Origin of the sequence: Nitrosopumilus cobalaminigenes (assembly GCF_013407145.1) — an archaeon.
Taxonomy (GTDB): Archaea; Thermoproteota; Nitrososphaeria; order Nitrososphaerales; family Nitrosopumilaceae; genus Nitrosopumilus; species Nitrosopumilus cobalaminigenes.
Genome location: NZ_CP026993.1, coordinates 1,242,167 through 1,296,521 on the forward strand (window position 1 = coordinate 1,242,167; position 54,355 = coordinate 1,296,521).

Below are 54,355 nucleotides of genomic sequence, written 5' to 3' on the forward strand. Positions count from 1 at the left end.
TAATTTCTCAACCATGTCAGTGACAAATCCTTTTTCACCATAACTTCCATCATCAGTTGAAACAATAACTTTGTGAGGATTATTTTTCAATAATTCATTTGATAAATCTTCAAAGAATACTTCATCTTTAGATTTTGCACCCATTAATACAGTAACATCATCAGTAGGTTTTACAAAAGTAAGCAACCTCATCATCGGAACAAGACCTGTACCGCCACCAACAAGCAAAAGTTTTCCTTCTTTAACATCAAATGAATTTCCATAAGGACCTCTAATTCCTATTTGTCCTCCAACTGGTACATTGAATAATCCAGTAGAGGAAGGACCATGTTTTCTAACGGTAAATGCAGCTTTGCCAGATTCTTTTGAAATCATTACACTCATTGGTAATTCATTTACACCAGGTATCCAAACCATAGCAAACTGTCCAGGTAAAACAGTAGGCATAACATCATCAGAGAAAACTAAAGTTCTGACAGTTGGTGTTTCATCAATTACTTTTTCAATTGTGACAATTGTAGGATGATTAAGATTTCTTTGCAAGACCTACCATCTCCTTTATTGTAGAATAATTATTTCTCTTCATGTAATCTAAAATTCCTTTGTTAATATCATCAAACACACCAACCCAATTATCTCCAATAGCACTTCCAAGTTGTACCCCAGAAGCCCCTGCCAAGAAAAATTCAACGGCATCTTCCCAAGAAGAAATTCCCCCACATCCAATTATCGGTATGTCATATTTTGAAGAAATCTCATAAACACATCTTAACGCAATTGGTTTTATCGGAGTTCCAGATAGTCCTCCAAATTTGTTACTTAAGATGGGTCGTTTAGTTTCGACATCAATTGCCATTGCACGTACAGTGTTAATTGCTGTAATAGCATCAATACCAGAATCTACTGCAGTGCCAACAGTATTGAGATAATTACTTGTACCTAAACCCACTTTGGCAATAACTGGTACATCTGTTGCTTTTTTTACAGTAGAGACAATTTCTTTTACTAATCCAGGATCATCTCCAACCTCCAAGCCGACTCGGGCCACATGAGGACATGACATATTTAGCTCATATGCTTTAACTTTGCAATTTTTGAATTCTTTTATCATCATTTCAAAATCTTCAGGAATAGAACCTACCAAACTTACAATTATTGGGACATCCTGATTTGGTTCAATCATTTTAGCAAAATATGATGCACCTGGATTTGAGAGACCAACTGCGTTAATCCATCCACCGCCTTTTACACTAAAGATTGTAGGATTTGGATATCCTTCCCATGCAGCAGTACTGAGGGACTTAGTTACAACTGCACCTGCACCTGATGCATAAAGGCGATTAAACACATCTAATGATATGCCTAAAATTCCGGATGCCAGCATTACAGGTTTATCTAAATGAATTTGACCTATGGAAGTTGCAATACTAGGTTCCACTTTGATTAATGAGTTTAGTTTCGAATATAACAGTTGATTCTTGATTCTGGTACCTTTTTTAAAGGTGATTTAGGATCAACTAGTCATGTATTCTGTAGTTTTAACAGAATTGGGAATCTCAGTTTTCAATGATGGAAAACTTGACAAAGCATTTCCTTTCTCAAATGCTGTTAAAGAGTATCTTTTAGTAAAAAACAAAGAATCAAAATTAAACGAGCTTGTGAATTATCTAGCAGGTACTCAAAGAGGATTTGCTGTTAGTGATGAATCATTACTTGCAATTCTAAAAAAATTCTCTATTGATTGTCATCTTATGGAATCTTCAGAATTAGATACAATTCAAGCTACAAAACCTCAAATTATTGTTGATTCAGGTTTTGCGTCAAACTTACAAGATACACTTGGAAAATTAAGAGAGTTCGCTCTAGGATTATCATCTTCAAAAGTTACAGAAGTTTCACAAAGTCCAGATTTGCATATTATTCAAGCAATTAATTCACTTGATGAAATTGACAAAATTGCTAATGGATTAAGTTCCAGACTTAGAGAATGGTATGGATTACATTTTCCAGAATTAGACAACATTATTGATAGTATTAACGGATATGCACAAATTGTAATGGCAGGAAAAAGAGAATCACTAACTAAACAAATTTTTGAAGAAGCAGGTTTTCCTGAATCAAAAGTTGAAATGCTATCATTGATTTCATCAAAAAGTAGAGGGGGAGATATTTCAGATATCAATTTAGCAATTGTTCAGTCAATTGCAAAACAAGTTTTAGACTTTCATGAATTACGTAAACAACTCGAAGAACATGTTGAAGCAGAAATGCAAGAAATTGCACCAAATCTATCAGCAATTCTTGGAACTGCAGTAGGTGCAAGGATTTTAGGAAGAGCTGGAAGTCTCAAAAAAATGGCATCACTTCCTGCTAGTACAATACAAGTTCTAGGAGCTGAAAAAGCATTATTTAGATCATTGAAGACAGGCTCTCAACCACCAAAACACGGATTGTTATTCCAACATGCAATGGTTCATGCAGCCCCAAGATGGCAAAGAGGGAAAATTGCACGTGCAGTAGCTGCAAAGGCAGTCATCGCTGCAAGAGTCGATGTTTATGGAGAAGGACTAAACCAAACTTTACTTGAAAAACTCAACATCAGAGTTGATGAAATAGGTAAGAAATATGAGAATCCTACTGAAAAAGACATGAGACCACCTCCATCATTTAGAAGAGAAGGTGGATTTGGAGACAAACCAAGAAGAGGTGGAGATAGAAGAAGAGGTGACCGCAGAGAAGGTGGAGATAGAAGAAGAGGTGACCGCAGAGAAGGTGGAGATAGAAGAAGAGGTGACCGCAGAGAAGGTGGAGATAGAAGAGAAGGTGGCTATAGAGATAATCCAAGAAGAGAAGGTGGAGATAGAAGAGAAGGTGGCTATAGAGATAATCCAAGAAGAGAAGGTGGAGATAGAAGAGAAGGTGGCTATAGAGATAATCCAAGAAGAGAAGGTGGAGATAGAAGAGAAGGTGGCTATAGAGATAATCCAAGAAGAGAAGATCAAAATTCAAATAAAAAGAGAAAGAAGTTTGGAAGAAGATAATCAGTCATTTTTTTGGATTAAATCAGAAGGCCAAAACAAACTAGCCACAGAAAATATGGTTCCAGGAAATCAAGTTTACAAAGAAAAATTAATTATTAAAAAAAATATTGAATACAGGTTATGGGATCCATTTAGAAGCAAATTAGCTGCTGCAGTTATGAATGATCTTGATTATTTTCCTTTTGAGAATAAAAGTACAGTTCTGTATTTAGGAGCATCTACAGGAACCACAGTAAGTCACATTTCAGATATTGTAGGACCAAGTGGAATAGTTTACGGAGTAGAACATGCAAGTAGAGTCGCAAGGGATTTTTTAGATAGAGTTGCAACATATAGAAAAAATATTGTTCCAATTCTACAAGATGCAAGAAAACCAAAAGAGTATTTTTCAGTGTTTGGAAAAGTAGATGTTGTGTATGTAGATATTGCACAACCAGATCAAACACAAATTGCAATTGATAACTGTGAGATGTTTCTAAAAAAAGGAGGATACTTCTTTTTAGTAATCAAAACTAGAAGTATTGATGTTACCAAAGCTCCAAAAAGAATTGTTGAAGAAGAAATAGAAAAATTAAAACCAAGATTTGATGTTTTGCAGACAATTGATCTACATCCTTATGATAAAGATCATGCAATGGTAGTTTCAAAATATAATCATTAGTTATTTTCAATTATTCTTTGGACAGGTTTCCAACTTTTACGCACAAAATTAGGCATTTCATGATTTTTTTTATAGTATTTCGTAACAAATTTCACAGTTACAGAGTCAGACGGATACCCACTACCCAAATTGTGATCTTTTTTCAATTTTGTAATGGCTCGATCTCTAGTAACCTTAGCAAGAATAGATGCTGCAGAGACTACAACAAATCTACTATCTGCACGATGGTAGGATTTAATCTTGTGGTTATCAGACAGTTTAGAAATTTCTTTTCCAAATCTAGTTGGATTGACATCACATGAATCAACATATGAAACATCAGGATTTAATTTTGAAACAACTTTTGCCATATATTTTGCCTCCAAACCATTTAGACAATGTTTTTTTACACTAGCATCAATTGACCTTGGTGAAATTTTTGCAATATAGTAATCATCTACAATTTCAATGATTTTTTTGTATAGATGTTCACGTAATTTAGGAGTGAGTTTTTTGGAGTCTTTAACACCCAATGCATTCAGTTTTTTTAAATTTTTTTTGTCTAATGAAATTCCAGCTATTATCATTGGTCCCAACATAGGACCACGCCCTGCATCATCGATACCACAAATTTGCACGAATTGTCTCGTAAAACACAAGTATTAAACCGTTATACGTTTAGAAAAATTGAAACCCAATTGGAATTTCCAGATGATATTTTTCAAGAAATAATTGAAGGGAAAACAAAACTTCTAGTCCCTAAAAAATCAATTACAGATAAAGTTCCTCCAATGAAACCAGCATTTTTTAATCCAAAAGCAAAACTAAACAGAGATTTTTCCATAATTGCATACTCTGCATTTCTCAACAAGTTTGAAGGCCCAAAAATTTTCTTAGAAAGTATGTCAGGAGTGGGTTCAAGAGGATTGCGTGTTGCAAATGAATTAGAAGTTGAAAAGATTGTAATCAATGATCTTAATCCATCTGCTCTAAAAATGGCAGAATATTCTGCTAACCTAAATCAGACAAAAAATGTAGAATTTTCTGAAAAAGAAGTATGTAGATTTTTTAGTAATTATTCAAAAAAAGGAGAACGAGGCTCAATTGTAGATATAGATCCTTTTGGTTCGCCTGCAGCATTTTTTGATTGTGGTATTAGAGCAACTATGCATGGTGGCATACTCTCAGTTGCAGCCACAGATCTTCAAGTGTTAAATGGCCTCTTTCAATCAGCATGTAAAAGAAAGTATGGAGGAGTACCAGTTAGAACTGAATACGGAAATGAAATTGCAATTAGGTTGATTTTAGGATCACTTAGAGCAGTGGCAGGAAGATTAGGAGTTACTGTCATTCCCATGTTTGTAGAAAGTGAAATGCATTACTATAGAACATATGTCAAAGTTCTCAATAGACCAGATCAGCAAGAGAATTTAGGATATATTTTACACTGTAAAAATTGTGGTCATAGAAAAATTTCTCTCGAACAAGAACAAGAATGTGAATTATGTAAATTAAAAATCAGCATAGCAGGACCATTATGGATTGGAAATATTTTCAATAAAGAATTTGTTCAAAATATGTTAGATGAAAATCCTAAATTAGAGACAGATAAAAATTGTGAAAAAATACTTCTAAAATGCTTAGAAGAATCTGAAATGCCTGGCACTTATTTTACAATAGATGAAATTGCATCCATTATGAAATCATCTCCACCAAAATTAGAAAAAGCAGTTTCAAGTTTAAAAGAGAATGGATTTCTATCTAGTGTTACAGCATTTAATCCCACAGGATTTAGAACTAATGCAAACGTAAATGAAATAATTGGAATTTTTAAAACTATCCAGTAAAACCTAAACAAACAAGATATAGTTCACTACTTTGTTTTCTACTGGCATCAGGTTTTGTAAGATTGATTCGAGCAAATTTTTTCTTGATATAATCTCTAAATTCCATGGAAAATTCACCATCAAAAACTTTGAAGACAGCATTTCCTTTGTGTGCCAAAACTTTATCCATGATTTTTGAGCAATCATAATTTAGCGAAATTTGTTTAGCATGATCAACTGACCAATTTCCACTTACTTTCGGAGAAAGATCACATATTACAGCATTAACTTTACGCCCAAAATATGATAATACTTCATCAACAACATGTTCGTCTTCAATATTTTCTCGGACAATGTGGGCTCCAGGAATTTCTTCGACATATGACAAATCAATTCCCATAACTTTGCCTTGATTTCCAACTAATTTCATAGCCATTTGAGTCCAACCTCCAGGAGCACATCCAAGATCCAGCACATTAAAACCAGGACCGATGAGACGATATGATTTGTTTAATTCTTGTAGTTTGAAAGCAGCTCTACTTCGATATCCTTGTTCGTGAGCTAGTCTACGATAATGATCCTTACGTGCATCTGCTAATTTCATTTAGCCTTCACAGGTTTTTTTAATTCAGCAATTACCCAGTCCTCAATGAATTGACAGTTTCTTGGACTAATCTCACCTTCAAGAGAACATTTCTGTTCTACAGGACAAACTAAACAGGGTGCATTTTCAATTGATTGTGTACTGATTGGAGTTTTCTTTAAAATTAACTTGTAAGTCCAACGATTGTTTTCAAGAAGTTTTTCTCTTGTAATGGTACCCATTCTTTCAAGTTTTAATGCCAATCTAGAACCAATTTGATTTGTAAGCTTTAGCTTTTTCCATAATTCTCCTTGGAACATTCCATCAGATTCTTTTTCTGCTAAAATATCACAGACTTTGTTTGTCAATCTTTCCATGTCAACTTTTTCAATTTGGAAGTTTTCAATTTCTTCATCGGTGAGTTGCTCTTCTAATTCTTCCTCAAGAGTTAATTCCTCTATTCTTTTTGCCTCTTCTAATTCTTTTTTAGTTAATTTTTTTACTTTAACAGGTTTCTCCACTACTTTCTTTGCTGTTTTCTTTGCAGGTTTAGCTTCTGCTTTCTTTGCTGTTTTCTTTGCAGGTTTCTTTGCAGGTTTCTTTGCAGGTTTAGCTTCTGCTTTCTTTGCTGTTTTCTTTGCAGGTTTAGCTTCTCCTTTCTTTGCTGTTTTCTTTGCAGGTTTATCTTCTCCTTTCTTTGCTGTTTTCTTTGCAGGTTTAGCTTCTGCTTTCTTTGCAGATGAAGAATCTAATACCTTCTTTTTCTTTTTTAATTCATCCAGATCAGCTTTAATTTTTTCAGCTTCTTCAATTAGAGTATCTTTTTTCTTTGCCATTAAATCACCATATTTTTTAAATTCAATTTCTTATTTATCAATCAATATTTCATTCCTATTTAACAGTAAATGTTCCTTTAGTAGAGATATTCTTTAGTTGTTTTGAGACCATTTCTGCAACTATATCATATGAGCCGGGAGTATCTATAATTTCAGAGAATTGATCATCAATAGGAATAATTGAATTACCAGATTCAAAGCATTGTTCTAAAAATCCTCCCTGTGTAACTGGAATATCCTTTCCGGCAGGGAATATAGTCACATAAAGATCCCCACAACCAAATGAAGAATCATTAACCTGCACTTGAATTTTAACAGGTGTAGAAGTAGTATATTCTCCTGCTAATCCAATAATTTCAATGGGAGAATTAGAAGTATTATGAGATGTGCTAGTTTCAAAATTGGCAGAGGGCATCATATTCAACTCTCTACCAGGTTTTTGAAGAATGTCAGCCAATACTGCACCACCGAAGATTAATGATAAAACTACAGGTAAAACAAATACAAATAAAACTCGTTTACTAGCCATTTTGTTTTAAGATCTAGATTTCCCTTATATCTATTTAGCAAAATTTCTCAAGTCAAGATCAATTTGACGAATGAGTTAAATCGTAGCCAACTAAATATCGCTAGATGCGACTTAGAAAATTTAGAGCTAGAGCATATCGTTGCATACATGATTCTGGCGAAATTACCGTTGGGGATTTAGCAGCTTTTGTGGGAAGAAATGAAAGTGGAAAAACCACGATTCTTCAAGCATTAACCCTATTGAATAGAGACGAACAAGTCTCAGAATTAGATCTTTGTGACGAAATGAATGAGGAATTAAAAGAAGAGATAAGATTAGCAGAAGGAGAATTTGAGCTCAGTCAACATGAAATCAGCATAATCAAAGAAAGGTTTCCAGGATTACCTGAAATTAAAAAAATTAGATTATTTAGAACTAATCAAAATCCAAATGTACAGTATGAATTTGAAGATATCGAACTTAGTGAAGAGGAGAGTAAAGGACTAAATTCCTGGGAGAATTTTTCAAGACAGATTTTTGGATTTTTAGATACCATTCCAAATCATTTACGAATACAAATTGATACTAAATTCTTTGAAGAAGATGTTCCAAAAAATCAAGAAACATTTGATAGTGGAATGGCTGAATTTAGTAACCAATTTCACGTCATTGCCATACAAGAACCCAAAGTTATTGAAGAGTGGGAAAAAATCTATGAAAGTCCTGAAAACCAATTCTCAAATCTTCTAAGTGGTGAAAGTGAAAAATCCGCATTGATGAATTTCATTGCCGCAGAATTACATCCAAGATTCGTTTATTTTTCAGACTACAAGAAAATTTATGGCAATATCAATCTAAATGAATATCTCAGAGAAGAAAAAGGAGAACGACAAGACTCTATAGAATTTGTTGAAGAATTTGATAAAGCAGAGACAGTAAGAAATCTATTCTACCTAGCAGAGCTAGATATCAAAGAATTAGATGAAGTTAAAGAAAGTCCTTCAAAATGTATCAAACTTCTAAATGCTGCAAGTAACAGATTGACAAAGAGATTAAATCCTGCATGGAAAGGAGATCCCATTCATGTTGACTTGAGATATAATCCTGGAAATATTATGAGTGTTGTAATTTCAGACGTTCATAAAGATGGAACAATTACAAACACAGGATTACTAAATAGAAGAGCAGAAGGTTTCAAGTGGACATTTTCTTTTATTGTAAACTTTGCAGCTGAAACACAAAGGGCAGAATTAAAAGAAGCAATATTACTATTAGATGAGCCTGCAAGAAATCTTCATCCAACTCAACAAATGGGAATTTCAGATTTGTTGAAAAATTTAGCTGGATCAAATCAAGTTTTGTATGCAACACACTCCCCATTTATGATATTTGATTATACTCCAGGTAACTTGCTTGTAGTTGAATTAGACAAGAGAAAACATCTTAGTAGAATATTTTATGATTATTGGAATGCAGATGATAAAACATTAACGCCAATTTTGTATGGATTATGTAGAGGACAAGTAGAATCCATTGTAGATAGAGAAATTGGAACAAATTCTAGACCAATTATCATAGTTGAGACAATGTCTGATGCCATGTATCTTAATGCATTTGACAAATTTTTACAAGATCCTAATATTTCCATGAACCCTCTAAACGTAATTGCGGCATACAACAAAAACTCTGTATTACCTTTGGCCATATTTTATAGAAATCACGGATATAGAACGTTTGTTCTGCTAGATAATTCTGAAGAATCAAAGCAAATCTCTGCCCAACTTGTTTCAAATGAGTTTTCATCTATTCAGACTATTTTCTTTGAAAGAGAAGGAAAGAAACTTGAATCAATTGAAGACTATATAGCCTTGGAGGACTATTTACATCCAGTTAACCAAACTTATGAAATCAAACTCAGACAAGAAGGATTCTCAAATCTAACTCCACAAGATGTGGCATCAAAAGAAGGTAATGGAATTTTAGCAAAATTGAAGAAAATTTGGCAAGAACATAGAGATGACGATTGGGAAGAATTTGACAATGAAGAAATTACCAGATACATTTGTGAGAAAATTACACTAGAAGAGGCAAGCTTCCTTTCAGATAAGACAAAAGATCAATTTAGAACATTATACAGACTAATTGCTGAACGAATCAGACAATATCAAAACGTAGTAACAAAACCAGACTTGGACAAGTTCCAAAAGGCCAAGCCTTAAGATTTAAGAAGTTTGCTCATGAAGAACACTAAACTAAGAAATAGAAAAACGGGGAAAATTCTTTAAGGTTTAAGTGAGAGAAATTGGGTTTGACATACATGAATAAATCCTCTACCAGAGGAATTTTCCTTTCAATTGCATTTTTATTTTCTATCACATTACTAGCATTTCCATCAAATGTATACGGTGAAGAAGTATCAGTTTCAAGTATTGCATTAGAAGAAACCTCAGTATTAGAATTAAAAAATGATTCAAATGAAGAAGTTAATACATTAAGAATTTGGTTAGGAAGTGATTTTAATTTTAAATCATTTAAAACTGAAAAAGGATGGACAGGAGAGAAAAATTCTCAAGGAGTAATTATCTTTACATCATCTGAATCAATCAAACCAGGTGAATCAGTAAAATTCGGTGTGAAAACGGATAAACCAAATCCAGGAATTAATTGGAAAGCATTAGATAAAAAAGATACTCAAGTTGATACTGGAATAACAATAGCAAAAGGATTACCAACAGTTGTTAAAAATTCAGAACCAAGTCAAACATCAGAGAATACTGGTGAAAGTATGACAGAAGATTCAATTTTTAGAATTGTTCCAGAAAAACCAAATGTAGGTTCATCAATTAGAGTGACAGGAGATAATTTTGGTTCTTCCCAAGAATTTGATTTTTACATTGATACAAAAAAACTAGGTAGTTTCACAACCGATAACAATGGTCATTTTATGACTACTATGAAAATTCCTGATGATCAAAAAGCAGATAGAGTAGATTTTAAAGTTAAAGACAAAGAAGGTGAAGAAAAGAAACTTAGTCTCAGAATAGGAGAGGTAGATAATAGAATTCCAGAATCACAAAATATTCCACTTACAATTAAAGGCATTCCAGATATTGTGTATAGAGGAGACTTTTTAGAAATCTTTGGAACTGGTGAACCAGGAAGTGCAATCACTGCAGATATCAACACACCTGAAGGAAATGTCATTAACACTAGAACTGCAGAAGTAGATAGTAAAGGAGATTGGAAGTTAGATGAACCAGTCATCGTAGCATTAGACTCACCATTTGGAAAATATAGTGCAACAATTTCTGATGGCAGAGACAGTAAATTGATTTATTGGACAATTGAATCAGATAAAAAAATCATCATTGCCCCAACTAGTTTAAAATTTGAACCAGGTGAAATAATGAAATTTAATGGAACTGCTTTACCAAATATTCCAATAGAATTAGTATTAGAAGATCCTCTTGGGAAAGAAGTAGTTTCAGACATTCTTCAAATAGATGAATCAGGAAATGTGTACTATGAATATCAGACTACTCAAATTACACCTGAAGGTACCTATACTTTAGTTGCATCTCAAGAAAAAGACAAAGAGTTTATTTTTGCAGGAGTAGGACAATTACCTACAATTCCAGTCAACTTAGAATTTGACAAACTAAATTACAAAGCAGGAGATACTGCAATCATTTCGTTATCAGGCAAAGCATCTGAAATTATTAGTTTGTTAATTATTAATCCATCAGACAAACCAACAGGAGACGCAGTATCAATTACTTTACAACCTGATGGAAGAGGAACCCATTCATTAAATCTTGATGGATTTGCTTCTGGCGTATATACAGCAGTTATCAGTAAAGGCAGTACTCAAAGTACTGAAATTTTCACTGTAGGTCTAGTGACAGGTTCAGGAGATATTGATATCAATACTACAAAAATTGAATACCATCCAGGAGATTCAATACTAATTTTAGGTGATACAGGAGATAACGTACTTCTAACCATCACATTAACAGATCCAGATGGAAATGAGATTAAAACAAAAGAAACATTTTCAGATAAAAATGGAAAAATCTCAGAGGGATCATTTAGAATTCCATCTGATGGAAAATCAGGTGTTTGGAATATCAATGCAAAAAGCGGATCAAACTTTGACAATGTTGAAATCGATGTAGTTACAACAGTTTCTGAAGGAATGGTTGTATCTGTAGAACAGGGGGCAAACATACCAGGGTTAGGAGATACAATAATCATCAAAGTCTTTGGTGCAGAACAAAATGTCACGATTGAAATTGTATCTGACGAGGGAGAAATCATTGGAAGTCTCGAAGGAATCATAACAAGTGCAGGCATTATAGACCAACTATGGGCAATTCCTGCTGAAACAGAACCCGGAACATATACTATCATAGTAACAAATCCATCTGATTCAGCAGAAACTACTTATGAATTACAATAAGTTCAAACAATTTTATTTCACCTAAATTTTTGAAGATTATGAATTTAAAAGACAAAATAGTAGATTATCCTAATTTTCCTAAAAAAGGGATTTTATTTAGAGACTTTAGTCCAATTTTGAAAGACCCTTCTGCATTATCATATGTGGCAGATGAATTTTCAAAGATTTTCCATACAAAAGATATAGATGTATTTGCAGGAATTGAGTCAAGAGGATTCATTCTAGCCTCAATTTTGGCTTCAAGATACAACAAAGGAATGATTATGATTAGAAAAGCAGGAAAACTACCTGGAAAAACTTCAAAATTAGCATACACTATAGAATATGGAAAAGACACCATTGAGATACAAAAAGACATCATCAAAGAAGGAGAAAGAGTTCTAATTTGCGATGATTTACTTGCTACAGGAGGAACAGCAAAGGCTTCTGCAAAACTAATTGAAAAGGTTGGAGGGAATATTGTTGGTTTTGCATTCATTATTGAATTAGTAGATCTTAATGGAATTAAGGGAATCAGTAAATACAACTGTAAATCATTGGTGAAATACTAATGGAAAAAGATGTTGAAATAGGAATTTTTGGAGGTACTGGAATTTACGATTCAGGTTTACTTGAAAATGCCCAAGAAATTGACATAGATACACCATATGGAAAACCTTCAGATACAATTACAGTAGGAGTTTTCAAAGGACGAAAAATAGCTTTTCTACCAAGACACGGTAAAAAACATACAATTCCACCTCACAAAATAAATTTCAAAGCAAATATTTGGGCATTCAAAGAATTAGGAGTTACAAGAATTATTGCACCTTCAGCTGTTGGAAGTCTAAAAGAAGAATTAGAACCTGGACACTTTGCTTTACCAACACAATTCATAGATTTTACAAAATCAAGAGATGGGACATTTTCAGATAATGGTAGAGTTATTCATATTTCAGTAGCTGATCCATTTTGTCCAGAATTACAATCATCAATTCTTCAAGTAACTGATAACCAAGATCTCAATATGCATAAAGATTGCACCTATGTTTGTATAGAAGGTCCACGATTTTCAACAAAAGCTGAATCAAAATTCTATAGAACAACAGGAGCAGACATTATTGGAATGACATTAGTTCCAGAATGTCAATTAGCAAGAGAAGCACAGATGTGTTACGCTTCAATTTCAACTGTTACAGACTATGATGTTTGGGCAGACAAACCAGTGACTGCTAAAGAAGTTATTGAAACACTTTCAAAAAATGTAGAAAAAACAAAAAAAGTTTTAACAGAATTAATTGATAAAATTCCTACAACAAGAAGTTGTTCTTGTGCAAAGGCATTAGAAGAAGCAGAATTTTAGTCATCTACAAAGGATTCTTTTTTGAGTCCTTCTGGAAGAGTCAAATCACCTTGCAATAGATTTCTCTGAAGTAAATCTATTACTTCATCGACATTATATCCTAATTTTTCTAATTCTTTTTCAGTAGTTTGAGAAAGTTTTGCACCAATGTTTTGGCCACCTATTCTACCAAAGGCAATAGCGGTAAAACGAAATTCATTTTCATCAATTATAAAATTACCAGTAATTTTTGCAGCCATTTGGCTTCCATGAATATTATTAATGTGAACTTTAAGATCCATTATAGAGATTAAATTTCTACAGCTTTGTTAACATTGTCATCAACTAGGAAACTCCAATGTTGATCATCTTCAATTTTAAAGTCGTTAACCTTTAGAGGAATAACTTTTTCATCCATACACTCGTGTTTGATTTCCCCATTTTCTTTTAATTTTACTAATTTCCATTTGTATTTTCCTTGTTGCAATTTACATACTGAAACTCCCCATTTTGCATCAGGATCAATTTTTGGCATTCCAACTAAATCTGCAAGCTCTTCAATTCCAAGTTGTTTTTCTTCACAGAATTTTTTCTTACAAACACCACATCTCCAAACATCAACAGATCCTATGGTTCTTTCATCAATGTTGATGTTTATTACACCAAAATAGACGGGCTGATGTTTACAGGTCTCAGTATCTATGCTCAATGTTGTTCACCCAGTTTTAGTATTATTTAGTTCTTGCATCATCATAGGGTTTTTCCAAGATCACACCAATATTATCAACAATTTTGTTTCGTTTAAATTCAATATTTTCTCTTTCACACATTTTTCTATACATGTTAACTGCAGTAAACCTAGGATGCATAGCCTCAAATTCAGTTGGACTAATATCAATAAAGGCCCCAAGAGACATCAGATCTTTGGATGCCTTTTTAGCATCATCAATTGAAAGATGTAATTTTTCAGCAATTTTTTCAGATGACATTTTTCCATTACATGTTACTAACAAATAGATTCTTGCTTGAATTTGATCTAAATGTATTTCAGATACAAGATCATTTTCAATTTCTAAATAAGACATTATTTTTTAATTAAATCATTACTGCATAAAACATGTTCCATAATGTTATTTTTTAACAAGGATTTTTTTAGAAATTTTCAAAGAAAACCCCATGGCAATAAAGTGTACAATCCCTCCAACAACTGCTGCATAAATCAAATTATTCAAAATAGTCCATGAAATAACAAATGCCACGATAGAAGGGATTGTGATGATGGCTGCAATGATAGTACCTTTGAGTATAATTTGGCTCAGTGGAAGTTTGTTTTGTTTGCTATCAGACAATAGCTCAAATTTCAAAAATGGTAATAAAAACCAAAGATACTTTATATTTGGTAGACCTTAATTTTTACTGTTTGGCAAGTTACAAAGGAGCATATTCAAATGATCAATCATTAAATTTTGTAATTCCCATTATTGTAATTTTATTTTTAGGGATTATCTACATAATGACACAAAGAGCAGATTCGGGATTCGTAAGCTTTATTCTAATTGGTGCAGCTGCACTCACAATGTTTTATTGGGTTAGAGTTCTAAAAAAGATGGCAAAAGATCAAAAACCTGCTTATACTCAAGCTAGAGAGCAAGAGACAAAGAATTGGGTTTATGATTTAATCAAAGGAGAAGAAGAATTTGTTTTTGTTGCAGAAGTGCCAGGACCTGAAGATAAAATTGCAGTAAGATTGGTAGACGGTATTTTGTACATTCGTGGAACAGGTGGGTTTTCAAAAGAAGTACCAATAGAAGGCGTCAATGAAATGCAAATTTTTGATTTCAAATATAGAAATGGCGTATTAACACTACGAATAAAATAACTAGAGACTTTTTGCTAATTCTAATTTTTGTGGTAAATACTTGTCAGTAATGTTAGTTAAACCATATTTTGAGAAAGCCTCAAGTTCTGCTTTTCTTTTCAATCTAAGGAACACATCAAGTTCTTTTTTCCAAATTCCATCTTGATATCTAGGATCTTTTTGAAGATCATAACATCTCTTAATATCAGATTCAGTCATTGGAATTGTTGGCAACTTGTATTTTTCAATATCAGTAGCCCAGACTCCAACCCATTTTGCATCAGGTACTGTAAGTTCTCTAAGATGAGCAGCATTAGCTGAACCAGATTTTATTACCATTGCAATATGTTCTCCATAGACATCTCCATCTGTAAGAACAATTACAGGTAATCCCATTTCATCATGGAGTCTTTTCAACAGTGTACGAGTTGAACGTGGTGCTTGTCCACCAGTATTGATAATAATAGATTTGAATTTTTTGTCAATTTGTTCTTCAACAAATCTTGTAAACAAACCACCTTTCTCTATGGCAATAACAATTTCTGCACTAGTGTCTACTAATTCAGCAGTAGTCAAACTTGGACCAATTGAATAACCATCAGGATGATTTGACAAATTCATGGTTTTTCCCTCATATCCAGGAATAGTATATTCTATGTTTAGATCACCAAAGATAGAACTTCTCTCTTCAGGAAAAATATGGAAATCTTCTCTAGGTTTAGAAGTTACAGCCTCTAAATCGACAATAATATTATCGGATTCAGATTGATCTTCAAATTCTATAGCGAAAGCTTGTGATGAATAGTAAACATCTCTTAATGTGGATGATTTTTTTTCATGAGTTAATCTATTTGCGAAAAATGCTAACCACATTAATTGTGTAAAAGATCTTAACTGTGCAGAATTTCTTGAACTTCTAACAGCAGCATTGGTTCCTAAAATATACTGTCTAAGTTTTTTATCATAAACAATGTTACTTACTGATCTACTAGGTATTGAGAATTTTGGAAATTGACCATTATCTAAGTCATCATAAATCGTTGCACCATGACTTTTGAGCATCTCAAGAATATTCTTTTGTTTTTCATCTGCTTTTCTACTTCGTTCTTTAATTTTGGTTTGTTCTTTTTTACTTGTTTTCAATTTCTTTTTCCTCCTCTACTGTTTTTTTAGACTCGACTGCATTTTCATCCAATATTTTCTGATAATTAGGTTCCTTTTTCTTACCAGCAAGTTCTGTACAAAATTCTGCAATTAATGGAATATATTTTGCATAAAGATTTGCTCTCTTTTTTGCCATATCAGCTTGTCCTCTTTTTGACATGTAAGCAGCCAATTTTCTTGACAAAAACTGGAGTCCCAATCGTAATTCTCTTTCAATTTCTTGTCTGTCAGCAACATTTTCTTTTCCAGCAGTTTTGTATGGAATTCTAGTTGAACAAATATGAGAAACTATGATGAATGGCGGATCACCTTTTACCTTGTATCTACCCCAATCAGTATCATTAACCACTTTTAGAACAACATCACTTCCTTCATCATATAGTAAAGGAATCCTGTTAGCATATCTGTAAACATGAGGTCCGCCAGATTTGATATCTCCCCCATAAGCGATTCCCATCTCAATAATGAATGGAAATCCAGAATAAGCTGATGGTGGTCGCTGAACTACAGCAGTGAAATCAGGGTTAAAGAATTTCTTGATTCCTTTTTCCAAGGGTTCTTCACCTAATGGAGCCAAGCAACTAGAATCAGGAGCCATAAAGTCTTCAAATTTTTGAAGTGAATCACTAAGTTGAACTAATTCTTGATTTGTTAAAGTGCCCATTCGTTTTTCAGGTTTGAATTTTGCAAATTCTGCAAATTTTACTGCAGTTGTAGGACCTACTCGTTGGAATCTTTTAGTCAAAAATGTAGTTAATGGTTCACCTTGAACAGTATTGGTTAGTTGTTTGTAATACTGACTTTCAGGATCCATATCAACTGATTTTGATTGTGAATCTCCAAAATCCCAATAAAATAATTTTTTGTTTGGAATGTCTAAATCTTCAATTTTTATTTTATTTAGTTTTTCAAAATCCATTTTGAGAAAAGACATCAATGCAATTACAACTCTAACTTGACGTGAAAGTGTTTTCCATTTTTTCTTTGCTTTATCCATTATAGCTGTAAAGCTAAGACTTTTCTTTGATAATCCTAAATCCTTTCTTACTTTTTCAATCATTGCATCATCAATTGTAGGAATCTCAAACTGTGATTCAACAATCATTCTTCTAATTCGTTCTACATCAATACCATGTGGATGAGGTCGAATAATTGTTGGGGGTGGAGGAATATCTTTTACAAATCTTGCATGTGCAAATTTTTGTCCCTTTGGATCATCAAAAGTTATTGAAGCATATGGAGTGATCAAAGAAGTTTCATAAACATAATCACGAATTTTGTTTCCTGCTTTTGAGTAATCACCTTCTAAACAAATACTAACAGATAGTCCTTTTTTTGAAACTTCTTTAGTGGTATGTTTAACAATTACTGGTTTGTTTTTTTGAATATCTAATAATATTTCAAATTGATTTTGAGTGGCACCGTCAGAACAACTTTTTACAATTACAGGTTTGTTGGTGGTAATTTGTCCATAAAGAATAGCCATTGTTGCCCCAAGGCCAAACATTCCTCTTGCTTGTTTTAATCCAAATTTTGAACCATAAAGAACAGTTCCAAAAGCGAGAGGAATATGTTCAGCATCAATTCCAGGTCCATTGTCTTTGACTGTCAAAATATACGGCTTTGGATCTGGCTTATCAGGCTCAACTGCCTTAATTGTCAGATGAACGTCAGGCAGTATTCCTTTTTGATCACATGCATCTAATGCATTTTCAACAAATTCTCTTACAGCGGTATATAGAGATCTAGTAGGATTGCTAAATCCGGCCAAATCTCGATTACTGTAAAAGAACTCACTTGGAGAAATTTGATTGAATTTTTCTTTAATAGAAGACATCTTGATCTTCCCATAATTTCATTTTTTCTTGTTTTTCTTTTCTATTTGCAGCTTCTAATTTATTGTAAACTGGACCATGATTACTTCCACTGGAAATTGAAGAGATTGCATCAACTGCTAAACGTAATTTGCTTGAATCACCAATAATTGAAACAGTCTTTCCATAAACTGAGATATGAGTACCGCTAAGATTTTCCATATTTCGTCTTGCTCTACCACCTTCTCCAATAATCCTCCCTTTTATCCTTTCAACATTAGCATTAGATTTTCCTGCAAATTCTCTAAGATCTATAACATGTAATGCATTCTCACCTTTTAGTAAAGTCATTGCATTTTCAGGTGAAAACCCTCTACCAATTGCAGTAACTATTTCCATAGCTTTGAATGGTTGAATTTTTTCAACATCTCCTTGAGTTTTTATAAAAACTTCACCAGTATCTCCATCAATATCCAAAGTTACATGACAAGATTCTTCAATTTTTGATTTAACACTTCCAGATTTACCGATTAAAACTGCAATTCGATCATTTGGAATACGAATTAATTTTTCAAAGCTCATTTTACAATATCCTCAAATATTTTATCTGAATCTTCAACAAGAATTCCTCGTTTTTTAAAGAATCTTCCAATGTTATTAATATCTCGTTTAAGAAATTCTTGAGCGTTTGGATGTCTAAGATCAACGCCAGAACCCAAATCAAAAACAACTAATCCTTTTTCTGTTTTGAAAATATTGTATTCTGAAAAATCACCATGTACCAATTTTGCTTTTTTGTAAAGATCTCCTAGAATGGATATGGCTTGAGCATAATCATTTTCATCAACTTCTGAAGTTAGTAATGATTTTGCAGGGGCTCCGCCATCACCAATAAATTCCATAGCCAAAACATTGTTTGTTACATAAAGTGGTCTCGGGACTGGAATTCCAGCCTCATAGCATTGAGTTAAATTCCTATATTCTTTTTTTGCCCATAAATAAACAAGATTTTTTGTACCTTTTTTCAGATGAGAAAATCTTGGATCACCAAGTATGTATGGTTCACGTTTTTTGAAATTTGCAGTACTGACTAAATAGATTTTCAAAGCAACATTAGCATCATGTTCATCAACACCCCAAAATAGAACAGATTCTTTTCCAGCACTTACAGAGCCATTAACATAAGCAATTACATGATCTGTAATCATTTTGTATAATGTCATTACAGTTGGTTTGTCCAAAACTTCATTGACAACTTTGCCTTTTTTGAAACCATCTTCCAATTTTGTTCGTTTTCGTTTAGAAATTAATTTATTATCTATTTTAGATTCTAATTTTTTACTAAGAATATCAGTCAATGGATAGAAATGCTCCTACTAGATAAAAGGGATTACTATTACAAACAAACAAAATTTGTGAGTTAAAATCAATTCAAACAACTTTACATATGAAATACTATTAAAAATGGAACATCAGAAACTGTCTTAATAGCATTTTCAGCTCCTATACCAAGACTTAGAGATAAAGCAATAGTTTCTTTTCCTGCCATGTTGATAATAGAAGAGCTTTTCAGTAAAGATTCAGCTTCATCTTTTTCAACAAATCTTTCACCATAGTAACCTTCACTAATATGCATAGTTAATTCACCTTCAGTAATTTTTTTCCCCAACAGCTCAGCATCACAAATATTTAGCATTGATTGGTTTTGGTAGTTAGTAGATCGTATTGCGAATTGCATTACGCATATTTACCTTTCAAAGTAGATTTTGCACCACATGCTTCACAAATCAAAAAAGATATTCTGTTTTCTTTGAGGATTTTTGTATCAGGACTTTTACATGTTGGACATTCAAGATAGTCTTTCACATAAATTTGGAATAATCTTGTAAAATCATCAGGGGCTCTTCTTCCTACAAACATTGCTTTATCTCCTAGTCTCTCTGCAGGAACTGCAAATTCTTTTGAAAGGTATTGCAAAACTTTGTCAGGATCTCTACGTAAAACCTTTGGAAATTCTGAGAAATTTCGTAAAAATGTCTTCTGTCCTTCCCACATTACATCAACTACAGGAAGTTCAAATCTAGTTTGGGATTCTTTATCAGTATCACCTAGTTTATCTTGAATACGTTTTAGCAAGTTTTCGTAATCGGATTTAGTCACTGAAAAATAGTGCATGGTAGACCCTATATGGGTTTTGAAAAAGAGAAATCGTGTGGACCTTGTTTGAGGTTATTCCATCTTTCCTATTCGGAAGACGTTTGTACCACATGTTGGACATGTACCTTTTACAGCAGGACGTCCGTTTTTCAGTGTAGTTTCTTTGGGATCTTTGATATCCCTTTTTGCTCTGCATTTTACGCAATATGCTTGAACCATTATGAAATTTGTCAAACTTTGTGGTATTTAGGCAGAGGCTGTGAAAATTATTTCACTATAGACTAGATGTGCGTAAATTTTTTTAGGCATCAAAAAAGTGATTTTGCCAATATTTCTAAAAAATAAGAGTATTTTTTAAAAAATCTTGTACAAGAGTTTAAAAAAGCAATTTTTTCCCAACATTTGTTTAGAAATTCAGGATTTTATCAAGTATTATCAATTATAAACTCCTTAATAGTAAAATTACAAAATGGCATCAAAAAAAGGAATAGCTGTAACTGCAATTATTTTGGCTGCAATTACAGGTGCAAGTTTTTTGTTGTGGATTGTTCCACAGGATGTCGAGACAACTTTTGTTGTAACAGATTATGAAAATTATTTGGATGGAGTAAAAAACATCCATGAAGTCTTAGAAGAATCAATAGATTTGGAATATCAAAATCTACAAACAGGCAAAATTTCTCCACAAGATTACATTGCAGTAACTGAGGTGACATCATCTCAAGTAACTACACAGATAAGCGAATTTGTAACTTCAAAACCATCAGAAGAATGGCAAGTAAGTTACATCAATTACATGGAAGCCATGAAGTCCTTTAATTCATACATTATAGAGACAAAAGTCTTAGCCAATATGATTGAAAATGAAAGCACTGAAGAGAAAATGAATGAAGTCATTGAGAGGATTCAATCATTAAAGAGCGAATCTGGAGAATTCGTAAAAATCTCTGATCAGTCAAGACCAGGCTAGCCTCAAAACCGAATTTTACTATTGATATTTGTTGGAAATCGTTAAAAACCAATTTTGTATAAAAAATTAGAATGTCTCAACATACAGGTAAAGTTGAAAAAGATGTCAACGCATCTACAGCCAACAAATTACTAGTAATTTGCATTGATAGAGATAACGATGTGGGCGAAAAAGCAGGAATCATAACCCCAGTAATAGGAAGAGATGCATGTATTGAGGCAGCCCAAAGATTAGCTTTGGAAGATCCAGAAGATGCGGATTCAAATTCAATTTTTGCAGCAATCAAAACGTATGAGGATTTAATCAGTAAAGGATACCAAGTAGAAGTTGTTACTGTTGCAGGAGTTAAAAATAGAGGCGTTCAAGCAGATGAAAAAATTCTATCTGAAACAAGAACAGTTTTAGAAAAATTTTCTGCAAATGGTGCAGTTATTGTTTCAGATGGTGAAGATGACGAGAGTGTTATTCCAGTTATCCAAAATGTACTTCCAGTTGTATCAGTTCAACGTGTGGTAATGAAAGTTAGTAGAAGTGTAGAATATTCGTATGCAGTATTTGGTAAATATCTAAAAATGCTTGCATATGATTCAAAATATTCAAAATTCTTTTTAGGAGTTCCAGGTATTCTTTTGTTAATTGGTGGTGTTGCAACAGTATTTGGTTATACTGCAGAAATATTTGCAGTACTTGTAAGTATTCTAGGTGGAGCATTTTTGATTAGAGCATTTGATATTGATAGAGTATGGTCAAGCTGGTCAAAACCAACGCCGATGGGTTTTATCAGAATGTTTACTATGGTTGCAGGAGTATTACTAATTTTGTCATCAGTACCAGCTGGAGTAAGTGCTGTTGATTCAGAATTAATAAAATCTGATTCACCATTCATTTCAATAATTACAGACAAAGTAATTGTAGGACAGTTTGTATCTGGCGCAATACCAATTTTATGGATTGGTATGGGTTCCATATTTGCTGGAACATTACTAAGTAATTGGATTGGAGGAATTCCAAGACAAATTAGTGATATTTTAAGAATAATTGTTTTAGGTGCCCTATACCCAACAGTTTTGCAATTTACCAAAATAATGATTAACGATGAACCTTCATTTACCTTAATTCCTCCTCTACTAGGAGGATTAGCAGCCACATTGATTTCAGCCACAATTCTATTCAAAAAATACAGAAAACATAAAGATCAAGAAATGATATCAGACTAAACCCATTTCAGCATACATCAATTGGACTAATTTTTGAAAAACACTGATATCTTCAATCATGCATGAATCATCAAGTGGTGATAAGAGATTAGTAAGATCAAAGATTTAGTATTTCAGCTATCAGGTCTCTACAAAATTTATGGAAAAAGACTAGAAAGTGAAATTCAAAATGGAGACATTCCAAATCATGTTGCTTTAATTTTGGATGGGAATAGAAGATGGGCTAAAAGACATCTATCTATGCCAAAAAAAGGACATTGGAAAGGTGCTGATGCCGTAGAAAATCTTCTTGATTGGTGTGAAGAATTTGATATCAAAATTGTAACTTTGTATGCATTATCAGCAGAAAATCTAGATAGAAATGATGAAGAATTAGAATATCTCTATGAATTAATTCGAATGCGATTAGAAAAATTATACAATGATCCTAGAATTCATCGAAGCAAGATGAGAGTGAAGGGAATTGGAAGAATTGAATTACTTCCAGATTCCATTAAAGAAATTTTAAAACGATTAGATGATGCAACCAAAGATTATGATAATCATTTTCTAAATATTGCACTGGCATATGGGGGACAAAATGAATTGGTAGATGCAGTGAAAAAAATTGGAGACAAAATCAAAGATGGTTCACTTGATGTAAAAGACATTGACAAAAAAGAGATTGAGTCAAATCTTTACACATCTCATTTACCACAATCATCTCCAGATATGGTGTTACGAACTTCAGGAGAAAAGAGATTGAGTGGATTTTTAATGTGGCAAAGTGCCTATAGTGAATTAGTCTTTATGGATATTTTTTGGCCTGAATTTAGAAAAATAGATTTAATGAGGGCAATTAGAACATATCAGGAAAGGAAGAGAAGATTAGGTAAATGATAGAAGAAACATCTGCAGGAATTGTATTGTTTAGAAAAGAAGATTCTAAAAAATTATTTTTGCTTTTACATTATCCATCAGGACATTGGGATTTTGTAAAAGGAAAAATGGAAAAGGGTGAATCAATTCATGAAACCGCAGTAAGAGAGACAGAAGAAGAGACAGGAATCACGGATGTAACATTTTTAGAAAATTTTGAAGAATGGATAGAATATAATTTTCAATATCAAGGGGAATTGGTTCATAAAAAAGTGGTATTTTTCTTGGCTGAAACAAAAACAAAAGAGATTAAAATTTCACATGAACATCTAGATTATACATGGATGGATTACAATACCGCAATGGAAAAAACTACATTTGATAATGCAAAAACAGTACTAACTAAAGCACAAATGTTACTTTCCAAAACTTTGTAGTTGTAATTCTTTTGCAATATCAACTTGATTTTTAGCATTGAGGATGGTTCTACCTACAATCAGATAATTTGTTCCAGATGAAATTACTTCACTTGCACTACCACCTTGAGTTCCAACACCAGGAGAAAAAATACTCAAATTTTTTCCAGCTTTTTTAGAACAGTATTGAATAATTTTTGGGAATGTAGCCCCAACTACAATTCCATCTACCTTTGCAGTAAGTGCCCAATTCAAAAATAATTGGTACAGTTGTTGTTTTTTTCCCATTTTAATTTCCATATCATATGACAATTTAGCCTCAGGGGCACTCATATGACATAAAGTGATAACACCTTTTCCATTTTTGTGGGCAGATTTTACTAGATTTTTCAGACTATCTAGACCCATTATTGGATTTGCAATAACTGCATCAAATCCCAAATTCCACAAATGTTCTGCAGTTACTCTGTTTGTGTTTCCTATATCATTGAGTTTAATGTCTGCAATTGTTTGTAATCCATATCTATGAGCAGTTTTATTGATTTTTAGAATTTCTTTTCCACTTAATGGAAGAAGTAAATGGAAATTTAATTTGATTCCACAAAGATATGGATGTAATTGTTTTATGTTTTGAATTGTTTTTGATTCTAAGTTTTTTACAGAGAGATCATAGTCATTGGCAAGAATGACTTTACCATTTGTTTTTGAGATCTGTGAAAGTCTAGTTTTGAAGGTGGCCATAATCTACTAACGGATGAGTGTCTTTTAATTTTATTATTTTGATATATGAATATCCATGTTCAGATGGATTTTCGACGAATGTAGGTTGAGAACTATTACCTGTAGAGAACTTCAAAAATGGCATTCTTGGATCAGAATCCAATACAACATGACAAAAATATGAAGTTCCTTCATCATTGAAATTCATGAATACTCCAATTAACCATTTATCATTATGTGGGAATAAGAATAAGGGAAAAGGAATTTCTTCAATGCCCCAAGTTAGTTTTGCCAGACTAGACATATCTTCCAATTGGATTGGTTGGTATCTATCAAGAGTTCCATTACCAGGTTGCAATGTTTTAGGTAGAGATTTTATTCTAACAATCGGGGAATAAAGTTTACTTGCATCAGAAGTAGTATCTACAATTTCAGATTCTTCTTTTCCACCTTTTAATCCATAACAAAGATAATGACCATTATTTTCTAAATGAGTATAGTAGACAATTGGTTTTTCTTTTAGTACATCCATCTGTACTGATAAAATTTTCTTACCATCATAATCATGTAAGAATGAAACACGTGGGGCACGCTCTAAGGCACAAACGAGCCTAGTAAATTCTAACGTAGAGTGAACTTGTATGTAACGTGGTAATTTATCAGTAGTTTGTAACTTGTCCACAGGGATTAGCTGTTGGTTATCAAATTAAACTTATCCAAAATAAAGGAGCCTAGTTTCTTCTATCAATGACATCATTGACAGCTGGACCAGTTCCAATAATTGTTACAGGCGTGTTTAATTCTTTTTCAATATTTGCAACGAATGCTTTTGCATCATCTGACAAATCATTGTAAGAAGTTTTTCCTGCACAATCTTCAAAGAGCACATCTAATTTTGTTATAGAGATTTGTGTTGCACCATTTAGCATGATTGCACGCCTAGCTAAATCAAAATCAAAATCGGCAGCTCTTCTTTGACGACCAGTAACTGTTCCAAATTCAGACCAACCTTTTTTTTCTGCCTCTTCAAGTGAGAGTTCTTTATCCAGAGGACCTGTACCCACGCGTGTTACATATGATTTGAAAACAACAATTACTTCATCCACCTTTGTTGGTCCTAGACCAATATCTGCACATATTCCTGAGGCTGTAACATCTTTTGAGGTTACAAATGGATATGTTCCATGCCATAAAGAAAGAAAAGTTCCTTGAGTACCTTCTACCAAGACATTTTCATTTGCATCAAGTGCAGAATTTACCTCTAAAGGAACATCTACAATAAGTGAAGACAAAGAATCAAAATCTTTTGCGAGTTTTAAAACTCTCATAGCACGGTCTGCATTTGCAGGACCAGTTCCAGAACCAGTACTACCAATTTTTTCTTTTAGTTCACCTTTTGAATCTCTATTAAGATGAGTTTCCTCAATTATTCCACAGTGTTTATCAATAAATGAACGTCCTGTTACATCAAAATCTTGAATTTCTTTGTTAAGAACTTCTGGATTAATTACAACACCAGGTCCAATCATTACTTTGGCATTTTTGTTTAGAAATCCACTAGGTAACATTCGAACTTTGTAGACTTTATCGCCATCTCTAATTGTGTGACCAGCGTTAGGGCCAGCACCACCACGTACAATTATTTTTGGATTATCTTTAATTGCCAAATATGAGATGATCTTTCCTTTACCCTCATCACCAAAAAAGCCCCCAACAACAACAGTTGATGTCATATCGTACAAATTCTAATTCGTTTATTTAAGCTAAAGTGTTTTGACATGATTTTATATTCAACACTGATTTGTTTAGATCGATGGTAGGCGAAAATTTTGCAGGAAATATTATCATTAATTTAGCAAATTTGCCAGATTTTCTAAGAAATCCTATTTTGAAAAAAAGAATGATAGAATTCTTTTCTTTAGCAGAAACTGAAAGAATGGAAGTAATTAACAACGCATTAGAAGCAGGTCCTACTATTCCATTTCCAAACTTTTCAAAACTTTTCAAAACATGGCTTAAAATTTTAACAACGTTATCTGAAGAACAAAGAGAGGGATTATTTTCAGCCTATATTACAGAAGTAGCAAGATCACCACAAAAATTAATCACATTCAATGTTGATGGAATATTGGAAATATTCTTAACATTAGAAGAAAATGAAAGACAAATTCTTGCAAGTACGATTAAAAAAATTATTAGTAATCTAGATGAAAATTCGAAAAAGCGAATTATGTTAGTGATTCCAGAAAATGCTAAAAAGCATTTGAATATTTAGGCACCTGTAGGCTCATCAGGTTTTCTATTATCTTCATTTGTGTAATCAATTACTTCCCCTTCAGGAGATAAGACACCTACGAAGATTTTTTCATGTTTTTTCAATAATTTTCTATGATCTAGCATAGACATGTCAAGTTTCATTTCATTCATTACCATGATTTGATACTCTTTCCATTCTGCCCAACATTTGTTACAAGTTGGGTATTTTGCAGCAACTATTCCAAGTTCTTCACTATCAGGAATAGAATTCTTACATTTGGTACAAGTACGACTCATAGGAAATGTGCATAAAGAACTCCTTTTATCTTTTTTTGAATGTAAAACAATAATAATTATCAAAGACCTATGTGGGCATGAAGATAAAATGCCCAAAATGTAAAGAAGACGCAGATTTAGCAATGGATTATTCTGTTGTAAAATGTAGTTCTTGTGATTTGGACATGAGTTATGGTGAATACGTAAAATTTGTGGCTCATAATGAATCAAAATATTCAGATATTTTGGGAGATTATGCAAGTAGTACAGAAGGACATACTTCAGGTTCTTTGGATGAATGGGATTAACAAAATAGTGTAATCATTCATCAGATTAAAATAATTAGTTAAACGCATTTCTATTCATCATTGGAATTTTTATTAGAAAATATTCTTAATTTAGTTGGATTTTTAGTAGGACTTGCAATTGGAATTATGTCATATATTGGATTCAGGAATACCGGAAGTCCAACATTATTTAGATTAACAATTGCATTTTCTTCAATCAGTTTAGGTTTTTTTATCATATGGACTGGATATATGGTAGAAGATTTTGTAACAAAGTCAGGAAGTATAGAAAGATGGATTCAAACTTTAGGAATTGCAGTTCAAACAGTAGGATATTTTTTTATTGCATTTTCACATAGTATCAAATCATTTTTTCCAAAGTCCAGTTACTTTAGATCAATTGGGATTTTTCCTTTATTCTTAGTATCATCAGTTCAATTAGAACATATTTTCAGATCTGTTTCGTTCATTTTGCTAGCATATGGTGCAATTGAAACCATGCTATCATATTTTGAAAATCGGAATAAAGGAGCAATATCAGTAGCTATAGGATTAGCACTTTTAGCATTAGGTGAATTCTTAGGATGGTACTCTTTTGTGTTCCCAGAATCAATCCTATATTCAGCATCAATGATAATCAAAATTGGCGGATTGATAGCATTATTCATTCCAGTAAGCAAAGTACCTTTGACAAAAATAAAATTCGATGACGATTTTGAATAATTTTTCATCTCAGGCTCAAAAATTTAAGAAATCAAAAATTTGTCAAATTCTTTTATCTTTTTAGTATATTGGAAAATATCAGCCCCCTCTCATAGAAATTAGAACAAACAGAGATAGAGAAATGGCTGAATATAGAACTCATATGAAAATTATTGGAGATATTCTAGCAACTACAAGAGACGATTTACAAGATGAGGATGGAGCATCAGTTACTTATCTAATCAGAAAAGCAAATATTTCTCATTCTAGAATTTCAGCAATTTTGAAAACACTAGTTTCACAAGGTCTCTTGGAAAAAGTAGACAATCAGGGTTCAAATAAATACAAAATTAGTGAACCAGGAAGAGAATTTTTACAAGCATATTATACATTTACAAACTTTGCAGATAATTTTGGTCTAAGTATTTAGTCACTGGTTTCTTCAATTTCATCAAGATCATCATCAAAATCATCTTCAAAATCTGTATCTTCATAATCAGCAGCAGACATACTTTACAAATCAATGCATGAACTGTTAAAAACTTATTCAAATGTAAATGATAATTAAAGAAAAAGATTATTGAAAAATATTGAAAGTAGATTGCGATAGCGAAGGAATTGAAAAGGCCATACAAATTATTAATCATGGAGGAATTGTAGTCTATCCAACAGATACAGTTTATGGAATAGGATGTAATCCATTTGATAAAGAATCAGTAAAAAAAATCTATAAAATTAAATCTAGAGATATTTCAAAATTAGTTCCAGTTTTAACATATTCTCTAAAAACAGCTGAAAAAATTGTTGAGTTTGATAAAATTTCAAGAAAATTAGTCGAAAAGTTTTGGCCAGGACCATTAACATTAATTTTAAAACTAACTAATGAAAAAATTAAAGAATCATTACATTTAGAAAACAAAATTGCAGTTAGAGTACCAAATCACAAATGTACATTAGAATTACTGAAAAAATGTGAATTTCTTGTCGGTACTAGTGCAAATGTTTCAGGAGATCAACCACATACAAATCCAAAAGAATGTATGAAAAAATTACAAGATTATGATATTTTTGTTGATGGGGGGATAATTCAAAGTCAAGGAGAATCAACAATAATTGAAATAGAAAATAATGAGATCAAAATTATCCGGGAAGGTTCTTTAACCAAAGAAGAAATTTTAGAAATATGAATCTGATAATAACTTGTCCAAGGCATCTCGAACCTGATACTGAAGATGAATTAAAGGATATTTTAGAAGAATTTGGAGATACAGATCTCAAAGTTACGATTACCAGTATGTCAGGCATTCTAACTGCTGAAACTAAACTAGATCCTGTTGAAGTTGTAAGAAAAATGAAAGAAATGCTTCTAGATGAACCATGGAGTATAAGATATTGTAAAAGAGTAATTCCCATACAGAAAGTAATTGAATCAAACATAGACGAAATTGAAAAAACTGTTGATGAATTATCTAATCAAATTTCAGAAGAAGAGACATATCGAATTTCAATTGAGAAAAGAAACTCAGATTTGTCAAGTAAAGAGATAATTACAAAAATTGCAGATAAAATCAAAAATAAAGTATCATTAGAATTTCCAGACAAGATTCTATTAATCGAAATTTTAGGAAGCAAAACAGGTGTTTCTATCCTAAAAAAATCAGATATTCTAAGTACAGAAAAAACAAAACGAAGTATGTCAGAGTAATACTGCTGCTTTTTCTATCAAAATATCAGCCAAAGGATTTTTTGAATTTATTGAATCATAGTGTTTTTTTGTAATTTTAAAATGTTTTTTTAGATATTGTTCATTATTTTTTATGAATAAATTAATTGAAAGGGGTTTTAACTCAAGATATAATGAATCCAGATTTTTCTTATTTCCAATTCCAATCAACATAAAATTAGTTTTTGGTTTTACTCCCACATTTTTTATTGCATCAGAAATTTGGGTAGATATAGCAAATCTCATAAGAATATCTGTTTCAAGTTTATTTGAAAGCAATACATTATTTTTTTTAGATTCAAATGACAATGAAATAATTTTTTTTAGATGATAATTATTTAGAACAAAGTTACTAGATATGGCCTGAATTAGAATTTTAGGGTATTTTTTTCTAAGATCATCAAGAAATTTAACATCAATTGTTTTGTCACCTTTAATTTCGATTACCTGAATTTGTTTTTTAGATAACTCAAAAGTAGATTTTTTTGATGCTCCACCATGAATTATTGGAATTATGCTTACTAGATCATTATCTTTTATTGTTGTAGATTTACCATTCATTGCAGAAGAATCAGCCCCATTAATTGCGATTAAAACATTTTCAGTATCAAGTTCAGGGGTGTCTTTAGGTTTTAGATCTATTAGTAATGTGATTAATTCTTGAATCGATATATTTGATTTATCGATTTTTAATTGTTCATCTGGAAAAGATTTTTTTGCTCCACCAACAAATTTGACAGTAAACATATCTATATCTTATTTAAAATCTAGAAATAATATTTAATTTATTATTCAGTTTTTTCTTCTGTAATTTCAGAAGATTCTTCCTCAGAAGTTGCTTCTATGACAGTTTCTGGTACTTCTTCGGTAGTAGTTGTATCTTCAGTAAGTTCAATTTCAGATTGTTCTTCAGTTTGTTGTTCTGCTTTAGAAGCTTCAATACGGGCTTGCTTTGCTTTTTCTTCACGAATCTCTTTTTTGATAAATTTTGTAATATAACCTGCAATTTCATTTTTCAATCCTTTTGAGCGGACAATAGAAACTTGATCTAAGGCTTTTTTATTATCAACGAAATCTTCTCCAAATTTTGACTTGTGTTCATCTAGAACTTCATATGAGAGTCGTTTTATTCTATCCACTGAACGTGTAAAGGAAGGGGGTATTTTATACCTATATTCCTAGAAATGTATTAGAATTCTTTTCCAACATAGCAGTCATCTCATCAAAGGATTTTCCTAGAATTTTTGAAGCACAAAAAACAACGCTAGGAATAAAGCTAATTTGTCCTGATTTCATTTCAAAACATCTAGAAAATCTTACTGGACCATCAGTTTCAACAAGGATTTGAGATTCATTGGTTTTTGACAACAAAGTTTGTTTGTCATTTGCATATATCATAACAGGTCCAAAGGAAACAAAAAATCCCATATCCATGGCTCGAGCAAGTTGTTTTTTACTACCATCAAACCAGTGGAGCAAGGCATGTTTCGTATCATAAGAAGTCATAATTTCAAAAACATCATCCAAATTTTTTCTAGAATGAATTGAAACGGGTTTGTTAAATTTTTCTGCATAAGATAGTAATGTTTCAAATACATGATTTTGTTTTTTGACATCATCATCTCCATTAACATATGTTGGATCTAAACCAATTTCCCCTATACCAGAAAGTTTTGAATGATTATCCTCAATTAATTTAGATATTTTTTCAATTTCTTCATTGGCACATTCTGGATGAATTCCAATAAATGGTAAAACAAGATCACTTTTAGTTGCAAGTTCTAAAGTTTGTAATGAATTGTTATAATCCATTGAAACACAACATGCTTTAATTTTTAAAAACTCCATTTGTTTTAAGATAAATTCCATGTCTGGCACATATGCAGGATCTGACAAATGTATGTGAGAATCAAAATACCAAGACATTTCTTTATCAATTCTTGAAATAGTCTGTATAAATCGATTCCTTAGTGATATTTTTTCACTCATTATCTTTTTTCGGAAAAAACTGAATTAAGATTCATGAAATCATCGGAATTGGGTTTATCTGCAATGTATAGAATTCTAAAGAAAGCAGGAGCTGAAAGAGTCAGTGATGAATCAGCCGATGAATTAAGAAGGATAATTGAAGAAATTGCAGATAGTATTGCTAAAAGTGCAGTCGACATGGCATCTCATGCGAGTAGGAAAACCGTGAAAGGGGAGGATGTAAAGTTGGCTTCAAAACCCTTTAACAAATTCTAATCTAAAGAGTTTAATTATTCATTTTGTGTTTTTTAAAACGGTACTCTGGCAGAACGGTTATGCGTGAGCCTGCAAAGCTTATACAAGGGGGTTCGACTCCCTCGGGTACCTTATTCTACTATAACTTTACCTTTCATCCACGGATGAAGAGTACAAAAATAATCAAAAGTTCCTGTTTCATTAAAATCAAGTGTGTATGATTCAAACGGATCTAAATGTCCACTATCAAACAATTCAGTTGGAGATTCATAAAAACCAGAAGTTACACTGTGAAATGCAGAATCTTCATTCACCCATGTAACTTGTTGTCCTGATTGAATTGTGATTACAGATGGAATGTAGCATCTATCAGTCTCTTCACATCCTGGACGTGCAACTTTTGTGGGCATAATCACATCACCTTTTACAACTGGTTCAGAATCTTCAGAAGTGTTTTCTATTGATGAATTTGAAAATGCAACTCCAATTATCACAATTACAAGTACTGACAATACAGCAATAATGGTTATTTTTTTTATCAAATCATATCATTCCTTTACAGAGTTATTACATAATTACCAAATTCTCTAAATATATAACATATCAGAACATGCAATTGTCTCAAAATGGAAAGGGGTTACTAGAATACATACCAGGCTCACACACATTGTTGGTTCAGAAGAATTCTAGTCCACCTCTAGAAGGATTTGCAGAAAATATTCAAGAAAGTATTCATGAATATGCACAGAACTCAAAAAGCGAAGTCGAAAAAGGAAATAATTTTCTTCAGTGGATTTTAACAAGGGTTTTTGAGGCCACTGAAGATGACGCTGCAGATGCAATTGTAGATGGAGCAAATGATCTTGGAATTGACGCCTATCTTCCAGTAGACTTTTCAGATAATACAATTAGATTATTCCAATCAAAATATGGAACATCACATTCTCTTGAGGCCATTGCAAAATTCAAAGAAGATGCCAAAAGATTACTAGCAAAAGATGTAGTAAAAATGAGACCAGAGCTTGCACAGCTTGTTACAAAAATTAAAGAGAAAAATCTTAAGATAAAATGTTGTTATGTCACAGATCAGGAAGTAGATTATCATGATGACATTGTAGAAATCATAGATCAAAAAGTAATTATTCAAAAATTATGGGATAGAATAAAAAAACCTGCAGCAGGAAAAAAATCATCTATTAAACTAGAAAGAATGCTTAGACATGAAAATACAATTTTAGGAATTTTGAAACTACGTGATCTAACTGACTTTGTAAGCAAGAATAGAGACTATGTTTTTGAATCAAACATTAGACAATGGATGCAATTTAAGACCACAGTTAACAAAGGATTAAGAGAAACACTACAAACTAATCCAGGAAAATTTTTCTTTTACAATAATGGAATAACAATTGTAGTTAGCGATTTTTCAGAATTGGGTGAAAATATGATTGAATTGCATGCTCCACAAATTGTTAATGGTGCACAGACATCAAACTCTATTCTTGATCACTCAAAGAGAACAAAGAACATGGATGGTTCTATGACAGTTACAATCATCAAAGCAGATGATGAACAAGAACAAAATAATATTACAAAATATAGAAATTCTCAAAATTCAGTTAGAGGCAAAGATCTTGTTTCATTAATGGATTTTCACAAATCTATTAAATCGCAATTGAAAAGTTGTGGTTATTTTTATGAAATTCAAGCAGGTTCTTTTGATACAAAAACTAAATCAAAACAATGTGAATATGATGGAGATACAATATACAACAACTATCTTCCAGATAATCACAAAAAAGTCATTGTTGCTAAAGATGCAATTCAATCACTAGTTGCAGGGATTGAACAAAGGCCAACTGAAGCTTATAGTTCTCCAGCTCAATTTCTTCCAAGAGGAAGCAAGTACGATGATGTATTCAATGATAATCTAAAGGATGATTATAGAATTCTGTTATACCCATATCTTGTTAAAGAATATGCCAAAAAATCATTGAAATTCGGTAAACAAGGCGGCCATAAAACAAAAAGATATGCAACACTATTTTTTGTTGCAGTATATTTTAGAATCCTTCATAAGAAAATTATTGAATCAAAAGGGGATTTTAAAGGAGATGTAAGGAAATTGGAACCTATTTTTCGTAGTTTCAAACTAAATTCTAGGATTTTAAAGATTACAGATGTAGTTGTTACTAAATTCCTTGAAGATACTGTAGTAGATGATGAGATTGAATTAGCAAATACCAAACATAATTTCTTTTCACAGCATGTTTGGAATGATTCAATGCTTAGAGTAATTGATAAAAAAATTAGACAAGAAGAAGATGAAATTTTAGCATTGAAAAAACTTGCAACAAGTTTATTTTAATTTCAAAGGCAGTAGTCTAACCAAGTAAAAATCTTGCAGGAGGTTTACATTGGTCAGACTTCCTACCTAAATTCAGTAATAAACCAGTAATATTTAACATAATTTTTCTGAGCAGGGTTTTTCTAGTATGTTTTTTATACTGATTAAAAAGAGCACAAGTACTTTGGGTAAAAAAGAAAAATGTACTATCTGTAGTGAAGAAGTAGGATTCCGTTTTAAGGCAATGGAAGAATGGGGAATTGAAGGTACATTATGTGGTAAATGCTATTCAAAAAAAGTTGATGAACATTATCCTGGAGATCACATTAGAGTGAACAAACATTTAGATTAATTTCATTTTGTTTTAGATAATTTATTTGCGTTTATACAATTCCAAACAAGTGGATCAGTTTTCATGTCTTTTTCTTCTAGAAATTTAATATCAGTGAGAATTTTTTTCTTTTTTAACAAATTAACTTGGAAACTAGAAAATTTTTTACAATCACATGAGTTGAAGAGGCAAACATCTCCATCCCCTTCATCATGATCTTGTGCTTCATGAGTACAATCACAAACTGCATCTTTCTTTACATCATCAAGTGATTTTTTTGCATATACACCTAATCTTAGATACGCCTCACCACCATGACCTTTTTTGAATCGTTCATAGTTTTCAGACTTTGGTAGTTCTTTAAAGAAAGAAAGATTAGTGTCAGGTTTTTGAGTATCAGAACCCATAATGAACCAATAAGTATCATCAAGTTCTAGAAATCGGATTTTAATTGAGGGATCTACCCAAGGATGAATGGTATCATGCCAAAGTGAAGCAGCTTCCTTTCTCTCAGTAAACAATGGAACAACATTCATTCTAAGATCATAGTATCTATAGGCAACACCTACAAAGTCATCATACCATGGTACGGATGATTGTGAAGACATTGGACAAAAATCAGTTCAGTGCTTATTTATCTGATCTGAATTGGTGGTAATACCCTTATATCATAGTTTTAGACTTAGTTACATATGGCTTCCTATAGAACCAGTATGCAAATTGTTGCAGATTTACTAGTTGCTACTCAACAATCTGGTCAAGAAGGAATCAAAACAACATCACTTCTTACAAAGGCAAATCTATCACATTCAAGATTATCAAAATTCTTGGAAAATTTGACAGGTGCAGGTCTTATCAATAAAATAGAATTTGATGGAAAGAATACTTTTGTTATTACTTCAAAAGGTAGACAATATTTGGATTCATATGTTAACTTTTCAAGTATTGCAGAATCATTTGGTTTAGAACTTTAAAATCTATTTTCTTGATCTTCGTTTTGCATTAGCTTCTCGTCGTTCTTTTCTTTCTTTGAAAGAGCTATAAAGAACAATAATTATGATACCACCTATTGCAGCCCACATTAATGCGAAAAAGGGTTGATCTCGAAGTTCTCCAGTAGAGGGTTCAACAAAAGCTATTGGAATAGTTACAACCATGAAAATTAAAATTACTAAGAGGTATTTATCCACAAATTTCTTGGTTTACAAAACCATATATCTTTTTGATTTAACAAAATGAACAGATAGAAAAATGGCCAAAATGTTGGAAATTTTAGGACTAGTTCTTGTTGGAATTATGTCATTAGGTTTTATGGGACTCCTACAACCCACCATTGAACCAGGATTATCTCCATTGTTTTGGGGTTGTGCAGGTGCTACACTAATGATCATCATTTACAGAAAAATGAAAAGAAAGCAAGAAGAAAAAGAGAAATAGGAAATTTCGAGAATTAGCTAGTAATTGATCAATTGTTAATCAACCGACAGATCTATAAAGGACAATTCCAAGTAAATGATGAGGGGAGTATTTGACAGAACAAAATAAACAATGGTGGGAAGGTTTAGGAAAAGAATTAGAAACAGACATCGAAACCTTCGATGAATCAAACTAGTAATTATTTACAAATTTTTAAAAAATTATCAAAGCCTTGAACGGGGTACGAACCCGCGACCTAACGCTTACGAGGCGTTCGCTCTACCAGGCTGAGCTACCAAGGCACGATTGGATAAATCCATCAGAGTTAATAAAAAGCCTTTCCGAAATGGACTAAATGAAAAAAACAATTTCTGGAATTAGAGGAATATTTGGAGAAGATCTTAACCTAAAAGACGTACTAGAATTTTGTAATAATTTTTCATCACTAATAAAATCAAAAAAATGTGTTATTGGAAAAGACACAAGACCATCAGGTCAAATGGTAAAAGATGTTGCTAGTGCTTCATTGATGAAAAATGGAATAGACATTTTCAATTTAGAAACTGTGCCAACACCAGTAGTTTTTAGGGAAGCCAGAAACTATGGCGCAGGATTAGTTATTTCATCATCGCATAATCCATTAGAATGGAATGGAATAAAATTCATCATAGAAGGTAGAGGGATTAATGAACACGAACTACCAAAAATAATCGAACATCAAGAAATTTTGAAAACAAAAATAGGAATTGAAACTGATCTGTCATCGTCATACATTGACGATGCAAAAAAGATCATAGGTAATGTAGAAAATAATCCTGAAATTGTCATAGATATAGGTGGAGGGGCAGCCAAAGGATTTGCACCTGAGTTATTAAAGAAAATTGGTTGTAATGTACTTTCAATAAATGAAAATCTATCTGAATGCACTAGAGGGCCTGATCCCACATCAGATAATTTAGCAGATTTAATTCAAGCAACAACCAAAAAAGAAATTGGATTTGCCTTTGATTTAGATGGAGATCGATTAGTAGTAGTAAGAAATGGTAAAAAACAATCAGCAGATGTTACTCTAGGATTGGGTGTAGCAAAATCATTAGAGTTAGGTTACAAAAAATTTGTTCTAAGTATAGACACAAGTGTTTCAGTTGAAAAATTTATCAAAGAAAAAGGTGGAACTGTTCAGAGATCTAAAGTAGGAGAAGCAAATGTGATTGATCTCATGTTACAAAATAATGCTCAAGCTGGAGGTGAAGGAAGCAGTGGTGGTTTTATTTTACCTGAATTCAATTATTGTAGAGAAGGGATTCTCACTAGCGGTTTAATAGCATCAATGTTAGGAACAACAGAATTTAATGAAATATTGAACTACATGGAAAGTTATTATCAAATTAGAGATAAAACTAAAATCGATTCAGAATTTCATGATAAAGTTATTGATGAAATTAAATCAGAATTTTCTAAAGAATATTCTGAAATTATTTCATTAGATGGAATTAAAGGAATTATTGATGAAAACAGTTGGGTTTTGATTAGAAAATCAAACACAGAAGATATCATTAGAGTTTCAGCAGAATCAAACAATGAAGAGAAATGTAAAAAAATTGTAAAAGACACAATCAAGTTGGTGAATCAAAGCTATGAAAAAATTAGATGAAACTGAAATAATTAAAATTTTTCAGAAGGGATTAGGTAAGAAAAAGTTTGAATCTGAGGATGTAGAAATTTTAAACTTTGACAAAGTAAAGATAATAGCAAAAATAGACACACTAGTTGAAAGTACAGATATTCCATCAAAAATGAAATTATCTGATGCTGCAAGGAAAAGTGTCGTAGCATGTGTTAGTGATTTTGCCTCAAAAGGAGTCAAACCAAAATACGGAATGATTTCAATTAATCTTCCAAAGACAATTTCACGCTTAAAAATAAACGAAATTGTGTCAGGTTTCAAAAAAGCCTGTAAAGAATATGATATTTCATTTCTAGGTGGAGATACTAACGAAGGTAAAGAAATTGTGTTTAACGTATGTCTTTTTGGAATTACAGACAAAATAGTCACGAGAAAAGATTCAAAGAAGAAAGATCTGATATTTGTGACAGGTCCATTTGGTTATACTTCAGCAGGGCTGAATATGTTGTTAGGAAAGAAACGTGGAAAAGAAACTTTTGTAAAAAAAGCTATAAAATCAGTCATCAAACCAAAACCTAGACTTGAATTTGGCTTAAAAAATAAAAAATATTTTTCATCATCAATGGATTCTAGTGATGGATTATCTACAACATTAAATGAAATGTCAAAACTTAGTAAAAACAAGTTTATCATAAACAAAATTCCAGCTTTGAGGGATTTACAAGATTTTTCCAAAAATTATAGATTAAATTTGGATGATTTAGTTTTTAATGGTGGAGAAGAATATGAGTTTGTTTTTACTACATCGTCAAATAACAGAAACGTTATTGAAAAAAATGCTAAATTGTTAAAAATTCCAATTATTGAAATAGGTTTTGTCACAACAGGCAAGGGCGTTTATCTAGAAAATGAAAGTAGGTTGATTCGCTTAAAAGATTTAGGTTGGAAACATCTCAAATAATTATTCTCCAGGATATAGATTTCTTTCAACATTATTTACAATACTAAAAACTGATTCAGCAGGTAATCCATTAACACATTTTGTCATCCATAAATTATCAAGATATGTTAATCGTTTAAAATCATCTACAGGTAGTTCATCGGGATTTGAATCAGGATACATTGCATGTATTCTATATCCTTCATTAGCAATTTCTTGACAATCTTGTTCTAAGGGTGACAAACCAGGATCATTGATCGGAGTTAAGAAATTAATCGCTACTGAAGCTATCAAAGCGACAGCTACTGCTACACCTATTGCCAACAAGAAAATAGATGCCATTTAATGCAAAATGACTATGACAGTATATGAATAGTCAGTGATTTGTATTCAAGTGCCCAAAATAAGCCAAGTTTGAAAAATCAATGTATTTTAAACCCTTTAAGACCTGAATACACATTGTCAGAAGTCGAATCTGAGGTAAAAGAAGTACCAGTCGAAGAGACTGAAGCTGTAGTAGAAGAAACAGAGGCAGTAGTAGAGCAAGTAGAATCAAAGGCTCAACCAGAGACTAAAAAAGAAGGCCCTGAAAAATGGGGAATTGCCCACATTTACAGTAGTTATAATAATACAATTATTCACATGACCGACCTAACAGGTGGAGAAACAGTTTCCATCAGTTCTGGTGGAATTCATGTCAATGCAGACAGATACGAATCATCACCATTTGCTGCAATGAAAGCTGCAAATGCAGTAGTTGAATCTGCAAGAACAAAAGGATTTACAGGATTTCACATCAGAGTTCGCGCTGTAGGTGGAGTTGGTTCCAGAGTTCCTGGTCCAGGTGCACAAGCTGCAATTAGAGCATTAGCAAGAGGCGGATTCAAAATTGGAAGAATTGATGACGTAACACCAATTCCTCATGATACCACCAGAAAGAAAGGTGGAAAAAGAGGAAGAAGAGTCTAGTCAGAAATTTTTATTTTAAGTTCACAACCTCTAGAAATAAAATAATCTGTCATAAATTTTGCAAACTTTTCTGCAGGATAATTTGCTTGATACTTTTCAATCATATCAGAAAACTTTTCTTCTATACCATTTTGTAAATCAGGTTTAAATGCAATTTTAAAAAATGTCCATCCAAATTTTGAAGATGGTTCACTTAGAGCATATCCATTATAGCCACTAACTAAACTTTCCATGTGAGATAATGCTTTTTTGATTGATAACAAATCATCTTCATAATTTTTTGTACCAACTTCTAATACAATATTCATCATTCATCACCAGATGATTTATTACTAAATTTATCACTCAACGAAACAAATTTTCCATCTTGTTCTACATTAATTTTTGTAGCCATCCTGACATTCAATCCAACTGATCTAAACAAGCTCAATAGTTTTCCTCCATCTAGACTTTCATTAATTTCACCAGTTTTAATTAATTCAGATAATTTGTCTACAATCATTTTAGTTTCAGTTGGAAATTGTGATTCAGCATTTTCTAAAACTTCCAATCCTCTAAATCCAAGGATTTTGACAACATGATCTCTAGGATTTTCAGTGATGATTTCTTTTGTAGTTGATGTGGGTTCAGGTTCTTGTTTTGTAGAAATATTTTTCTGCATCTCTGCAAGTCTCCTTGCCTTTAGTCTTTCAAGTTCAGAATCTTCTTCGCTCAACCTTTAATCACACCAATAGGCACTAATTTAGCAACTTTTGTGGCAATTCCCAGATTATGAGATACGTTAACTACAGAATCAACATCTTTGTAGGCTTGAGGAGTTTCTTCCACAACACCATCTCGAGTTAATGCTTTGATAAATATGCCCTTGTCATTGAGTGATTTTTTAACATCATTCTCTGTAAAATTCCGCCTAGCCTTAGATCTCGACATTGTTCTACCTGCGCCATGAGCAGTAGAGCCAAAACTCAAATCCATTGAATTTGGCTGACCAAGTAAAATCCAGCTTGCAGTTCCCATTGAACCTGGAACCAATACAGGCTGACCTAAATCTCGATATCTAGATGGTATTTCATCGCGATTTGCAGGAAATGCTCTAGTTGCACCTTTTCTATGAACTACTAATTTTCGATCTTGGCCATCAACTTTGTGTTTTTCTACTTTAGCAATATTATGAGCAACATCATAAACTAATTTCATATCAAGATCAGATTCAGACTGATTGAAAACACGTTGAAATGAATTTCTAGTCCAATGCGTTAGCATTTGTCTATTACTCCATGCAAAATTTAATGCTGAAAACATTGCTTTTCTATATGACTCACCTTCTTCAGAATTATTTGGAACACATGCAAGTTCCCTGTCGGGTAAATTGATATCATATTTTTCCATAGCTTGTTCAGAAACTCTAAGATAATCACTACATACCTGATGACCAAATCCCCTAGAACCACAATGAATTAAAGTTGTAATTGTTCCTTCTTCAATTCCCATTCTTTTTGCTGCTTCTTCATCATGTATTTCTGCAACTTTTTGAACTTCAAGAAAGTGATTACCAGAACCTAAACTTCCTAATTGAGGTGCTCCACGTTTTCTTGCTTTATCAGAAACTTTGTTTGGATCAGCATTTTGAATTTGTCCATTTTCTTCACAAACATCAGCATCATCTGATGAACCATAACCATGATCAATTGCCCAGTTAACTCCTTTAACTAAAACTTCATCAAGTTCTGAATGAGTAAGTTTTACAGCACCTTTAGAACCTACACCGGAAGGAATTGAGCTAAATAGATCAGTTACAAGTTCTTTTAGTTTTGAACGAACCATATCTTCTGTTAAATTAGAACGAAGTAATCTAACACCACAATTGATATCATATCCAACACCTCCAGGACTAATCATTCCTTCTTCTGCATCCATTGCTGCAACTCCACCAACAGGAAAACCATAACCTTCATGACCGTCAGGTAATACAACACTATGTCCAACTATACCAGGTATAGAAGCAACATTTCGTGCCTGCATGATTGTTCTATCTGAGAGCATTTTCTGCATTAGAGATTCATCAGCATAAATCCGAACTGGAACTTTCATTCCAAGATTGGAATCTGCATCAATTTGATATTGATTTTCTCCAATTTTTCTTGGATTGGTAGAGGACATGAGTATGGGTAAAAATTCCTTTCAATCCAATTTAAATCATCAGGAGATTTGTAAAATAATTTTAAATTAATCAAGATTAATTCTGATGTATGTTAGATGAAGCAATAATCACACAAAAAGCAAATCAATTACTTGCAGAATTAAGATCAAACCCAGATTGGGCAATTGATGAAAAAAATTTCAAACAAGGGTATTTCAAAGCTTTAGAGTGGGTTTTACAAGATACAGGGATTATAGAAAGGTAATTTTGATAATTATTATCAAATACGAGACTAATGATCTAATTTATCTATGATAAAATAAATTCATTCTTTATGGTAAGAAAAAAGCTAACTGAAAAAGAAATTGAAAAACAAAAAGAAGAGCAAAAAGTAAGAGCCAAAGCTTCTCGTGCAGCTAGAAGAAGTGGAAAAAGCATAAAAACTGAAGGAAAAGTTAGCAAAGCAACTGCAAAGACAAAAGAAGTTAGATCATCAAAGAAGGTTGCAGCTGTAAAAAAGAGAACAAGAAGTTAATCATATAGAATTAATTTTATTGGAATAGATTACTCTTGAAAATAGAATACATCATATTTTTTATGCAATGATCTTACAAGTTCACGACATTTCATCCAAAATTGTCTATATTCATGGTCAGTCATCGACCTTCCATGTTCTGAATAGAACCATTGAATAAAAGAATCTTCTAAATAATTAAATGTTTTTTTCTAATTCAATCAAATTCTATTTCACTACCAGGACAGGCTTCTTGGATTTATGGAGAACATAGTTGGAAGTACTACCTAAGAAAATTTCTTTTGCTGCACCCATTCCTCTGGAACCAATTACAATTAGATCAAAATTCTGTTTATCTGCAACTTCAACTATCCTTTTACCATCATCACCATAAGATACTCTATCAAAAAACAAAATTCCTTTTTTGGCTGCCTTCAACTTGGCTTTTTTCATAATTTTTTGAGCGTGTCCTAACAAAATTTTCTCTAATGGAGTAATAGGATCATTTGTTCGTGGTTTTACAATTCCTGCAACATAAAGACCAGTAATAGTAGCATGGGAATCTCTTGCCATGTGAATTGCAACATCAAGACCCCTAAAAGAATTAGATGAACCGTCTAAAGGTACAAGAATTTTTTTAATTTGGATTCCCATGGTAAAATTAATCAATTTTTTAATTTAAAGCAGATTGAGATTATCTAGTATGATTTTCAGCTTTGATATTCTAGAAGATCATAAAATATGGAATTAGACAACATTATGTGTAAAATGACAAATGGAAAAACAACAACTATAGCAGATGTAATGACTAAATCAGTAATTTCAGTAGATGCTTCAATCACAGTAAATGAAGCAGCAAAAATGATGGAAGATGCAAAAGTAGGTGCAGTGATTGTAATGGAAAACAATTCACCAGTAGGAATTGTAACAGACAGAGATTTTTCAGTTAAAGTTGTGGCTCATGCTTATCAAATAACAGAACCTGTAAAACAAATAATGTCATCTCCATTATTTTCAATTAATTCTGATGAACCAATAAGGATTGCAGCAGATTTGATGCACGACAGAGGAATAAGAAAATTACCAGTAATTGATAACGGAAAGGTCGTAGGAATAGTTACTGCAACAGATATTGTGAATTTATTGGCCGTATCAGTAGAGGAAGATATGAGAGACATGTATTTTCATTCAGTAGCAAAAATTTATACAAATTATAGTCCATATAATTAGAAATCATGGTAATTCCAATTATTGTACTTGTGTCAATACCAATTTTTCTTGGAATTGTATACATGCCTCCATATGATCTGCCAGTAGAAGAAGAACCTAGAGAGATTCCAGAAGAACATGATGTGAGTGTATTATACTATATCTTAATGGGGATTTGGACGCTGTATTTAATCAAAATTCTTCTTCAAGTAAAAAGAAAGACATTCAAGGTAACACAGAGGTATTAGTTTGAACACAGCGCCATATTGGAGAAAAAATATTTGTTCAGATTGTAAGAGAGTAAAATGTCAAAAAGGTTGTTTATGTGATTGTCATCAACTAAGAGACAGAATAAATTGAGTTCAGATTTCATGAGTAGATTTATTTTCCATGTATAAAGAATAGAAACATTGGCAATTTTACCTATTGATAATGGTCGATATGGGACCAAGGAAATGATGGAAATTTTCAGTGAACAAAAGAAAGTAGATTATCAATTAGAGATCGAAGGGGCAGCTGCTATTTCCCAAAGTGAGATAGGAATGATCTCAAAGAGTGTAGGTAAAGAAATTCACAGGGCTGCATTATCAGGAAAAATTACTGCAAAAAGAATCAAGCAGTTAGAAGCAAAGAGTGATCACGATACAGCCGCTTTAGTAGAATCACTTAGTGAAAAATGTTCTAAAAATGCAAGACCTTGGATTCACTATGGTCTTACAAGTAATGATTTAGTTGATACAAGTAATTCAATGCAGATGAGAGATGCATTGCAAATTATTGAACCCAAAGTTGCAAAGATGGCATCAATTCTTGCAAAGAAAGCTGTGAAACATTCAAAGATTCCAGCAGTTGGCAGAACACATGGACAACATGCAAGTATTATTTCATTTGGATTAAAATTTGCAAATTGGGCTGCAGAGATGGCAAAGCATGTAGAACGTATTGAAGAGATTAAGAAAAGAATTTTGATTTGTAAAACATTAGGTGTTGTCGGTACAGGCTCACTAATGGGTGCAAAATCACTTAAAGTACAAAAAAGAGCTGCTAAACGATTAAAATTATTCCCAGCAGAAGTTACAACACAAGTTGTTCCCAGAGAAAGATATGCAGAATATGTATTTGAATTAGCATTGATTGGGGCCACTTTGGAAAAAATTGCAATAGAGATTAGAAATTTGCAGAGAACCGAAATAGGAGAAGTTGCTGAACAATTTAAGAAAGGTCAAATGGGAAGCAGTGCAGTTCCAGTAAAAAGAAATCCAATAAAGAGTGAACGTGTATCATCATTATCAAAGTTAGTAAGAAGTCAAGTTGCAGTTGCATTTGAAAATATTCCATTATGGCATGAACGTGATTTATCAAATTCAGCAAATGAGCGATTTGTAATTCCAACTGTATCAATTCTAGTTGATGAAATGTTAGAAACTATGACCAGAATTGTTTCAAACTTGATGGTAAATGAGAAAAGAATAGTAGATAATCTCTACATTACAAAGGGGCAAATCTTTGCAGAGTTTGTTTTAGAGGCCTTAATCAAAAAAGGAATTCCAAGATTTGAAGCATATAGAGATGTTCAGAGAGTAGCATTTGAGGCAAATGACAAAGGAATGTTTTACAAAGATGCAATCAAAAATGATAAAGCATTTTCTTCAAAGTTAACTGAAAAAGAAATTGATGCGATATTCTCACCAGAAAAACACCTTGGTGCATCACCTGCAATTATTAGCAATGTAGAGAAATCAGTAAAGAAAACAGTTCAGAAATTTATCTAGTTTTCAGTAAAGACTTGTGAATTTTAGTACCATATTGTAATGCTTTTTTTCGTTTTGTACAAGAAAGTTCTGGAACATTAACTTCGCTGGCTAATTTTCGAATAATATGTTTGCGATATAGATCTTCTGAATCATGTATTTTTTCAGATATAGGAACAGTTTTTGCATATTCGATAAATTTTTCAGAGAGTAATGGCTGGAGTATTCTTACTCCAAATTCAGATGCAACTAAATTAACAGCCTTCATCATTTTGAGTTCGTTATCTAGTTTAGCAGTCATTACTTCATGGATTTTTGATGCTCCACCAGAAAACGCTTCTCTGTATGCATTATACCCGCAAAATAATTCATCTATCCCATTTGCAGTAATTACAGTATCAAGTCCTAAAGAATTTGCCAGTTTTGAAACATAATGAAAAGCAATACAGTTTTCATTCCAAGATAAATTATCAGTCTTTATTGTTTGATTAATTTTTGAAGAAATGGATGCAAATGTGTCTGGATCAATTTCTAAAATATGATGAGGGTATTTTAGAAATTCATTGACATGTTTTGCAAATAAAATATCATGTGATTCTGAAAATCCAATTGTAAGTAATGTAACATCAAAATCCATGTCTGAGCAAATTTTTGAAATTAATGTACTGTCAACTCCGCCAGAAAAAGCAATTCCAATTTTCTTTACTTTGACAGTTTCAGAGATAGAATTCTTGATATTATCAAGTAATTTTTTGTTCATATCATCCATTTTGGCTTACTCCACAGATTCCATAAAGGGTAATGAATCAATCTTTTAATTTAACATTAAATGCAATACAGTATGATGCGATTATCTCAACTAGATATCGAGGAGCAATTAAAAAATCTCTCAGGATGGAGTGTTGTTAATGAAAAACTACACAAGGAATTTCAATTTGATAGTTTCAATCAGGCATTTGGTTTTATGACCAGAGCAGCAATGGAAATTGAAAAAATGAATCACCATCCAGAGTGGTTTAACGTGTACAATAGAATAACTGTAGAATTGACAACTCATGACGCTGGCGGGATCACAAAAAATGATGTCAATCTGGCTAAAATTCTAAATTCTTTAGCACAGTAATTTTGAAGAATTTCAGGCACGTTCATTACAGAATTTATATTATATCCATAGTCAGTTGACTTCACATGTCTTCAAGTCCTACAATTTTAGATTCAGATTTTAGATATATTGATAAAAAGGGGAATTTGCTCAAAACTAGAACAGAATTAACAGTAGCTCAAATGCTTACATTTCTTGAACAGGATTACGAATACAATCACAAGGTCACCCTAAAGAACGGAACTGAAGTAGTAATTGATTTTAAAACCGAAAAGGGATTGATTGAGGTTATTGATACCGATGAAGATATTGAAAAATACAAACAGGTCAAAGAAGATTTTCCTGAAAATAAAGTAATGGCTATAGGACATGCAAAATATGTTGCACAGATTAAAGAATTACAAGATGTTGTATTCTATGATAAAACTCCACAGACAGGATCTATATTTTTAGAAGATGCATCATTCTCTTTTGATTATGCACATATTCTTCCACTAGTTGAAAAATGTTCTATCCTTCATGGACATACATCTTCTGTGATGGTTGAACTTGTAGGACAAATGAAAGATAATCTTCTTTTAGATTTTGGAGAGGCCAAAAAAATTATCAAAGAAGTAGTCAATGTATTTGATCATAAATTTTTCATAAATAGAAAATATCTAAAGAAAGAAGATGAGTCACATTATCAAATACAGTTTGAAGGTCCAAAAGGAATGTTTGAGTTACAAGTTCCTAAAAATACTACATATCTATTAGAAGGTGAAGCTACAGTTGAAAATCTTTCAAGTGAAATTATCAAATTATTAGTACCAAAAATGCCATCAAATGTAGAAGCAGTAGGTGTTTACATCTATGAAGGTTACAATAAAGGATCTCATATTATTTCAAACATAGAAAGATAGTTAGAAAATGGACCCTAAAATATCAGAGAAAGCATGGAATCCAGAATTAGAAAAAAAAATTCTAAAACAGTGGGATGAAGAAAAAATTTATGATTTTACACCACAAGATGACAATTATACAATAGATACACCTCCCCCTTATCCATCAGGTAGACCTTGGCACATTGGTGCTGCAGCACATTATTCACAAATTGATATGATTGCAAGAACTGCAAGAATGGCAGGCAAAAATGTCTATTTCCCAATAGGAATTGACAGAAATGGACTTCCAGTAGAACTCTACACTGAAAAAAAACACAAGATTCGAATGAGAGAAACAGAAAGAGGGGAATTTCTGAATCTATGCAGAGAAGCACTAGATGATTTAGAAGCTGAAATGATTCTCATTATGAAAAGTTTGGGCCTTAGTGGAGATTTTGCAAATTACTATAGAACAGATTCAGAAGAATACAGAACTCTTACTCAATCAACATTCATTGATTTGTGGAAGAAAGGACAAGTGTATCTTGCAAATAGACCAAACAATTACGATTGGGTATCAGGTACAACAATAGCTGATGCAGAAATAATCTATGAAGATTTACCTACAAAACTAGTTTATATGAAATTCAAAATTAAAGATACAGACAAAGAAATAGTCATTGCAAGTACAAGACCAGAGTTGCTTTGCGCATGTAGGACGATTATTGTAAATCCAGAAGATGAAAGATATTCTCAATATATTGGAAAAAAGATCATTGTTCCAATTACAAATACAGAAGTAGAATTAAGAACTCATCATTCAGCTCAACAAGAATTTGGTTCAGGTGCAGTAATGGTATGTAGCTATGGTGATCAAAACGATGTTGCATTATTTAGAGAATTAGAGTTGGAAGAAATTGTTGCAATTGGATTAGACGGAAGAATGACAGAAGTGGCAGGAGAATATACTGGATTAAAACCAAAACAAGCAAGAACCAAAATCATTGAAGATTTAGAAACAAAAGGATTTTTGGATAAGGTGGAAGATATTGTTCATAGAACACCAGTTTCAGAGAGAAGTAAAACGCCAATAGAAATTATTCCAATGGAAGAATACTATCTCAAACAAAAAGAGGCAGTTGGAAAAATTAAAAAATTAGGAGAAGAAATTACATTTCATCCATCAATGCATAAACAAATTCTAATGAATTGGCTAGAGTCAATCAATATCGACTGGCCAATCTCAAGAAGGAGGTATTATGGTACTGAAATCCCAATTTGGTACTGTAAAAACTGCTCAGAACCACATGTTCCTGAGCCTGGAAAGTACTATAGACCATGGGAGGAAAAGTGCCCAATTAGTAATTGTACTAAATGTGATTCCACTGAATTTGTGGGAGAAGAACGAACATTTGACACATGGATGGATTCTAGCGTATCTCCACTTTTCATTAGTAAATTCAACAGAGACGATGAATTTTTCAAAAAAGTGTATCCTGCATCAATTAGACCTCAAGCAAAAGATATTGTTAGAACTTGGTTATATTATACTCTCCTAAGATGTGAACAACTCACTGGAGAAAAACCTTGGTCTGAAGCTTGGGTAATGGGATATGGTTTGGATGAAAAAGGAATGAAGATGAGTAAAAGTAAAGGTAATGCAATTGATCCTTTACCTGTAATAGAAAAATTGGGTGCAGACACTTTTAGATTTTGGAGTGCAAGTGAAATTAATCACGGATATGACTTTAGATGCAATGAACAAAAAATTGAATCAACTAAAAAATTCCTTAGTAAGTTATGGAATGTGTCAAGATTTTTGTCTAGCTTCCCAGTAATTGAATCAGGTAAACTTTCTGCATCTGATGAATGGATTTTATCTGAATTAGATAAATTAGTCAAAGAATGCAAAAAAGGATATGAAGATTATAATTTCTTCATTCCAGCAATTGCAATTAGAGAATTTACATGGAATGTATTTGCTGCGCATTATATTGAAATGGTAAAAGCCAGAGCATATGGAATCGATTTCTCAGATGAGGAAAGAGATGGTGCAATATTTACACTGCACAAAACTTTATCAACAATTTTAAAATTATTAGCACCAATTACTCCATTCATTACAGAGCATCTTTGGAAAGAATTGTATTCTAAAGAAAGTATTCACAAAGAAAAACATGTTGAGCCAGAAAATATTGAAGACAAAAGTAATGTCACAAAGGAAATTTCTGAATTTAACTCAAAAGTATGGAATGAGAAAAAATCTCAAAATTTGTCATTAAAAGATTCAATTAAAATAGAAATTCCTGAATCATTGGAACCATTCAAAAAAGATTTGAAATCTATGCATAATTTGCTGGATTGAGCCTGATTATACCTGCAAAATACCATTTGTTATCATAAATTGAATTCCTTGAATGAACGCAGTGTCATCTATTTGTCCATCAGCCCACCATCCTGCATTATTTTTAATCCAAGATGGAATTTCGTTTCCAGATGATTCTCCTGATTCAGTTTGAGGAATACTCATTATTTCCTCAGAAATTAGATATTGAATTCCTTGAATGAACGCAGTGTCATCTATTTGTCCATCAGCCCACCATCCTGCATTATTTTTAATCCAAGATGGAATTTCAGGTTCTAAAGAAAATGGATTTAGTGCATCAGTACCAATAATGCCAATCACAGAATCACCACTAAAAAATGGAATTACAAGTGTTCTAGAATCAGTTGTTGATTCTATTTCAGCATAATCAGTTTCAAATCCATCTACTAAAACAAAAAAGACATCATCAGATGTATCAAATTTTGAGTCTAAAAGTGAACGGGGGATGGTGATTTCAACAGTACCATCAGATGTTGTATCCATAGTAAGAATTAATTCAATAAAATCAGGATCTAAAAAGATTGTATCTAGTACTCCATTTTCAATTGTATATTCAACATCAAATGAATCAACTGAGACAATACCTGTATCACCATATGAAAATTGCGAAGACAGTGGAAGTATAGATAGTGATAGAATTAATGTGAAAATTAAGGATTTGTGATTTTTCAACATTATCGATCACCAGTAGAAATTCCATCATTTAGTGAAATGCTAAAGTGATTTCCATCGGCATCATCAGTTGTATCATCAGTTGTATCATCAATGGATGAAATTGTTTTACTCAAAGTTCCTGTGCCATCAAGGAACCACATTCCAGAGATTTTACTTTGAGGATCTAAAATAGAAACTTGTGATGAACCATCTATTTCACGAATAGGAGAATCAGCATTTAGTGAAATTTTGAGTGTAGAATGAACTTCTTCAAGTACATCATCTTCTAAAAATGCAAGAATTACAAGAGAATCTTTTGAACCAGAATCCCCAGAAGATGTGGTTCTAGCTTTTCCAAAACCACAATTGAAAGGAACATCATCTACAACAATTCTACATTCTTTTAATTCAAGTTTAAGATTGGACTTACCTTTATCAAATGTATTAAAAATCATAAATCCTTCAAGAGTAGATGATTGTGTTTTATCATGAATTCCTCTTGCAGTAACAGAATCAAACACTAACTCATAAGTTTCAAGTGAACTTGAAGTACCGATTTTATCTCCCAAATAATTACCATCACTAATTTTGTCAAGGATTTTTTGTGTTCTTGAATCTAATTTTTCTTGTTTTTCTTGTAATTTTTTACGAACATCTTCAGATTTTTTACCAATTTTATCTTCTAGTTTTTCTATTTTAGCAGAAAATTTATCAACGTCACCTGTAAAACCAGATTCAATTTTATATTGATATTTTTCTTTGATTTCACGTAACTTTTCTTCATATTTGTTAATTTTCTTAGATAATTTCTCTTCAAGTTTTTTTCTATCAGAATCCAACTTGGCTTGTTTTTCTTCTAGTTTTTGTTTTCGTTCTTCAGCTTTTTGTTTTGCTTTTTCTTGTTTTTCTTCTAGTTTTTGTTTTCGTTCTTCAGCTTTTTGTTTTGCTTTTTCTTGTTTTTCTTCTAGTTTTTGTTTTCGTTCTTCAGCTTTCTCTTTTTCCTTTTCTGTCTTTTCTAATTGTTTTTTGTATGCTTCTGAATCTTCTCTGCTGACAGATAGATTATCTTCAGCAAAAGAATCATTTATTGAAAATAGACCGAAACCACCCATCAAAATAGAGGCTAAAATACCAAATAAGACAAAATTTTTGTTCATTTTAAAAGCTCGACTAAACTATAGTTAAAAAGAATTGCTCAGGATTCATAGTTTTGTAGTTTAATTTTTTGAGGTATTTACAAGATTGATGAAATATTTGTGAATTGCAGTATCTTCAGTTAATTCAGGGTGAAATGCAGTTCCGATAACATTTCCTTTTTTGATTGCAACAATACGATCATTAAATTTTGACAATACTTCCACATCTGAACCAACATCAGAGACAGATGGTGCTCTAATGAAAACTCCATTGAATTTTGGAATATTTATTGAATCTAAAGATACATCGGATTCAAATGATTCTTTTTGTCTTCCAAATGAATTTCTCTCTAATTTAATATCAAAAATATCCAATAACGGTTGATCAGTTTTACCAACAACACGATCATCTGCTGTATTTGATAACATAATCATGCCAGCACAAATTCCAAGTACAGGCATACCATTTTGGATTTTTTCTTTTAGAATCTTAAGAGAACCGTTTACTAATGATAATTGGCCAATAGTGGTGCTTTCTCCCCCTGGAATAATCAAACCATCTATTTGTGAGATTTCTTCAGGGGTTCTTACATCTATTACTTGTACATCAATTCCTAATTCATCAACAGCAGTTTTTGCGGAGATAAGATTTTCTTGGACATCTCCTTGAATGGATAATACACCAACAGTAAGACTCATGCTGAACCACCACGATCTTGCATACGTAATTCTAAAGTGTTAACATCTAATCCAATCATGGATTGTCTTTCATCAATCATTTTTTGAGCCTCTTTGACTTTATCAGATTCATTCCAAAAAGTAGTAGCTAAAACAATTGCTCTTGCTCTCTCTTTTGCATCATCTGAATTAAAAATTCCAGATCCTACAAAAATGCCATCACAGCCAAGAGACATCAGATATGCTGCATCAGCAGGTGTAGCAATTCCACCAGCTGCAAAATTCACGACCGGTAATCTGCCTAGTTTAGCAGTTTGTTCAACAATATCATATGATACTTTGAATTCTCTTGCCATTCTAACTAAGTCTTGATTATCGCCAGAATCATAAATTGATTTTATTGTTCTTAATTCATCATTTACTTTTTTGATATGTTTGATAGCTTCTGCAACATTTCCAGTTCCAGGTTCTCCTTTTGTTCTAATCATTGAAGCGCCTTCTTCAATTCTTCTCAAAGCTTCTGCCAAAGATCTCGCACCATTAACAACTGGAGTAGTAAAATCCCATTTCCAAATGTGACGAAGTTCATCAGCTGGTGTTAAAACTTCAGATTCATCTATCATATCAACATCAGTTTCTTGTAGAACTAGTGCCTCATTGACATGTCCAATTCTACATTTTGCCATTACAGGAATCGTAACTGAGTCCATTATTTCTTCAATAATTCTAATACTTGCAGTTCGTGCAACTCCACCAGCTTTTCTAACTTCAGATGGAAGTTTGTCTAAGACCATTACTGAAACTGCACCAGCTTCTTCAGCAATTTGAGCTTGTTCTACAGTTGTTACATCCATTACAACTCCATTTTTTAGCATATGTGCAAAACCTCGTTTTACAGTAGATGAACCGCGTAAAGTATCAATAGAATTTAATTTATCTGAAACTATTCCTTTTGCATCTTTTCGTTCACCAGATAATGGAAGCATGTTCTAATTTTTCCTAAAGACTATTTGTATCTATTCACTAAATTCAGACATAATCAAATCAAGTTCTGATTCAACCATAGTAATTATTGGTGGAATAAAATCCTCTGTGACATTTTGTTGAGGCCAATGAATTTGATTTACTTTCCCATTAAGAGTAACTTTGACATTAGATTTTTGGTATTCTGTTGCATTATCCATTATTGCAAATGATTCAGAAGGAATTGCAATGAAACCAGTTTCTTTAATCAATGCTTTAATTTTGTTAAGTTTTGGTTCATCTAATTTTGAACGTATATCAGGACTAAGATATCCATTTTCAGTTACTGAATATTTCAATTCACCATCATTTTTTATGTATAGAATTTCAGTTTTTTGTGCACCAATTCTTTCTGTAACACCATACGAAATTTTCTTTAATTGATGTTTAGTGTATTCAATTTCAAGTCTATCAGTATAATTTGAAGCAGATGTTGGAATTTCATTTTTTAATATTAACGGAGTAACAAGTAACAAAGCTGCAATTACAGGAATAGCACCTAAAACTAAGTAAACTGTTTTTACCATTTCACTGCAAATACTGCTAATTTGCAAATAAATCTTAGTAATAGTTAAAATTCAAGCAGAATATTTCGGTTCTTGTGGGTCTGTAGCCTAGCCTGGTAGGGCGATGGTCTCCAAAACCATCGATCGTCGGTTCAAATCCGATTGGGCCCACCATTATTTTATTATCTATTTCTCAAAACATTAAGAGCAGAACCAGCTTTGAACCACTCTATCTGAGCTTGATTGTAAGAGTGATTTAACATAATCTCATCTTTGATTCCATCAGAATGTGAAATTACACATTTGACTTGTTTATCAGGTTGAATATTTTTTAGATCAAGTAAACTAATCTTATCATCTTCGAGAATTTTTTCATAATCATCAGGATTACTAAATGTCAAAGCTAAGATGCCTTGCTTTTTCAGATTTGTTTCATGTATTCTTGCCAAACTTTTTGTAATTACTGCAGCACATCCCAAAAATCTTGGAGTCATTGCTGCATGTTCTCTACTACTTCCTTCCCCATAATTTTTATCCCCAATTATTACCCATCTCATTTGATTTTCTTTGTATTGTCTAGCAATGCTTGAAAAAGATTCAATGTTATTATTTAGAATATTTTTGCCCTCGCCTACTTTATCATTAAATGCATTTACAGCACCTAATAGCATATTATCACTTAGATTATTCAAATGACCTCGTAATGATAGCCATGCACCGGCTGGAGAAATGTGATCAGTAGTACATTTTCCTTTAGCTTTTACCATAATCGGAATATCTTCAAAATCTTTACCATCCCATTTTGGAAATGGCTCTAAACGTTGCAGTCTCTTACTATTAGGATCAATTATGACTTCAACGTCATCAGAATTAGAAGGAGGTGCAACAAAAATGCCATCAGGTCTCAT

Annotated in this window: 72 protein-coding genes, 2 tRNA genes and 1 pseudogene (2 of these 75 cut by a window edge); 35 read left to right on the forward strand and 40 right to left on the reverse strand. The window is 32.3% G+C overall.

Annotation, left to right across the window (positions count from 1 at the left end; all coding sequences use genetic code 11):
- A protein-coding gene (locus C5F47_RS07640; protein ID WP_179360496.1) for a dihydroorotate dehydrogenase electron transfer subunit crosses the window boundary here: on the reverse strand, positions 1-543 show its 5' portion. 270 nt of this gene lie to the left of the window's left edge; the window shows 543 of its 813 coding nt (coding positions 1-543); it begins with the start codon at positions 541-543; its stop codon lies beyond the left edge, outside the window.
- Positions 527-1,438 (reverse strand): dihydroorotate dehydrogenase, encoded by a 912-nt coding sequence (locus C5F47_RS07645; protein WP_179360497.1) that lies wholly within the window; start codon positions 1,436-1,438, stop codon positions 527-529. Before C5F47_RS07645 ends, C5F47_RS07640 begins: the two co-directional genes overlap by 17 nt.
- Positions 1,439-1,523: 85 nt before the next feature.
- On the opposite strand from C5F47_RS07645, the gene C5F47_RS07650 reads away from it, so the two are divergent.
- Both C5F47_RS07650 and C5F47_RS07655 read left to right on the forward strand, forming a co-directional pair.
- The gene (locus C5F47_RS07650) at positions 1,524-3,041 is read left to right on the forward strand and encodes an NOP5/NOP56 family protein (RefSeq protein WP_179360498.1); all 1,518 of its coding nucleotides are present in this window, start codon (positions 1,524-1,526) and stop codon (positions 3,039-3,041) included.
- Positions 3,028-3,702 carry a fibrillarin-like rRNA/tRNA 2'-O-methyltransferase gene (locus tag C5F47_RS07655; RefSeq protein WP_179360499.1) on the forward strand — a complete coding sequence of 225 codons (675 nt, stop codon included), beginning with the start codon at positions 3,028-3,030 and terminating at the stop codon, positions 3,700-3,702. Before C5F47_RS07650 ends, C5F47_RS07655 begins: the two co-directional genes overlap by 14 nt.
- Here C5F47_RS07655 and rnhB read toward each other — a convergent pair.
- On the reverse strand, positions 3,699-4,319 hold the full coding sequence (gene rnhB / locus C5F47_RS07660; RefSeq protein ID WP_179360500.1) for a ribonuclease HII: 621 nt from the start codon (positions 4,317-4,319) through the stop codon (positions 3,699-3,701). The genes C5F47_RS07655 and rnhB overlap by 4 nt on opposite strands.
- A gap of 60 nt (positions 4,320-4,379) precedes the next feature.
- Here rnhB and C5F47_RS07665 point away from each other — a divergent pair, with 60 nt between their 5' ends.
- Positions 4,380-5,528: a tRNA (guanine-N1)-methyltransferase gene (locus C5F47_RS07665; protein ID WP_179360501.1), complete on the forward strand. Its 1,149-nt coding sequence runs from the start codon at positions 4,380-4,382 to the stop codon at positions 5,526-5,528.
- Here C5F47_RS07665 and C5F47_RS07670 read toward each other — a convergent pair.
- The 3 genes from C5F47_RS07670 to C5F47_RS07680 are packed head-to-tail and all read right to left on the reverse strand — an operon-like array spanning position 5,518 to position 7,455.
- Positions 5,518-6,111, reverse strand: a complete 594-nt coding sequence (locus tag C5F47_RS07670) for an RlmE family RNA methyltransferase (RefSeq protein WP_179360502.1) — start codon at positions 6,109-6,111, stop codon at positions 5,518-5,520. The genes C5F47_RS07665 and C5F47_RS07670 overlap by 11 nt on opposite strands.
- A complete protein-coding gene (locus C5F47_RS07675) occupies positions 6,108-6,926 on the reverse strand; it encodes an RPC34 RNA polymerase subunit family protein (protein WP_179360503.1) in 819 nt (272 codons plus the stop codon). The genes C5F47_RS07670 and C5F47_RS07675 overlap by 4 nt, the downstream gene beginning before the upstream one ends.
- A 55-nt stretch (positions 6,927-6,981) precedes the next feature.
- Positions 6,982-7,455, reverse strand: coding sequence for a hypothetical protein (locus C5F47_RS07680; RefSeq protein ID WP_179360504.1), 474 nt, complete (start codon positions 7,453-7,455; stop codon positions 6,982-6,984).
- A 104-nt stretch (positions 7,456-7,559) separates the two neighbouring features.
- Between C5F47_RS07680 and C5F47_RS07685 the strand changes: the two genes are divergently transcribed.
- The 4 genes from C5F47_RS07685 (at position 7,560) to C5F47_RS07700 (ending at position 13,235) form a co-directional block, all read left to right on the forward strand.
- Positions 7,560-9,653, forward strand: a complete 2,094-nt coding sequence (locus tag C5F47_RS07685; RefSeq protein ID WP_179360505.1) for an AAA family ATPase — start codon at positions 7,560-7,562, stop codon at positions 9,651-9,653.
- Between the two features lie 98 nt (positions 9,654-9,751).
- Complete coding sequence (locus C5F47_RS07690) at positions 9,752-11,893, forward strand: biofilm-associated protein (RefSeq protein ID WP_179360506.1); 2,142 nt, start codon at positions 9,752-9,754, stop codon at positions 11,891-11,893.
- Positions 11,894-11,931: 38 nt separating this feature from the next.
- Entirely contained in the window at positions 11,932-12,444 is a 513-nt protein-coding gene (locus C5F47_RS07695) for an adenine phosphoribosyltransferase (protein ID WP_179360507.1), read from the forward strand.
- Positions 12,444-13,235 carry an S-methyl-5'-thioadenosine phosphorylase gene (locus tag C5F47_RS07700; protein ID WP_179360508.1) on the forward strand — a complete coding sequence of 264 codons (792 nt, stop codon included), beginning with the start codon at positions 12,444-12,446 and terminating at the stop codon, positions 13,233-13,235. Before C5F47_RS07695 ends, C5F47_RS07700 begins: the two co-directional genes overlap by 1 nt.
- Here the strand turns inward: C5F47_RS07700 and C5F47_RS07705 are convergent.
- Genes C5F47_RS07705 through C5F47_RS07720 form a run of 4 tightly spaced genes read right to left on the reverse strand, consistent with a single transcriptional unit; the run spans position 13,232 to position 14,563 of the window.
- Positions 13,232-13,516, reverse strand: a complete 285-nt coding sequence (locus tag C5F47_RS07705) for a hypothetical protein (RefSeq protein WP_179360509.1) — start codon at positions 13,514-13,516, stop codon at positions 13,232-13,234. The genes C5F47_RS07700 and C5F47_RS07705 overlap by 4 nt on opposite strands.
- 8 nt (positions 13,517-13,524) lie before the next feature.
- A complete protein-coding gene (locus tag C5F47_RS07710) occupies positions 13,525-13,923 on the reverse strand; it encodes a hypothetical protein (RefSeq protein WP_179360510.1) in 399 nt (132 codons plus the stop codon).
- Between the two features lie 22 nt (positions 13,924-13,945).
- Positions 13,946-14,299 carry a hypothetical protein gene (locus C5F47_RS07715; RefSeq protein ID WP_179360511.1) on the reverse strand — a complete coding sequence of 118 codons (354 nt, stop codon included), beginning with the start codon at positions 14,297-14,299 and terminating at the stop codon, positions 13,946-13,948.
- Between the two features lie 45 nt (positions 14,300-14,344).
- Positions 14,345-14,563: a hypothetical protein gene (locus C5F47_RS07720; RefSeq protein ID WP_179360512.1), complete on the reverse strand. Its 219-nt coding sequence runs from the start codon at positions 14,561-14,563 to the stop codon at positions 14,345-14,347.
- 17 nt (positions 14,564-14,580) lie between these two features.
- On the opposite strand from C5F47_RS07720, the gene C5F47_RS07725 reads away from it, so the two are divergent.
- Positions 14,581-15,093, forward strand: a complete 513-nt coding sequence (locus C5F47_RS07725) for an Hsp20/alpha crystallin family protein (protein WP_179360513.1) — start codon at positions 14,581-14,583, stop codon at positions 15,091-15,093.
- Here C5F47_RS07725 and C5F47_RS07730 read toward each other — a convergent pair whose 3' ends face one another.
- From C5F47_RS07730 to C5F47_RS07760, 7 genes are all read right to left on the reverse strand, one after another.
- Positions 15,094-16,215, reverse strand: a complete 1,122-nt coding sequence (locus C5F47_RS07730; protein WP_179360514.1) for a DNA topoisomerase IV subunit A — start codon at positions 16,213-16,215, stop codon at positions 15,094-15,096.
- The gene (locus C5F47_RS07735; protein ID WP_179360515.1) at positions 16,202-18,073 is read right to left on the reverse strand and encodes a DNA topoisomerase VI subunit B; all 1,872 of its coding nucleotides are present in this window, start codon (positions 18,071-18,073) and stop codon (positions 16,202-16,204) included. The genes C5F47_RS07730 and C5F47_RS07735 overlap by 14 nt, the downstream gene beginning before the upstream one ends.
- The gene (locus C5F47_RS07740) at positions 18,060-18,632 is read right to left on the reverse strand and encodes a KH domain-containing protein (protein WP_179360516.1); all 573 of its coding nucleotides are present in this window, start codon (positions 18,630-18,632) and stop codon (positions 18,060-18,062) included. Before C5F47_RS07740 ends, C5F47_RS07735 begins: the two co-directional genes overlap by 14 nt.
- Positions 18,629-19,408, reverse strand: a complete 780-nt coding sequence (locus tag C5F47_RS07745; RefSeq protein ID WP_179360517.1) for a serine protein kinase RIO — start codon at positions 19,406-19,408, stop codon at positions 18,629-18,631. The genes C5F47_RS07740 and C5F47_RS07745 overlap by 4 nt, the downstream gene beginning before the upstream one ends.
- A gap of 83 nt (positions 19,409-19,491) precedes the next feature.
- Complete coding sequence (locus C5F47_RS07750; protein WP_179360518.1) at positions 19,492-19,788, reverse strand: DUF424 domain-containing protein; 297 nt, start codon at positions 19,786-19,788, stop codon at positions 19,492-19,494.
- Positions 19,788-20,210, reverse strand: coding sequence for a translation initiation factor IF-2 subunit beta (locus C5F47_RS07755; RefSeq protein WP_179360519.1), 423 nt, complete (start codon positions 20,208-20,210; stop codon positions 19,788-19,790). Before C5F47_RS07755 ends, C5F47_RS07750 begins: the two co-directional genes overlap by 1 nt.
- Positions 20,211-20,279: 69 nt before the next feature.
- Complete coding sequence (locus C5F47_RS07760) at positions 20,280-20,426, reverse strand: DUF5679 domain-containing protein (protein ID WP_014965714.1); 147 nt, start codon at positions 20,424-20,426, stop codon at positions 20,280-20,282.
- A 250-nt stretch (positions 20,427-20,676) separates the two neighbouring features.
- On the opposite strand from C5F47_RS07760, the gene C5F47_RS07765 reads away from it, so the two are divergent.
- The 4 genes from C5F47_RS07765 to C5F47_RS07780 all read left to right on the forward strand — a co-directional run bounded on the left by C5F47_RS07765 (position 20,677) and on the right by C5F47_RS07780 (position 23,689).
- Positions 20,677-21,177: a hypothetical protein gene (locus C5F47_RS07765; RefSeq protein ID WP_179360520.1), complete on the forward strand. Its 501-nt coding sequence runs from the start codon at positions 20,677-20,679 to the stop codon at positions 21,175-21,177.
- Between the two features lie 71 nt (positions 21,178-21,248).
- Positions 21,249-22,394, forward strand: a complete 1,146-nt coding sequence (locus C5F47_RS07770) for a DUF373 family protein (RefSeq protein WP_179360521.1) — start codon at positions 21,249-21,251, stop codon at positions 22,392-22,394.
- 177 nt (positions 22,395-22,571) lie between these two features.
- A complete protein-coding gene (gene uppS / locus C5F47_RS07775; protein WP_281361097.1) occupies positions 22,572-23,273 on the forward strand; it encodes a polyprenyl diphosphate synthase in 702 nt (233 codons plus the stop codon).
- Entirely contained in the window at positions 23,270-23,689 is a 420-nt protein-coding gene (locus tag C5F47_RS07780; protein ID WP_179360522.1) for a bis(5'-nucleosyl)-tetraphosphatase, read from the forward strand. Before uppS ends, C5F47_RS07780 begins: the two co-directional genes overlap by 4 nt.
- On the opposite strand, the gene C5F47_RS07785 is transcribed toward C5F47_RS07780, so the two are convergent.
- The 3 genes from C5F47_RS07785 to C5F47_RS07795 are packed head-to-tail and all read right to left on the reverse strand — an operon-like array spanning position 23,669 to position 26,121.
- On the reverse strand, positions 23,669-24,409 hold the full coding sequence (locus tag C5F47_RS07785; protein WP_179360523.1) for an orotidine 5'-phosphate decarboxylase: 741 nt from the start codon (positions 24,407-24,409) through the stop codon (positions 23,669-23,671). The two genes, C5F47_RS07780 and C5F47_RS07785, sit on opposite strands and share 21 nt — an antisense overlap.
- A complete protein-coding gene (locus tag C5F47_RS07790; protein WP_179360524.1) occupies positions 24,390-25,070 on the reverse strand; it encodes a hypothetical protein in 681 nt (226 codons plus the stop codon). The genes C5F47_RS07785 and C5F47_RS07790 overlap by 20 nt, the downstream gene beginning before the upstream one ends.
- A 49-nt stretch (positions 25,071-25,119) precedes the next feature.
- Positions 25,120-26,121, reverse strand: coding sequence for an adenylosuccinate synthetase (locus C5F47_RS07795; protein ID WP_179360525.1), 1,002 nt, complete (start codon positions 26,119-26,121; stop codon positions 25,120-25,122).
- 80 nt (positions 26,122-26,201) lie between these two features.
- On the opposite strand from C5F47_RS07795, the gene C5F47_RS07800 reads away from it, so the two are divergent.
- Positions 26,202-26,663, forward strand: a complete 462-nt coding sequence (locus C5F47_RS07800) for a hypothetical protein (protein WP_179360526.1) — start codon at positions 26,202-26,204, stop codon at positions 26,661-26,663.
- On the opposite strand, the gene C5F47_RS07805 is transcribed toward C5F47_RS07800, so the two are convergent.
- On the reverse strand, positions 26,660-26,941 hold the full coding sequence (locus C5F47_RS07805) for a Fe(2+)-trafficking protein (protein WP_179360527.1): 282 nt from the start codon (positions 26,939-26,941) through the stop codon (positions 26,660-26,662). The genes C5F47_RS07800 and C5F47_RS07805 overlap by 4 nt on opposite strands.
- Before the next feature lie 77 nt (positions 26,942-27,018).
- Here C5F47_RS07805 and C5F47_RS07810 point away from each other — a divergent pair, with 77 nt between their 5' ends.
- The 5 genes from C5F47_RS07810 (at position 27,019) to C5F47_RS07830 (ending at position 29,614) form a co-directional block, all read left to right on the forward strand.
- On the forward strand, positions 27,019-27,228 hold the full coding sequence (locus C5F47_RS07810; protein ID WP_179360528.1) for a hypothetical protein: 210 nt from the start codon (positions 27,019-27,021) through the stop codon (positions 27,226-27,228).
- 60 nt (positions 27,229-27,288) lie between these two features.
- Positions 27,289-27,930 carry a hypothetical protein gene (locus tag C5F47_RS07815; protein ID WP_179360529.1) on the forward strand — a complete coding sequence of 214 codons (642 nt, stop codon included), beginning with the start codon at positions 27,289-27,291 and terminating at the stop codon, positions 27,928-27,930.
- 121 nt (positions 27,931-28,051) lie between these two features.
- On the forward strand, positions 28,052-28,339 hold the full coding sequence (locus tag C5F47_RS07820) for a winged helix-turn-helix domain-containing protein (RefSeq protein WP_179360530.1): 288 nt from the start codon (positions 28,052-28,054) through the stop codon (positions 28,337-28,339).
- A 160-nt stretch (positions 28,340-28,499) separates the two neighbouring features.
- The gene (locus C5F47_RS07825) at positions 28,500-29,096 is read left to right on the forward strand and encodes an L-threonylcarbamoyladenylate synthase (RefSeq protein WP_179360531.1); all 597 of its coding nucleotides are present in this window, start codon (positions 28,500-28,502) and stop codon (positions 29,094-29,096) included.
- Positions 29,093-29,614 (forward strand): THUMP domain-containing protein, encoded by a 522-nt coding sequence (locus tag C5F47_RS07830; RefSeq protein ID WP_179360532.1) that lies wholly within the window; start codon positions 29,093-29,095, stop codon positions 29,612-29,614. The genes C5F47_RS07825 and C5F47_RS07830 overlap by 4 nt, the downstream gene beginning before the upstream one ends.
- Here the strand turns inward: C5F47_RS07830 and cgi121 are convergent.
- From cgi121 to C5F47_RS07845, 3 genes are read right to left on the reverse strand one after another with little or no spacing between them, the layout of a single operon-like run.
- On the reverse strand, positions 29,606-30,379 hold the full coding sequence (cgi121, locus tag C5F47_RS07835; RefSeq protein ID WP_179360533.1) for a KEOPS complex subunit Cgi121: 774 nt from the start codon (positions 30,377-30,379) through the stop codon (positions 29,606-29,608). The genes C5F47_RS07830 and cgi121 overlap by 9 nt on opposite strands.
- A 41-nt stretch (positions 30,380-30,420) precedes the next feature.
- Complete coding sequence (locus C5F47_RS07840; RefSeq protein WP_179360534.1) at positions 30,421-30,771, reverse strand: hypothetical protein; 351 nt, start codon at positions 30,769-30,771, stop codon at positions 30,421-30,423.
- A gap of 31 nt (positions 30,772-30,802) precedes the next feature.
- A complete protein-coding gene (locus C5F47_RS07845) occupies positions 30,803-31,621 on the reverse strand; it encodes a TatD family hydrolase (protein WP_179360535.1) in 819 nt (272 codons plus the stop codon).
- 33 nt (positions 31,622-31,654) lie between these two features.
- Here C5F47_RS07845 and C5F47_RS07850 point away from each other — a divergent pair, with 33 nt between their 5' ends.
- On the forward strand, positions 31,655-31,876 hold the full coding sequence (locus C5F47_RS07850; protein ID WP_179360536.1) for a histone family protein: 222 nt from the start codon (positions 31,655-31,657) through the stop codon (positions 31,874-31,876).
- Positions 31,877-31,986: 110 nt separating this feature from the next.
- Here C5F47_RS07850 and C5F47_RS07855 read toward each other — a convergent pair whose 3' ends face one another.
- Positions 31,987-32,397: a cupredoxin domain-containing protein gene (locus C5F47_RS07855; protein WP_179360537.1), complete on the reverse strand. Its 411-nt coding sequence runs from the start codon at positions 32,395-32,397 to the stop codon at positions 31,987-31,989.
- 74 nt (positions 32,398-32,471) lie between these two features.
- On the opposite strand from C5F47_RS07855, the gene C5F47_RS07860 reads away from it, so the two are divergent.
- Both C5F47_RS07860 and C5F47_RS07865 read left to right on the forward strand, forming a co-directional pair.
- Positions 32,472-34,223, forward strand: coding sequence for an AIPR family protein (locus C5F47_RS07860; RefSeq protein WP_179360538.1), 1,752 nt, complete (start codon positions 32,472-32,474; stop codon positions 34,221-34,223).
- Between the two features lie 163 nt (positions 34,224-34,386).
- A complete protein-coding gene (locus tag C5F47_RS07865) occupies positions 34,387-34,554 on the forward strand; it encodes a hypothetical protein (RefSeq protein WP_179360539.1) in 168 nt (55 codons plus the stop codon).
- A gap of 2 nt (positions 34,555-34,556) precedes the next feature.
- Here C5F47_RS07865 and C5F47_RS07870 read toward each other — a convergent pair whose 3' ends face one another.
- Entirely contained in the window at positions 34,557-35,141 is a 585-nt protein-coding gene (locus C5F47_RS07870; RefSeq protein ID WP_179360540.1) for a hypothetical protein, read from the reverse strand.
- Positions 35,142-35,246: 105 nt separating this feature from the next.
- Here C5F47_RS07870 and C5F47_RS07875 point away from each other — a divergent pair, with 105 nt between their 5' ends.
- Positions 35,247-35,507 (forward strand): winged helix-turn-helix domain-containing protein, encoded by a 261-nt coding sequence (locus C5F47_RS07875; RefSeq protein ID WP_179361825.1) that lies wholly within the window; start codon positions 35,247-35,249, stop codon positions 35,505-35,507.
- 3 nt (positions 35,508-35,510) lie between these two features.
- Here the strand turns inward: C5F47_RS07875 and C5F47_RS07880 are convergent, their stop codons facing one another.
- Positions 35,511-35,723, reverse strand: a complete 213-nt coding sequence (locus C5F47_RS07880; RefSeq protein ID WP_179360541.1) for a hypothetical protein — start codon at positions 35,721-35,723, stop codon at positions 35,511-35,513.
- Positions 35,724-35,784: 61 nt separating this feature from the next.
- Here C5F47_RS07880 and C5F47_RS07885 point away from each other — a divergent pair, with 61 nt between their 5' ends.
- Positions 35,785-35,970: a hypothetical protein gene (locus tag C5F47_RS07885; RefSeq protein ID WP_179360542.1), complete on the forward strand. Its 186-nt coding sequence runs from the start codon at positions 35,785-35,787 to the stop codon at positions 35,968-35,970.
- Between the two features lie 207 nt (positions 35,971-36,177).
- Here C5F47_RS07885 and C5F47_RS07890 read toward each other — a convergent pair.
- Positions 36,178-36,251 (reverse strand) — tRNA-Thr (locus C5F47_RS07890).
- Between the two features lie 53 nt (positions 36,252-36,304).
- Here C5F47_RS07890 and C5F47_RS07895 point away from each other — a divergent pair.
- Together C5F47_RS07895 and thiL are read left to right on the forward strand one after the other, a co-directional pair.
- Positions 36,305-37,603: a phosphomannomutase gene (locus C5F47_RS07895; protein ID WP_179360543.1), complete on the forward strand. Its 1,299-nt coding sequence runs from the start codon at positions 36,305-36,307 to the stop codon at positions 37,601-37,603.
- The gene (gene thiL, locus C5F47_RS07900; protein WP_179360544.1) at positions 37,587-38,537 is read left to right on the forward strand and encodes a thiamine-phosphate kinase; all 951 of its coding nucleotides are present in this window, start codon (positions 37,587-37,589) and stop codon (positions 38,535-38,537) included. Before C5F47_RS07895 ends, thiL begins: the two co-directional genes overlap by 17 nt.
- On the opposite strand, the gene C5F47_RS07905 is transcribed toward thiL, so the two are convergent.
- Entirely contained in the window at positions 38,538-38,858 is a 321-nt protein-coding gene (locus C5F47_RS07905) for a hypothetical protein (protein WP_179360545.1), read from the reverse strand.
- 117 nt (positions 38,859-38,975) lie between these two features.
- Between C5F47_RS07905 and C5F47_RS07910 the strand changes: the two genes are divergently transcribed.
- Positions 38,976-39,485, forward strand: a complete 510-nt coding sequence (locus C5F47_RS07910) for a 30S ribosomal protein S11 (RefSeq protein WP_179360546.1) — start codon at positions 38,976-38,978, stop codon at positions 39,483-39,485.
- On the opposite strand, the gene C5F47_RS07915 is transcribed toward C5F47_RS07910, so the two are convergent.
- From C5F47_RS07915 to C5F47_RS07925, 3 genes are read right to left on the reverse strand one after another with little or no spacing between them, the layout of a single operon-like run.
- Entirely contained in the window at positions 39,482-39,793 is a 312-nt protein-coding gene (locus tag C5F47_RS07915; protein WP_179360547.1) for a hypothetical protein, read from the reverse strand. The two genes, C5F47_RS07910 and C5F47_RS07915, sit on opposite strands and share 4 nt — an antisense overlap.
- Positions 39,793-40,200 carry a DNA-binding protein gene (locus C5F47_RS07920; protein ID WP_179360548.1) on the reverse strand — a complete coding sequence of 136 codons (408 nt, stop codon included), beginning with the start codon at positions 40,198-40,200 and terminating at the stop codon, positions 39,793-39,795. The genes C5F47_RS07915 and C5F47_RS07920 overlap by 1 nt, the downstream gene beginning before the upstream one ends.
- Positions 40,197-41,645, reverse strand: a complete 1,449-nt coding sequence (locus C5F47_RS07925) for an RtcB family protein (protein ID WP_179360549.1) — start codon at positions 41,643-41,645, stop codon at positions 40,197-40,199. Before C5F47_RS07925 ends, C5F47_RS07920 begins: the two co-directional genes overlap by 4 nt.
- An 89-nt stretch (positions 41,646-41,734) precedes the next feature.
- On the opposite strand from C5F47_RS07925, the gene C5F47_RS07930 reads away from it, so the two are divergent.
- A complete protein-coding gene (locus C5F47_RS07930) occupies positions 41,735-41,890 on the forward strand; it encodes a hypothetical protein (RefSeq protein WP_179360550.1) in 156 nt (51 codons plus the stop codon).
- 69 nt (positions 41,891-41,959) lie between these two features.
- Positions 41,960-42,160, forward strand: a complete 201-nt coding sequence (locus tag C5F47_RS07935) for a hypothetical protein (protein ID WP_179360551.1) — start codon at positions 41,960-41,962, stop codon at positions 42,158-42,160.
- Between the two features lie 207 nt (positions 42,161-42,367).
- Here the strand turns inward: C5F47_RS07935 and C5F47_RS07940 are convergent, their stop codons facing one another.
- Entirely contained in the window at positions 42,368-42,793 is a 426-nt protein-coding gene (locus C5F47_RS07940; RefSeq protein WP_179360552.1) for a universal stress protein, read from the reverse strand.
- Between the two features lie 114 nt (positions 42,794-42,907).
- Between C5F47_RS07940 and C5F47_RS07945 the strand changes: the two genes are divergently transcribed.
- From C5F47_RS07945 to purB, 3 genes are all read left to right on the forward strand, one after another.
- A complete protein-coding gene (locus C5F47_RS07945; protein WP_179361826.1) occupies positions 42,908-43,369 on the forward strand; it encodes a CBS domain-containing protein in 462 nt (153 codons plus the stop codon).
- Between the two features lie 5 nt (positions 43,370-43,374).
- Positions 43,375-43,596 (forward strand): hypothetical protein, encoded by a 222-nt coding sequence (locus C5F47_RS07950; RefSeq protein ID WP_179360553.1) that lies wholly within the window; start codon positions 43,375-43,377, stop codon positions 43,594-43,596.
- 162 nt (positions 43,597-43,758) lie between these two features.
- On the forward strand, positions 43,759-45,120 hold the full coding sequence (gene purB / locus C5F47_RS07955) for an adenylosuccinate lyase (RefSeq protein ID WP_179360554.1): 1,362 nt from the start codon (positions 43,759-43,761) through the stop codon (positions 45,118-45,120).
- Here purB and C5F47_RS07960 read toward each other — a convergent pair.
- A complete protein-coding gene (locus C5F47_RS07960; RefSeq protein ID WP_179360555.1) occupies positions 45,113-45,868 on the reverse strand; it encodes an asparagine synthase C-terminal domain-containing protein in 756 nt (251 codons plus the stop codon). The two genes, purB and C5F47_RS07960, sit on opposite strands and share 8 nt — an antisense overlap.
- A 72-nt stretch (positions 45,869-45,940) precedes the next feature.
- Between C5F47_RS07960 and C5F47_RS07965 the strand changes: the two genes are divergently transcribed.
- From C5F47_RS07965 to C5F47_RS07975, 3 genes are all read left to right on the forward strand, one after another.
- Positions 45,941-46,222 carry a 4a-hydroxytetrahydrobiopterin dehydratase gene (locus C5F47_RS07965; RefSeq protein WP_179360556.1) on the forward strand — a complete coding sequence of 94 codons (282 nt, stop codon included), beginning with the start codon at positions 45,941-45,943 and terminating at the stop codon, positions 46,220-46,222.
- 65 nt (positions 46,223-46,287) lie between these two features.
- Positions 46,288-47,103, forward strand: a complete 816-nt coding sequence (locus tag C5F47_RS07970) for a 6-pyruvoyl trahydropterin synthase family protein (RefSeq protein WP_179360557.1) — start codon at positions 46,288-46,290, stop codon at positions 47,101-47,103.
- Between the two features lie 7 nt (positions 47,104-47,110).
- A complete protein-coding gene (locus C5F47_RS07975; protein WP_179360558.1) occupies positions 47,111-49,429 on the forward strand; it encodes a valine--tRNA ligase in 2,319 nt (772 codons plus the stop codon).
- 6 nt (positions 49,430-49,435) lie between these two features.
- On the opposite strand, the pseudogene C5F47_RS09685 reads toward C5F47_RS07975, so the two are convergent.
- From C5F47_RS09685 to C5F47_RS08000, 5 genes and pseudogenes are all read right to left on the reverse strand, one after another.
- Positions 49,436-49,699: pseudogene (locus C5F47_RS09685) on the reverse strand (peptidase); the annotation flags it as partial.
- A gap of 425 nt (positions 49,700-50,124) precedes the next feature.
- Positions 50,125-51,261, reverse strand: coding sequence for a hypothetical protein (locus C5F47_RS07985; protein ID WP_179360560.1), 1,137 nt, complete (start codon positions 51,259-51,261; stop codon positions 50,125-50,127).
- Between the two features lie 60 nt (positions 51,262-51,321).
- A complete protein-coding gene (gene pdxT / locus C5F47_RS07990; protein WP_179360561.1) occupies positions 51,322-51,939 on the reverse strand; it encodes a pyridoxal 5'-phosphate synthase glutaminase subunit PdxT in 618 nt (205 codons plus the stop codon).
- Positions 51,936-52,904 carry a pyridoxal 5'-phosphate synthase lyase subunit PdxS gene (gene pdxS / locus C5F47_RS07995; protein WP_179360562.1) on the reverse strand — a complete coding sequence of 323 codons (969 nt, stop codon included), beginning with the start codon at positions 52,902-52,904 and terminating at the stop codon, positions 51,936-51,938. The genes pdxT and pdxS overlap by 4 nt, the downstream gene beginning before the upstream one ends.
- A gap of 30 nt (positions 52,905-52,934) precedes the next feature.
- Positions 52,935-53,468, reverse strand: a complete 534-nt coding sequence (locus C5F47_RS08000; protein WP_179360563.1) for a hypothetical protein — start codon at positions 53,466-53,468, stop codon at positions 52,935-52,937.
- A 76-nt stretch (positions 53,469-53,544) separates the two neighbouring features.
- Here C5F47_RS08000 and C5F47_RS08005 point away from each other — a divergent pair.
- Positions 53,545-53,621 (forward strand) — tRNA-Trp (locus C5F47_RS08005).
- A gap of 8 nt (positions 53,622-53,629) precedes the next feature.
- On the opposite strand, the gene C5F47_RS08010 is transcribed toward C5F47_RS08005, so the two are convergent.
- Positions 53,630-54,355, reverse strand: partial view of an aconitate hydratase gene (locus C5F47_RS08010; protein ID WP_179360564.1) — the 3' end only. The gene runs 1,539 nt beyond the window's last position; 726 of the gene's 2,265 nt are visible here — the last part of the coding sequence; the start codon falls outside the window, past its right edge; the stop codon is at positions 53,630-53,632.

What these genes read in the sequence shown, in the direction of transcription:
- C5F47_RS07650 (WP_179360498.1), top strand. Translation starts at nt 1,524, where the DNA reads ATGTATTCTGTAGTTTTAACAGAATTGGGAATCTCAGTTTTCAATGAT.
- C5F47_RS07670 (WP_179360502.1), bottom strand. Translation starts at nt 6,111, where the DNA reads ATGAAATTAGCAGATGCACGTAAGGATCATTATCGTAGACTAGCTCAC.
- C5F47_RS07675 (WP_179360503.1), bottom strand. Translation starts at nt 6,926, where the DNA reads ATGGCAAAGAAAAAAGATACTCTAATTGAAGAAGCTGAAAAAATTAAA.
- C5F47_RS07680 (WP_179360504.1), bottom strand. Translation starts at nt 7,455, where the DNA reads ATGGCTAGTAAACGAGTTTTATTTGTATTTGTTTTACCTGTAGTTTTA.
- C5F47_RS07685 (WP_179360505.1), top strand. Translation starts at nt 7,560, where the DNA reads ATGCGACTTAGAAAATTTAGAGCTAGAGCATATCGTTGCATACATGAT.
- C5F47_RS07690 (WP_179360506.1), top strand. Translation starts at nt 9,752, where the DNA reads ATGAATAAATCCTCTACCAGAGGAATTTTCCTTTCAATTGCATTTTTA.
- C5F47_RS07695 (WP_179360507.1), top strand. Translation starts at nt 11,932, where the DNA reads ATGAATTTAAAAGACAAAATAGTAGATTATCCTAATTTTCCTAAAAAA.
- C5F47_RS07700 (WP_179360508.1), top strand. Translation starts at nt 12,444, where the DNA reads ATGGAAAAAGATGTTGAAATAGGAATTTTTGGAGGTACTGGAATTTAC.
- C5F47_RS07705 (WP_179360509.1), bottom strand. Translation starts at nt 13,516, where the DNA reads ATGGATCTTAAAGTTCACATTAATAATATTCATGGAAGCCAAATGGCT.
- C5F47_RS07715 (WP_179360511.1), bottom strand. Translation starts at nt 14,299, where the DNA reads ATGTCTTATTTAGAAATTGAAAATGATCTTGTATCTGAAATACATTTA.
- C5F47_RS07725 (WP_179360513.1), top strand. Translation starts at nt 14,581, where the DNA reads ATGGTAATAAAAACCAAAGATACTTTATATTTGGTAGACCTTAATTTT.
- C5F47_RS07735 (WP_179360515.1), bottom strand. Translation starts at nt 18,073, where the DNA reads ATGTCTTCTATTAAAGAAAAATTCAATCAAATTTCTCCAAGTGAGTTC.
- C5F47_RS07740 (WP_179360516.1), bottom strand. Translation starts at nt 18,632, where the DNA reads ATGAGCTTTGAAAAATTAATTCGTATTCCAAATGATCGAATTGCAGTT.
- C5F47_RS07750 (WP_179360518.1), bottom strand. Translation starts at nt 19,788, where the DNA reads ATGCAATTCGCAATACGATCTACTAACTACCAAAACCAATCAATGCTA.
- C5F47_RS07760 (WP_014965714.1), bottom strand. Translation starts at nt 20,426, where the DNA reads ATGGTTCAAGCATATTGCGTAAAATGCAGAGCAAAAAGGGATATCAAA.
- C5F47_RS07765 (WP_179360520.1), top strand. Translation starts at nt 20,677, where the DNA reads ATGGCATCAAAAAAAGGAATAGCTGTAACTGCAATTATTTTGGCTGCA.
- C5F47_RS07770 (WP_179360521.1), top strand. Translation starts at nt 21,249, where the DNA reads ATGTCTCAACATACAGGTAAAGTTGAAAAAGATGTCAACGCATCTACA.
- C5F47_RS07780 (WP_179360522.1), top strand. Translation starts at nt 23,270, where the DNA reads ATGATAGAAGAAACATCTGCAGGAATTGTATTGTTTAGAAAAGAAGAT.
- C5F47_RS07785 (WP_179360523.1), bottom strand. Translation starts at nt 24,409, where the DNA reads ATGGCCACCTTCAAAACTAGACTTTCACAGATCTCAAAAACAAATGGT.
- C5F47_RS07795 (WP_179360525.1), bottom strand. Translation starts at nt 26,121, where the DNA reads ATGACATCAACTGTTGTTGTTGGGGGCTTTTTTGGTGATGAGGGTAAA.
- C5F47_RS07800 (WP_179360526.1), top strand. Translation starts at nt 26,202, where the DNA reads ATGGTAGGCGAAAATTTTGCAGGAAATATTATCATTAATTTAGCAAAT.
- C5F47_RS07805 (WP_179360527.1), bottom strand. Translation starts at nt 26,941, where the DNA reads ATGAGTCGTACTTGTACCAAATGTAAGAATTCTATTCCTGATAGTGAA.
- C5F47_RS07810 (WP_179360528.1), top strand. Translation starts at nt 27,019, where the DNA reads ATGAAGATAAAATGCCCAAAATGTAAAGAAGACGCAGATTTAGCAATG.
- C5F47_RS07820 (WP_179360530.1), top strand. Translation starts at nt 28,052, where the DNA reads ATGGCTGAATATAGAACTCATATGAAAATTATTGGAGATATTCTAGCA.
- C5F47_RS07830 (WP_179360532.1), top strand. Translation starts at nt 29,093, where the DNA reads ATGAATCTGATAATAACTTGTCCAAGGCATCTCGAACCTGATACTGAA.
- cgi121 (WP_179360533.1), bottom strand. Translation starts at nt 30,379, where the DNA reads ATGTTTACTGTCAAATTTGTTGGTGGAGCAAAAAAATCTTTTCCAGAT.
- C5F47_RS07845 (WP_179360535.1), bottom strand. Translation starts at nt 31,621, where the DNA reads ATGAGTGAAAAAATATCACTAAGGAATCGATTTATACAGACTATTTCA.
- C5F47_RS07850 (WP_179360536.1), top strand. Translation starts at nt 31,655, where the DNA reads ATGAAATCATCGGAATTGGGTTTATCTGCAATGTATAGAATTCTAAAG.
- C5F47_RS07870 (WP_179360540.1), bottom strand. Translation starts at nt 35,141, where the DNA reads ATGTCTTCACAATCATCCGTACCATGGTATGATGACTTTGTAGGTGTT.
- C5F47_RS07875 (WP_179361825.1), top strand. Translation starts at nt 35,247, where the DNA reads ATGCAAATTGTTGCAGATTTACTAGTTGCTACTCAACAATCTGGTCAA.
- C5F47_RS07885 (WP_179360542.1), top strand. Translation starts at nt 35,785, where the DNA reads ATGGCCAAAATGTTGGAAATTTTAGGACTAGTTCTTGTTGGAATTATG.
- C5F47_RS07895 (WP_179360543.1), top strand. Translation starts at nt 36,305, where the DNA reads ATGAAAAAAACAATTTCTGGAATTAGAGGAATATTTGGAGAAGATCTT.
- thiL (WP_179360544.1), top strand. Translation starts at nt 37,587, where the DNA reads ATGAAAAAATTAGATGAAACTGAAATAATTAAAATTTTTCAGAAGGGA.
- C5F47_RS07905 (WP_179360545.1), bottom strand. Translation starts at nt 38,858, where the DNA reads ATGGCATCTATTTTCTTGTTGGCAATAGGTGTAGCAGTAGCTGTCGCT.
- C5F47_RS07915 (WP_179360547.1), bottom strand. Translation starts at nt 39,793, where the DNA reads ATGAATATTGTATTAGAAGTTGGTACAAAAAATTATGAAGATGATTTG.
- C5F47_RS07925 (WP_179360549.1), bottom strand. Translation starts at nt 41,645, where the DNA reads ATGTCCTCTACCAATCCAAGAAAAATTGGAGAAAATCAATATCAAATT.
- C5F47_RS07930 (WP_179360550.1), top strand. Translation starts at nt 41,735, where the DNA reads ATGTTAGATGAAGCAATAATCACACAAAAAGCAAATCAATTACTTGCA.
- C5F47_RS07935 (WP_179360551.1), top strand. Translation starts at nt 41,960, where the DNA reads ATGGTAAGAAAAAAGCTAACTGAAAAAGAAATTGAAAAACAAAAAGAA.
- C5F47_RS07940 (WP_179360552.1), bottom strand. Translation starts at nt 42,793, where the DNA reads ATGGGAATCCAAATTAAAAAAATTCTTGTACCTTTAGACGGTTCATCT.
- C5F47_RS07945 (WP_179361826.1), top strand. Translation starts at nt 42,908, where the DNA reads ATGACAAATGGAAAAACAACAACTATAGCAGATGTAATGACTAAATCA.
- C5F47_RS07950 (WP_179360553.1), top strand. Translation starts at nt 43,375, where the DNA reads ATGGTAATTCCAATTATTGTACTTGTGTCAATACCAATTTTTCTTGGA.
- C5F47_RS07960 (WP_179360555.1), bottom strand. Translation starts at nt 45,868, where the DNA reads ATGGATGATATGAACAAAAAATTACTTGATAATATCAAGAATTCTATC.
- C5F47_RS07965 (WP_179360556.1), top strand. Translation starts at nt 45,941, where the DNA reads ATGATGCGATTATCTCAACTAGATATCGAGGAGCAATTAAAAAATCTC.
- C5F47_RS07970 (WP_179360557.1), top strand. Translation starts at nt 46,288, where the DNA reads ATGTCTTCAAGTCCTACAATTTTAGATTCAGATTTTAGATATATTGAT.
- C5F47_RS07975 (WP_179360558.1), top strand. Translation starts at nt 47,111, where the DNA reads ATGGACCCTAAAATATCAGAGAAAGCATGGAATCCAGAATTAGAAAAA.
- C5F47_RS07985 (WP_179360560.1), bottom strand. Translation starts at nt 51,261, where the DNA reads ATGAACAAAAATTTTGTCTTATTTGGTATTTTAGCCTCTATTTTGATG.
- pdxT (WP_179360561.1), bottom strand. Translation starts at nt 51,939, where the DNA reads ATGAGTCTTACTGTTGGTGTATTATCCATTCAAGGAGATGTCCAAGAA.
- pdxS (WP_179360562.1), bottom strand. Translation starts at nt 52,904, where the DNA reads ATGCTTCCATTATCTGGTGAACGAAAAGATGCAAAAGGAATAGTTTCA.
- C5F47_RS08000 (WP_179360563.1), bottom strand. Translation starts at nt 53,468, where the DNA reads ATGGTAAAAACAGTTTACTTAGTTTTAGGTGCTATTCCTGTAATTGCA.